Consider the following 57,671-nt stretch of genomic DNA (forward strand, 5'->3'; position numbering starts at 1 on the left):
AAGCCGAGGAGAATCAGGAAAGAATCCCTGAATCTCGCTCGGCTTATGGGCATTGCTAATCATCTCAAAGAACTTGCTACTCCTCCATAAAACAATCCGCAGCCTCCAAGAAGAAACGTGTCCCATCCGGGAGATACGTTTCATTCGCAATCGGCGGTACGTGCTCCAATCTAATTAAGCTTCATCCACTTTCGTTCCAGCATTTGAGGTACATAGCTTTCCAGTTGATAAAAAAGTTCCCCGGGTTCACTAGAGACGTTGATCAAACTGAGATGTGAAGTATTGGAGAAGTAGACACAGATACAAACGATGGAGATTCTTTTATCGATGGTCGTCCGTTCTATGCAAAAGGAAAAAGGGCACTGCCAGATGGCAAGGCCCTTTTCCTTTTAATTTGCATGCTCGCCCATAAATCAAAGGGCCATTCTCAGAAGGTGGGTAATCAAATGAGTTACCAAAACTCCCGTTCAGGGGAGTTAGTCCGCTCGATCTTCACCAGTTAAAAGTCCTTCAATTTCGTTGTTAATCTCCACCGGCAGTCTGGTTTTAAAATAACCAACCATCGCGCTGACTGCTTTTTCGGCTTGCGGTTCTGTAATACCTGCTTCGTTTGCTACATGCTCCCGTATGATGTGCTTCATAACGACCTCCAATGGTTTTTTACTATATGTATTATCTGTTGGAAATGGAGAGTTATACATACGGTTGAGATTAACCAAACATGCCTGCATTAGCGCTATTATTTTCACTCAAATAACCGAAAATTAAGTTCTAGACTGTCTCGCTTACGTAGTCTTTTAAACTAGTCTTTAGGAAATTTCTCGATAAGTCGCGCATATTTCTCATGCCATGTTTTCCATTCGTTGTCTCGGGAGTCTAGCGTCCTTTCATCCAGTAATGCATGGATCACATCCAAGCATACATGCCAGCCGGCGAGATCCTTTGAGGTATGGTCCGTAATCTTACTCATCTTTTCAATTAAGACCAACCGACAGCCTTCTGACTCAGAATAAAGCTCAAAACGAACTCGGTCTTCACCCCATGTATATTCCAATACGGAATACATTGTAAGCTCGATAATTTCAAGTTCCTCAAACGTACCATCCTGCATGTCGAACTTAATCATCCCGCCTTCACGGAGCTCGTCGATCCGGAGCTCGGAGAACCATTTTGCCAGCATATCGTTCTCCGTCAACCATGACCATACCTTTTCAACGGAATGCTTTAAACGACGTTCGAAGCGAGCCATATAGCCATTTTCAACTTTTTGTATAACCGCTAACAATTAAAACTCCTCCTCATCGAGGTGCCGTTCAAAGGCATCCAGTTTGTTAGACCAAAACTGACGATACGGTTCCAACCAATGATAGCCTTATATAGCTTAACCAGCATAACAAAATTGCTTTCGTGTGAAGTACAGAAGGGACATGTTATATAGAAATAAAGTGGAAATAGACATAAGCTTAGTCCGTTATGCCGCGGCACACTGAACTAAGCTTGAATGGTTTGCTTCCTTACCCGATTGCACGGGCAGCCAATCAAGTCGTTTGCCGACACTGTGGTTACGATTGATTGCGGTTGACCTCAGATACATCCGCGATATCGCGGATGTTCTTCCGTTACCGTAAAAAGCATCGTCCATCGCCTTGTTGGCTTGTACAGTATTCGTTACCGATTGATCTTCTTGCGACTGTGCGTGAAGCCAATCCAATGATTCTTCAGGGTTATGCTCCATTCTCATTTGCCTCCTACTTTAATTGAACCGTCGGCTCATAAAAAAATAAAGACCTGCTATAGCAGGCCCCCTTAGATGACTAATCAATAACCGACTTCAACCGATGCTATAACCACATAGGCCAAATCATTTATATCTTCTTTATCCGCAAGAACAACACCGCTGGTTGTAAGCATACCTCCGTCAATAACCTCGAAGGATACCTCACCGTAAGGCAACTCTGCTCTAACGACGGCTAGGTCCAGCTTCTCCTTATCTGCGGGAACGGCTAGCCTTACCTTCACTTGCATGTTATTAATATCGTTACCGGGAAGCACCGAACGCAGCCCAGGCATGGAGTTATGGTGTATGGCATTTTGAACGGCCCTGACGGCTGCCTTGGTCACGTTTTGTCCATGCAGATCAATCCCCATCCCGATTTCAATAAACATTACTTTATTCATTACCTTGTACACTCCCTTTACTACCTTGATCGTAGCTCCATTTTACCATAACCGGTGTTCCAAAAGATGTATTTCACACGCCGCTGCTCTTCCATTAAACGAAACCCTGCGGACGGTTCAGATGAAGGTGGTTTTATGCCCTCATCCGTAGAAACATGTTTGAGACTGGTTGAGACAACGGTCTCGAATAACAAGCGAAGCTATGACACTGCAAAAAGGACTATGTCTTCAGTTTCTTGCTGCCTGAGCGACGTAAGTCGCAGAGTACGGCCAAGAACAAGGCGTTAAACGCGATTGGGGGAGTAAATCGGGGCACCACCGCTCTATTGACAAACCAACTTCCGCTTCTCGCTTAACCGATTTTTTTATAGTAGAATGATGTCTAGCTACACTAAATGATTATGGGGTGTTTACATGTCCATTAATTTCACTAAAGCGATTGTCAATCGATTACAACGAGAAATTGCTGACATAGAAAGCAAAAGCATGAACGAGAGGAACAAAAAAGAAAAAGCTCAATCCAAAATTAATCAATTGCAGACAGATATGAAATTAAGTCAATCGCACAGCGATTTAAGTAGCAAAATGACGCGAATAAATAAGTTAAACGAAGATATCAAAACCATTAATCGTTTACAAGCGGATCTCTCCAAGCAGTTAGTAACGAAGAAAGCTTCGCTTAAACAGCATCTGGCCAAGGAGCCCCAACAAGAGGAAACGTTCGACAAGTGACCAAACAAACGGCTGAGGAGAAAGAAAAGAGGAGTTGCTGCATTGCAAGCTCCGCCACTATTGTTATGCGTTAGTGAAATAGCATTTTGTTGTTTTCTTTAGTCACAATATGACATAAATCAATATACCTGCAAGGCCTGCAAGAATGCACATTATGCCGCCGAAACGTGTATTCCAAATATAGAGGTCTGAGGGTTCTGTACCGTCCCTAGATGTCCAACGTTCTGTTATTTCCCAAAATACTGAGGTCTTAAAGATCATCAGCACTCCTGCAAATATAAGAAAAACGCCCATAAAAATCATAGGTTTCCGACCTTCCTGGACCCAATGTAGATGATTTATTACCTTATTGACCGTTACGCACGATGCCGTGACTTCGTTTCACATAACTGCCCTTTGCCTCAGGAGCAGGCTTGCACAAAGGGACATTCGCAAAGAGAAGCCCACGAAAAGGATTGTGGTAACAATAAGTTAAAGGTCGCGGCGTATTCTACAGCTTTGTGTATTTATGCCGGCACTGTGCGCCCGTTGCAAGAAATCAATCCGGCTGCTGCACAAGCACCCATTTATCACCATGCATAGTAGAAATACGATACCAAGTTTCTCCGGAAGGATCGGCATACACATGCGTCGCCTGAACTTCCTGTTCCTCCAACTCCACCTTACCGACGCTAAAAGGATCATGGAACGGGTAGTCTGAAACAACAGACGAAGGCGCAACGTGTATGGACTCATTCGTTTCTTTAATGCCGGGCGGCCGCTCTTGCAAGGCTCGTTCAGGATGAACCCACTTGTCGCCTTTGGAAGTGCGGACGTGGAACCATCCGGTCCAACCATTTACCTTTTTCTCAAATACGGTCAATTCTAGAGGTTCGTTTAGCCCCGGTTCGGCCGTTTCCAGTCTCGGTCCCGAATAATAGCGGAATGGAACTTGGATCGATACCTTCTCATCCGTCGACTCAACTCCAAAAAACGTGTTGTAAGGATCTTTAAACCATCGTTCCCCGGTAGAGGTATCCATTTTGTACCAGGTTACCGGCCCCGTCCGACTTGGAACGTAGCTGTACATTGCTTTCAGCTGAACTTCGGTGCCGACCTCAAGCTTTTCATCCGTTTTTCGGGATTCGAAGGGGAGAAGATACAGCGGTGATTCGAATGGGGTGCGGAATTTCGCGTCAAGCGGCTTCTCTTTGATCTTCTCGGCATATTCGCTGGGGAGAATCCATTTTTCCCCGAGCCACGTATCGACCTGCCACCATGTCAGGTCGCAGTTGGAGCGTAACCCCCCGTTGCAAAAACCGAGGCTGCCGGTCGTTTGAATTTTTTGCGCGCTCAACCTGACCCCTGTCGCAGTGTTAAGATCAGGAGTATCGTACAACGCCGTTTCGTTCAGGAGCGTTATGGTTTCGTTCTTGGGGAATACGACAGGAAGTTCCGAGCCTCTGCCGAGAAATATCCAGCGTTCACCTAGCCAGGTTTTCGTCAAGTACCAGCCCTCCGGAGCCAAATCGGGCGCTTGGACCTCAATGGTTTGCACGGGGGCCAAAGCCCCATCCGAAGGGGCTAGAAAGTCCGGTTTCGAGTAAAGAGGGAATTGGGCGTACAAGACTACTTTTTCGCTCGCAGTGGCCTCCTTAATTTCAGCCTCGATTTGAGCCGGTAAGAAAAGCAAAACGCAAGCGGCCAGCATAACCGCTTGCAACCGAATGAAACGTCCCAGTCTCATGAATATCACCGTCCGTATAATGTGTGTTGCTACTTTAGACGAATAGAATTGCAATAAAGTTCCAATCATTCCGGTCTGCAATGAAAAAACCTCCCATTGTCAGGAGGTTTTCATTCATCATTTATTATAACAACTCAAAACTTTTCAGGTGATGAATGGATCTCCATCTTAATTTTGCTCGACTACACTTTCATCCATATAAAGTATCTCCCAAAGATGACCGTCTATATCCTGAAAACTCCATACATACATCCTTGGTCATTCGGTTCATTTGAAGCCTTCCCGCCAGCTGCCAGAGCCTTAGTTACAATCTCATCAACTTGTTCCTTGCTTTCAGCGGATAATGCCACAATCACTTCTGTACTTTTTGTTGCGTCAGAAGTTTCTTTTTCGATAAACGGTTAGATAGGATGCATTCGTTAACCTTATCCATAAATTTATTCCATACTAAAGATGTCTTCTTTGTACATTTTCAAGTGGAGAATTCTGCACTGGAAAATGTACGGCGTTAGCGTGTCATGTCACACTCCTTTCACGGGCAAACTCGTTTCCGCCCTTATTTTTTTTCGCCGGAACACCCTAAGCTGCGTCTATCGAAGACTCATGGGTTAAGAAATAATAAACTCCATTTAGGAAAGTCATTTAGCTTTTATTTTTGTCTATTATCTTCACATCATGCATCACGATGGTATCTAGGTTACCAACAACTTACTTTGACTTGTACTACGAAGTAGCCTAATAATAAAGGCTTAGTATTCGCTTAATGAAAAAACGATAGAGTCTTCTTAAATAAAGAATTATGCTCATCAAGGGGATAGATATGATGGAACAATCGCAAATTCAAAGCATGTTAGATATAAATCAACAACAGCTGATCCATGCTCTGATTAATGAATTGCCTGATCTAGTTACCATTAAAAATGGTGAAGGACGATGGCTACACACCAATCCGTTCACACTTCGCCTCTTTCAAATAGAACATATTCCATACCAAGGAATGACGAATACTGAATTAGCATCTTACTCCCCATTGATTAGTATATCTCTTACAGCATTCGAAGATTCGGATAAAAAAACATGGGAAACCGGAACGGTCTTCCGACATGAGCATGAAATTCTTCAACCTGATGGAACTCCAAAGGTGTTTGATATCATCAAGGTTCCTCTTTCTTTTCCTAATGGGGAACGTAAAGGACTTATTGTGATAGGACGAGATATAACAGATCTTAAAAATGCTAAAAAACGTATACAGCATTTGGCTTATCATGATGACCTTACAGGGCTGCCAAACCGTCGGCATCTCTATGAAGTTTTGACCACCGAGCTTTTAAATTCTAGCCCGATTGCCATCTTCTTCATTGATTTGGATCGCTTTAAGATCATCAATGACTCCTTAGGACATTTAGTTGGCGATCATTTATTACAAAAAGTTTCAGAACGGTTAGTGAAATGTAGTCAAAAAGGAACGGTGTTTCGACATTCTGGAGATGAATTTGTCTTACTTCTACCAGACAGTAACCGGGAGGAATGCCGGGAACTAGCTCAAAATATCAATTTTCAGTTAAGTAAACCGTTTTATATAGACAACCATGAAATCTATATTTCAACCAGCGTTGGAATTTGTTTATCTAATGATGTGGATCCCCAAACCTCTGCCCAAGAATTAATTAAATTTGCGGATCTTGCCTTATACCAAGCAAAGCAAGAAGGAAAAAATACCTATACCATTTATTCGGAGAACATCCATTCTAGGACTTATTCACAATTAGTGATGGAGACAGATTTACATAGAGCGCTGGAACGGAATGAGTTGATTATTCATTATCAACCCCAAATCGACTTGGAATCAGGTAAATTATGCGGTATGGAGGCACTCATCCGCTGGAATCACCCTCTTCTAGGGTTCATTTCCCCTTCTGAATTTATCCCTTTAGCGGAGGAAACAGGTCTTATTATTCCAATAGGCAAATGGGTGCTTCAAACGGCTTGCAAACAAAATAAAGAGCTGCAAGAACAGGGGCACCCTCCGTTAGTTGTTTCTGTGAATCTTTCCGCTCGTCAGTTTTATCAACTCGATTTAGTGGACATGGTGAGTAAAGTATTGAAGGAGACCCATCTGGAACCAAAATATTTGGAGTTAGAAATCACGGAAAGTATGACCATGGATGAAGCTAGATCGATTAAAATACTAACTCATTTGAAAAATTTAGGCGTTAAAATTAGCATCGATGACTTTGGAACCGGATATAGCTCCCTCACTTATCTTAAGAAATTCCCTATCGATAAGCTGAAGATTGATCAATCCTTCGTCCGAGATTGTTTGAAAGAACCAAGCGATGCCACAATCGTTCAAACGATCATTGCGATGGCCAAAAATTTGAACCTCCGTGTCATTGCAGAAGGCGTTGAAACCAAGGAACAACTGCTTTTTCTTCAACAACATCTATGTCATGAAGCACAGGGCTATTTTATCAGCCAGCCTGTCTGCTTAGAGGAATTAGAGAAAAAATTCGCGCAACTCGAAATCTTAATGGAACAATACGGAACCCCACAAGCCTTGAATAAACAACGCTGGATGGAAGAGGCTGTAAGGCTGGCTAGGCAGGATCTTCAGGATACATTACGTTTGCAACAAGGGATGACATATAAATTTAAGAAACAAGACGGTAAATTTATTCATACGATTGGCGATGGGGCATTACTCTATCGCATTGGACTGTCTCCCGAGGAATTGATGGGAAAAGATTTATTTGAACTTTTACCCCCCGAAAAAGCGGAAAATAAATTGGAGTTTTATAATAAAGCATGGGCAGGTGAAACCTTAAGTTATGAAGGAGAGCGAAATGGAGTATTTTACTTAGCAGCTTTATCTCCTATTATACGTGGAGGGCGTGTCATTGAGGTTGTCGCATCCTGTGTTGATATTACGGAACGAAAACAAATAGAGGAGGAGCTTAAAAAAAGCGAAGAAAGGTATCGTCATTTAGTCGAGATCGCCCCCGATGCTATAGTTGTCCATAATAATGGAGAAATACTCTATGTTAATCAAGCTGCAGTTAAACTTCTCCGAGGAAGCCGTGCAAAAGATATTTTAGGTAAATCCGTCTATGATTTTATTCAACCCAATGGGTATGATATTACTAGAAAGAGAATAAAGCTGGTTCAAGAAGAAAGGCAAGATATTGATCCTTTTGAAAAAACCATCATAGGTTTAGATGGTCAATTTATTGTAGTTGAAATTAGCGGAACGCATGTGCATTATAATGGTTCGGCAGCCACGCAAATTATTATGAGGGACATTACAAAACGTACCCATCTGGAATAAGATTTGTAGAAAACGAATGTTGAACGAACGAATAGGAGCTGCATCTAAGGCAGCTCCTGCGCTATCGTTTTCCGTTAGCGGATAACCCCTTCATACCCCCCTTTAAGATTTTCCACAATCACTCTTACGGTGATTCCCGTTACGACGTAATACACAGCTGAGTAAATATATTTCCACTTATAATAAACAACAAGCATGATCGCTTGGCAAAAAGGTTCCCCGATAAAAGCATAGACTACGCTCAAGCAAACTAAACCAAGGCAATATGATTTCCACGTCTTACAATATTGATATAACAACATATAGGCAACAGGAATCATCGACAAATCAAAAGCAAATGCCTCAGGCACCAGAGGTACGATTTGAATGGGGTAATCCCAAAAGTTTAAATTATAACCGATCAAGTCTAAAACTTTAGTTGCCATCGCTACGAGCAAACCAACCACCACAATTTCAAGCATTCTTTTTTTATCTGCGACCTTGAACCAAATGAGCCAGGGAACAATGAGAAAAGCCAAGAGCAGCCACCATTGCGGGCTTAAAAAACCGTATGTAATGAACCTTTCCATATTCGTTTGAACTAAAGCAGTGATTAATTCACTTGCTCTCTCCATATTCTCGTCCAAATTATGTGCCACCTTTGCAAAGCAATTACTCATAGCATGTACACCACTGGAAATAATATGTATTAATTAACGATGCTTTATCACTGATAAGTTCTTATGTATAACTACTCAACACCTCAAAACCTACTTCGTCATTCGTAACCTAACTAGGCTGCAAGCTGGCGTTGGTACTCTGATCATAACCGGCGTCAGCTTTCTTAATTTTCTTTGCGGTCGGTTATTGTTATAAAATTGCCTCGGCGGGACATGCTGATTCGGGCGCAACCTTTGGCAGCATGTATCCGAATCCATTTTCCCGACACGGTCCCTGTCATGAACCCCCAAATGTTCTGTGATTCTACGGTATGGCCATCCCTCCTCCACATGCAGACGGACTGCCTCTCTCTTCAATTCTTGCGTGTACGATTTGTATTTCTGACCTTTAATTGCCACAAAAATGCACCCCCAAGAAATTCATCGGCTAAACCCAGGGGTTTTTTCCAATGTCTATTCTAAGGGGTGCACTTCAGACTAAGCTTATTGCTTTTTATTAATCCATTTATTTATCTGTATAACACTTTATCTATATTATATTTTGCCTTCAATTCATTAATGATATAGGTCTCGTATATTTCTCTATCAACGGGGTCCTCAACCATACAAACATCAATTTTACTTACTTCGTTTCTATTGTTTTTGATCGGGGAGACGGTATCCTCGAAATGTTTTTTTATTCTTGGTCTTAGCTTCCTCGCTTTGCCTACAAGCAGTAGTTCATCATTGTCGTTGAAAAACATAAAAATACCACCCTTATCTCTAGGAATCAGGTGAAAATCTGTAAACCCGTAAATATTACTTAGCTCGGGAGCAATCTGTTTGGTAATGGTGACATCCGGTGTTGGAATGGTTATGTTTATCAGGATCGTTCACTTCCTTTTTTCATTTAGACCTAAATACTATCACAAATCTCAATGTAATGCTAAGGCTACAGTATGATTGCGCTTATAGATCCCCCTCTTCTTATGGAGCAATATTCCAAGGATCTCTGATGCTGCTCCTATAGTGAAGACAACGTTAATGCCTTATGATATGCCAATTTAATTAGAAAAATCAACCTGGTTTCTAGATAAAATCAAAGTCCCGATGAGTTTAAATTTCACCGGGACTGACTAAGCGGTTCTCGACCTTTTTTTACTGGTTCCATATTCATGTGATAAAAGCGAAAAAAAGAAAGTGTGAACCACCAAGTACTTCCATGAAAAGAAAGTTGGAGACCGAATCTAAGGAAAGTTCCGTTTATCAGATTCCTTACACGTTGCCATCGACTTAACGAGAACATGATGCTTGATGTTTTGCTCTTTTGGCTATTGTCCGGCGCATTTCAGCTCAAGGCTTTGACGCTGTCCGCAATTCAACATTCCGGCCTGCAGCCTGCACCTCTGCGAATCATTCCATCGCCCAGATTGGACAGGTTGTGCTGTCTTGTCCGCCGCTGAAGACGACGATTGAATAAGTACCTACCACAATCCTCCCTCTATGGAGAAAGAAACACTTTTCTCTTGAATGCTCCCTTAATCAAAGGATTTTAACGAATGGGACAACAAACTTTATGGATTAATGTTGAATAAGAAGAAATTATTGGGACGATTAAATGCAAAATCACACTCTTGCCCAGCCACCCTTCTTCAAAAAGTGGTTATACAGGAAAAGTTGAACCTATGGATCTCCACACTTCTCATGGAGGTCAACCCTCCCATGTCTCACAGAGTCTACGCTCCCACATTCCTTCATTCAACCTGTCCATGAGGTGGAGGTCAGATATGCTGCCCTTTAGCGAAACGCCCCCGATCCGGCCAGTGAGATCCGGACGCAAAAAAGGCGAACAATAGCAAAAAGCCCCTGTAGATACAGGAACTTTTATTGCATATGTTAATCGCTCTTACAGCCACTTATTCATTCTTGATTCGTAACAACCTTAAGCCATTTACTGTCACGATCAGCGTTGCTCTTATATCGGCCGTTGTCCTGTTGTCACCGGTGAGCATGACGGTTTTCCGGATACCTAACGCATGGAGTTTTTGGATCACGTCCCAGCTGCTTTCGCGATCTTCATTCGCAACGGCAATTAAAGCAAGGGCTTTGTTTTCCGTTCCAAGAACCATCCCTAATGCTTCTATATCATGTACCGCAAAAGGTTCGGTAAGGACGGTTTGATGGCCCAGGCAGTGTGCAATAATCAGCCTGTTCGGAGGTGTGCGCATAGGGGCTCGAAAGAACATCAAGAAGCCGCTCCATCACGCTGTAGTCTCCTTGTTTCACCGCGGCTTCTAGTGCCTCTTCTACCCGGTGGTTGCGAGGGATTAGCGCGGGATTGCTGCTGCGCATCAACTTATGCGAGGAGGCTTTTGTTTCCTGCTGCCTGCCTAGTCTCGCCTGCCACAGCTCATGCCACTGAGCAAATTCTGGGGTTCCAAACAGGACCGTATCCTCCGGCTTATCAAAAGTTAATGCACGGAAGGTATTGGTATAGTCCGCACGATACTTCTGCATCATACTGAGAAGGCCTTCAATAAGGGATTCATCCTGTAGCTCTTCGGTAAATATTCCCAGTTTTGCCCTCATTCCCGCGAGCCAATTACGATGATACAACTCGGTAAAATCTGAAATCGCATCCTCAGCCAGTTTGACAGACTGCGCCTCGTTGACATGCAGCAGCGGCAATAGAGTTTCAGCAAATCTCGCGAGATTCCACGCGGCAATATACGGCTGATTGCCATAGGCATAGCGGCCATGATGGTCAATGGAGCTGAATACGGTTTCTGGGTCATAAGCATCCATGAAGGCACAAGGTCCATAATCAATGGTTTCTCCGCTAAGGGCCATGTTGTCGGTGTTCATCACCCCGTGAATAAAACCAACGAGCTGCCATTTGGCAATCAGCACGGCTTGACGCTTGATCACTTCCTGAAGTAGGAAAAGATAGCGGTTCTCACCAGCGTCAACTTCTGGAAAGTGTCTTTGCAATGTGTAATCAGCCAGGGCCCGGAGATCCTGGACAGTGCCCCATTTTGAAACGTATTGAAAGGTGCCGACGCGAAGATGACTGGCAGCCACGCGGGTCAGAATTGCACCAGGTTGATCGGTTTCGCGGATGATTGACTCGCCGGTTGTCACCACCGCTAGGCTGCGGGTGGTAGCAATACCAAGCGCATGCATTGCTTCGCTGATGATGTATTCGCGCAGCATCGGCCCAAGCGCCGCTCGACCATCGCCCCGGCGGGAGTATGGCGTTTTACCTGAACCCTTAAGCTGAATATCAACCCGCTCACCTAGGGGAGTGATCTGCTCACCAAGCAGCAGAGCACGGCCGTCCCCTAACATGGTAAAATGCCCGAATTGATGCCCTGCGTAAGCTTGAGCGAGAGGCAAAGCGCCTTCGGGAACCCGGTTGCCAGCCAGCACCGCTACGCCATCTTTGCTTTGCAGCGCCTGGACGTTCAACCCCAGGGAGGTTGCCAGCGGATCATTTAAAATGACCAACTCCGGTGAGCGTACGGAGGTTGGGTTGTGGCTGGTAAAAAATGATTTCGGAAGACGTGCATAACTGTTGTCGAAATTCCATCCTGTTTCTATTATTGCTTTTTCCTCTGTCATCGTATCACCTATTTCTTTTGTCTTTTTGTATCTTAGTTTTTCTATTACCCTTCCATTGTGTTATCCTACCAGTTAGCTTAATATCTGGCCATCAGCCTAAAACATTATTTACCTAGTCTTTCTTTATTTCATCCAACATCATTCTGTTTAAAAGGGTTACGTCTCAATACAAACTTTAACTGTTGTACCGACCTATTTTCAACTCCATAATCTCCAAAATCTCTTCTTTATCATAATTTGTAAGTTGCTCTTAGTGATGAATGGAACAAATCTTCTTTTTTTATTATCTATTTCTTGACTAGACTTCCAAGAAGCAACCCATTTAAATTCGTCTGAAATACCCAATCTATGGATATAATTGCTTCTATTGATGAATTGCATCTATCCTGTTCAAGTTCACTTAGTGTTCCTTGTGAGAAGCCAATTATTCCGGAAAACTCAACTTGATTCAAACAATTAATTCTTCGGATCAAACTAATTCGATTGCTTCATGAAGAGGACATTTTCAGGGTATAGTTAACTACTCTCCGAATTTTTTTTACAGTTTCCCACCACTCTTTACTGTTGGCGCGGTATCACCAAAAACTATGAATACCAAGATGGCAACTCTAAGTGATACTTACAGATATATGGTCGTCGGAGTTTTATTATTTCTTGATTGGTTATTTGTATTTTGGATGAACGGGACAGAAGCTCCATAACGCTCACCCTTTCTATTCGGGGTTTGCATTTGCATATATAAGCAGTACCGGCTGGGGCATTATCTCACAAACTCCTACTTCAATAATCAACGAACCTTTAACAAATTTATTGCATCAAATGATTTTATTGTCTTTGCCATTTTTGCTACTGATTCTGCTCATCGGTTGGTTCATTGCAGTTCGTATATCCAGACCTTTGAAACAACTATCTAAGCTGAAGAAGCTTTTATAAAAAACGGTTTGTACAACAAGCTTCCTGAAATAAAATCAACAACATATGAAATGAGGCAGCTTTATGACAGTGCAAAGATTGCGTTGGGGTATATTAATAAAAACTTAAACGACTTAATGATAGAAACTGAAACAGATGGATTGACCGGAGTTCCAAACCGGAGATCTTTTGACTTAACGTTGGAAAAATTGGTCAGCAGTCAAACACCATTCTCCCTGATTCTTTTGGATATTGATCATTTCAAAAGCATTAATGATACGTATGGGCATCTAATAGGTGATGAAGTGCTGCAACTTTTAGCAAAAACTTTGCTGGACCTCTCTCGAGAAGCTGACCTGTGCTTTAGGTATGGCGGTGAAGAGTTCGCCCTTATCGTGAAGAGCAAAGATATGGAGATAGCTAAACATGTAGCTGAACGTGTAAGAACGACGGTGGAAAAAACAAATAACCCAACCGAAAAAATCATAACAATTTCTTTGGGGGTATCTATTTACCTCAACATGGGAAACACATAAAAGACATAATATCAAGAGCAGACAAGGCTTTATACCAATCTAAAATAAATGGAAGAAATCGAACAACTATCTTTGAGCCTTTAAGCGACGACTAGATTAATGTAAGTTATTTTTATACTCTAATAACCCAATTTTTATATTATAAAATACGGATCATTCCCTACCCTCTCCCCTCCCTTTCCCTTATTTTCTCATCATCTTTAAGCAAAATTAAGCAACCTGAGCCGGTAAAAATGCCTGTCTCAGGTTGCTTCTAAATGATTCTGGTGTATTACCCAAAATGTAACTGACGTAGGAAAAGAGCGCGGTGCGTGTTAAGAAAAAATAGAAAAGATAATGTTCCATAACATTTTGGAGTTACAATAATTTCATTTCGGATTACATAACTCATAAACTCAACATCATCCAATTCTTCTTCCGTGACTTATTTTTTTGCTTGCGGGTCAACACTTTCAAACTTGGAAGAAATCAAACATATTCATACGATACTAATTGGTTGGCAAGTTGTATCCCCATATCGCGTTCCGGATAAATGACACGATCCGCCCCTACCTTCTCAAGAACTCTTCCGTGCAGTTCATCCAATGCTTTAGCTATAACCTGCTTGACTCCAAGGTCTTTCAATAATATTGTCGCCAGAATGCTGGCCTGTATATTGACACCAATAGCAACAATAGCACAATCAAAGTCTCCAATGCCTAGGGAACGCAGCGCATCTTCATCCGTACAATCCGCTATGGCCGAATAGGTTAGAACACCGCTCATTTCGTCAACTAATTCTTCGTCTATATCAATACCAATTACTTCGTGGCCATGCTCTATCAATTGTTTGCCCACGCTGAAACCAAAACGGCCTAAGCCAACTATAACGTACTGTTTATTGATCATAGAATTCTTATTATCTCCTTGAAAAAAAATAGTAATAGGTAGTATACAAAATTTCAAGATGTATGAGTTCTGTAGACAAGTTCTTGTGAACTCTTATATGCTTAGTATATAACCACTTCGAATTTTATACAAACCCCTATATTTTCGAAATTCGGTTAAATATCATTGTTTTCAGTTTTTATCTGGAGCCCAGATTATATTCTCAGGGCTTAACGTTTATTTGCGCTTGCCCCGAATGCCCACCTGTTTACGTGTCACAGTAACATCGTATCATAAAAGGAAATATTTATAGTCACTCCGTAGTACAAAAAAAGAAGCCTACGACTGTCCGGCCGTGGGCTTCTTTTTGCTTACTATAACGTTACTCAGGAAGATAGATATTGTTTTTTGAAAACAAGTTCAACGCATCGTTCCATGTCATCTTGATATCGCCGTTTTTGTACGGCAGTTCTATGTCTTGCAGCTCCTCGGGCTTTAACATCTCTAAGCGATCGTTTTCTTGATAATACGTAATATCGCCTTCAAAGCTTAGAGCTCCCTTAGCGACACCATTGACGATTTTCCCGGTAAACTTGATCTCTTTAAATTTATAATAAAGGCTGTCCTTGGAGTTCCATCTCCAGGTGGCGTACACGCTAGTTCCAAAGCTCGGCAAACCATACTCCTTCACCCATATGGATCTGTGTATTTTACTAGGGTCGACGAACAGGGTACTATCCGGTTGCCTGTTTGTACCGTCCATGTTTTCCATATCTCTGAGCACAAATTGTTTATACGTATAAAACTTCAGTTCGCGCTTATCCACTCGGCCGTTGGTCACCGTCAACATGTCGGCGAACTTTGTCGCTTCATTATTCACGGCAAACCAAATGTGGTCTAAAGATTCTGCAGGCATCATAAAGACGCCGTTTATTTTCTTCATCGGCTTTTCCCCGTCGAGGGGTATGTCTTCTTCTCCGAGAATCGGCCTCTCCGGATTATAATGAACGAAACGGTCGATATCCCCGTCTCTGAACGTGTTCGTTTCGTTATAATTCGTCGTCGTTACGCTGCCGTCGCTATTTTCCTTGTAGCCGATCCCAAACGCAGCACATACTTCCTGAATGGGAAAATACACGGTCCCGTCATGTATAACCGGCTTCGTTATGAAAGTTATAGGCTTATCATCCAGCTTTAAAACGGGCGTATTGTCGACGGCGGCGGGATCATTCGTGTGTACGACGGAACCGCTTTGAGTTTGATCGGCTTCTGCACCGGCATCCGTATCTCCGCTAGGTATTGAAGGCAGCGCACTCGTATTCGAACTTTGTTCCGGCCTTGCAAGAAGCTCCCCTAATCCGTGCTCGGACAAGTTCTTCATGAACTGCACGGCTTCAGCACGCGTGAGCGTTTTAGAGCCGTTAAACCCGGCTATCGTCGGCTGACTAGCCTCCCCTTGAGCAAGACCTTTGCCGTACATATACCGAATGGCGTCATCGCCGTCATAATGCATGCCTTGCGTCGAGGCGATCAGCTCCGCCACGCGAATACGCGTGATCGGCTCGTTGTGTGCGTTGATATCTTGCGCGTCCAAGGGATAATTCATCGACGAGGACAGCTTATAATAAGGCTCCGCCCAGTTGGCAGAACCGCTTTTGAGATCAGGTTTATAGCCATGAATGAGCATGGACAAAAATTCGGCCTCCGTCACCGGTTTATCAGGCTTGAACGTCCCGTCCTCATAGCCGCTGACAATGTTTTTGCCGACCGCCCAAGCAACGCTGTCAGCCGACCAGTGCGACTTCACGTCCTGGAACGGGACGCTTAGCCCTTGACTGTCCGCATACGCCTTCTGTACGGGCAAGCTTGCCACTCCGAGGGTGAGCGCTGCGTGCAGCGATAACAACAGCTTCATCGATTTCTTCATTTGTTCATACCTCGCTGTTTCTCATGATGTTTGATCGACAAAATAAAAACCACCTTTATACAAGGAGGCTTGATTGGGGACACACAAATAGAATGCAGACTGGCAATCGGTATTTCGCTGTGGAAATCGACGACCCATGCCTTTGCGTCCCGGCTTTTCAACCGGTTTGCCCAAAAGTCTAATCAGGTACTATTTTGTAGATATATGTAGTATAAACGATGTATTCATGAAACGAAAGTAAAATTTCTCCAAGTCCCAATGCGGTTATAACGATTGCTGAACAGTCCACGCACACACCGACGCACTTGTCGGGAGCTGTGCTCTGACGTCTACCGCGTGCGAAGCGCAATGAGCAAGAATGCTCGAGAAGTCATCGATTTATTATTAGCATCCTTTTTTACAAAATCTTAGCTATTGCGTGACTCCGCAATCATTGTGGGACTCCAACGGGCCCAGTGTCCTTTGGAATCAAGGAATTGTTATTTTTAGAGCTACAACTTTTCAAATCAAGTGCGACATCATTTGCGGTATCACGCACAATGCTCATCAACCAACACTCGAACCCGCTCAGGAAGCGTAGCGATATCCAGAACTTCATCCTCTTGAGATTTTCGACTAAAGCTTGGGAGGCCACGTTCAGCGCATTAATACAGACCAGCTCTAACATATATTCCTTATCCGTTCGTAAAAAGAGCTTACTTAATGAGGTTTGACCTGCATCTTCTTTAAATACCTCAAACAACCCATCTGAGACTAATGAAACTAGCTCCTCATCCACACCAGGTCGAGTTTCAATGTATTTAGCTTCCGACAACCACTCTACGTTCCTGACAAGGGTATCTGGTATTTTATTTTCTGTAATAATACACCAATCAATGCCTTGCTCAGCAAAATAAACTCTTTCAATTTCGAAGAGCTCCAACGTCCGAGAGTCCAGCTTCAGTGCGGCCTGATTGTTCATTGCCGCTAGCTGGTCCTCCGACGGGAAAATGAAGCAGCCGTCCTGATTTCGGATGCGCAACATGAGGATTCGGGGTCTGGAACCATAGGGTCTCTAGGGATGAACAGCTTCCGCACGGCATACTTCGTCAATTCGGTCCTCGGACGATATCGCGGAAATTTGGAAAAAGCCATCGCTACCTTCATACCGTTCCTCAGTAACTTTTCGCCAATCTGCAGGGTAAGGAAAAGAAATATGGTATTCCGGATTCGTGTAAATTTTATACTTGGGGAGAACTTCCAGATTACATTCTTCATTTCCCTAACGACTTCCAGTGGGAAACTCAAGCGACTTTCTAGAGATCCACCCCAGTTATCCTCACGTCTATTGAAGAAAGGAGAGAAGAAGTTTTGCAGTAAAAATCCGTGCGCGCCATGGATTTCAACACCATCAAAACCAGCTTCAATGGCTCGTCTGGTCGTTTGTCCAAAGGCATCAATCACTTCCATTATTTCATCATGTGAAAGTTCTCTAGGTAATACTGACGGAGCAAATGCAGTAGCTTCAGTCTCTACAGCACTGGAACTAACCACCTCACCATTTGGAGTTAAAGCCGGTAGTGCTTTGTTACCTGCATGAAAAATCTGAAGTAACGCAGGAGCTCCACCGCTTTTCGCAGCATCAGCTAATTTGCGTAGGCTTTCGAAATTTTGAATCAGACATTACATGAACCTAAATATACGGTAAAAGATGTATCTGAAATAACTGGTCTTACAAAACATACGATCCGTTACTATGATGACCAACAATTAATACCTTTCGTTTCGAGAAACGGCAGAAACAATCGCTTATTCTCTGACCATGATCTGGATTGGTTGCGAATGGTGCATTGCTTTCGTATTTCAGGATTGCCGATTTCAGAAGTCAAACATTACATTGGCATGTGTTTGCAAGGTGATGAGACGATTCCTGAGAGGGCTGAGCTTATTGCAAAACAAGAAAAAGAACTAGAAGCGAAAATCCATGAGTACAACCTTCAATTAATGCACATAAAAGAGAAGAAGGCTTACTACGAAAGTGTCTTGGCTGGTCAATTGGACGATACCTGGAATCCAGTTAACAATAACCCAGAATGTGGAGAAAAGTACGAAATACCCGAACATATCCAATCAGCGTCAAAAGTTCATGCTTGACCTTAGAAGATAGTCTACGGCTTCGAGTACACTCGAAGTCAATTTTTTTTGTGTATTTAATTTTGATTGACGGATATTGCACTAACCTGCCCGTTAGCAGATCGAGGTCGCCGGACTCCTTATTTTTTAACGCCTGGTTCTTCTCCAGAACAAAGAGGCAAGCAGTATCCCTGCACAGAAGCCGGTAATTGGCGATACGACCAACATTCCGATGATGTTGCCGCTCGAGCTTAGCAGTAGTTTGCACCCTGTCACGAGGATTGCGACCATCAAGCCCCAATAAAACAGTTTTTGTTTGTTTGTGGCGATCGGGACCTCTTTCATATAGGGCACTGTTCTGAAAAGTGAGAGTCCTATTGTGCCGACTAAAACCATCATCCCGATCATCGACAGACTATACTGTAAAATTTTGTAGACCGGCAGGTCCAATATAACGATTGCTTGCAAAATGGCAAGATTCCGGACCATAAAACCGCCCTCATGTGTAAAACCGTCGACTACGACATGCGAGAGAAAGCCGATGGAGACAGACACGATGTAGACCATCCAGTCGCGAAGCGTTCGCAAGCCCCATGAGAATAGAAGACTGTACGCCCTCCGATTTAAGTTTAAGCCGGAAGGTAGATGCAACACGAGCGGTTCCTTAACAAGGGTATGGAATAAATAGGCAAATAAAACACATAGCGGAATCGCCTGGACGACAAAACCCGAGAACGAATGACCGATCGTCCGATACGGTTCCATGGCGAAAAAATATTCAAAATCAGGGGCCATACTCCCCAGCACGAGGCCAGTTACACTGAACCATCTCGGGCTGATGAATTTTAAGGGGAATGCACAGGTTGGGTGCGCAAAGGTAAAAGGCATTGTTTCCCTCCTCTCATTACCTATTAAACGAACCTAAATGAGGATGGGTTGCCGGAATGTACTATGAATTGGTTTTTAATTCATGAGGATTCGCGTAATCTCCCGTTAGCCATCCATGCCCCTCTGGGGGCACCACAGTAATTTTCGGGGTAGCTTAATGCCGTTCCCAGTCTAAAACTTTATTTTCTTTGAACAGCAGAATATGCCGGCAGCCTTCGCATTCTTCTCACGGTTATTTGGGTCCAAGCTTCTTATCGAGTAGCGGCAGGAATCCAACCTGAGAGGATTGCGCCTCCGCCTGGGTGGTTACCTGCTGCAAGCTCGCCTCCATGCTGTCGGATGATTCGCTGGGATATGGTCAACCCTAATCCGGCGCCTCCCGTTGCGCGATTTCTCGATTGCTCCCCCCGATAGAGGGGCTCAAAGATCCGTTGTAGCTCCTCCGGCGTAAAGCCTGGCCCTGAATCGTGGATCGTGAACGTCATTCGGTCTTTCTCCCGGCCGCATTGAATGACAATTCGGCCATGATCAGGTGTGTACCGCACAGCATTATCCAACAAATTGCTCATCGCGCGCTCTAATAAGTGCGAATCACCTCTAATCACACATCCGTCTGGCGCGTAAAGGGCGTCGATTGAGATTTGCTTGTGTTTCGCTTGCGGCTCCAAGCTGTCGATCGTTTTATGAACAATATCGTTAAAGTCAGCCAAGGTCTCGCTTAGCTCTGTTTCCAGGTAATCCATCCTCGTAAAGGTGAACAGATCCTCGACCAAACGGTCCAATTGCGCCGATTTCTCCTTGCAAACGGCGACATACTTCGTGATTTGATCCGGTGTGTGTGCAATGCCTTGCTCGAGCCCGTCCAAATAACCGCGCAAAGCAAATAACGGTGTCCGCAAATCATGAGCGACGGCAGCGATGACGAATCGTCGTTCCTCCTCCAGCTCTGCTTGCTTCCGGTTCGAGTTTTGAAGTCCGCTCACCATGACTTCAAACCCGTCTCGAACCTCGGCGATCTCTCTGATAGTAGATTGGGGCAGTTGAACGTCCCAATCACCTGCAGCAATTTGCCGAGCGGCCTGGCTCATCTTCTCAAGAGGCTTGAGAAGGAGCCGTCGCATTCGAACGCCTACAGTAAAGAAAGCGAGCAGCAGCCCTGCGAACGCGGCAATCATGGGGATTGTATACGAATTGGGTCGGTCCGCCCCAAGATGCAACGATTGGGTGGTGATGAAGTATGCCCCCACAAAGAAAATCCATGGCAACAGTAGAAGGAGCACCAAACTGAGAAGAAAATAGGTACGAATACGAAGCTTTCTCATGTTACACGCCCTCGAATCGATAACCAACGCCCCATACGTTGGTCAGATATTGCGGCTGATTCGGATCAAGCTCGATCTTCTCACGAAGACGGCTCAGATGGACGCGGATCGTATGCTTATCGCCGATGCCATCCCAGAACTTCGCGAGCAATTGATCATAGGTAAACACATGTCTCGGATGCTCCGCAAACAATTGCAGCAGCTCATATTCCTTCGGTGTGAGCGAGATGCTCGTTCCATCCACGAATACTTCTCTGGTAGACAAATCGAGCTTGATGCGGCCATAGTCCAACACCCTGACTGTGCTTGATTGCGGCGTTCTGGCGCGTCGTAAAACAGCCTTTACACGGGCAACGATCTCGCCGGGTGAAGCGGTTTTAACGATATAGTCATCGCCGCCGAGGGTGAGCCCGCGAATTTTGTCAATATCGTCGCTGCGGGCACTCAAGAACAGGATGGGCACGCTGCTCTCTGTCCGAACGCGGCGGCAGAAATCAAATCCGTTTTGTCCCGGCATCATAATGTCCAGGATGATGCAATGAACCGTGTTCTGTTGAAACACTGTCCATGCTTGCATCGCATCGGTAGCTGTTACGACCTGAAAATGATCATTTTCCAAAAAGTCCCTCAAGAGTTCACCGATGCTTTGGTCATCGTCTACAACCAAGATCATAGGTCTTTCATTCACGTATATCCCGCCTTCATTCCGAGGATTCACCCTCGTCGTATATATCTCAGTGTATCATCTCTTCTGAAAAAACAAACGAGATCCGCGCATTTTGTGACGGTTTGTTTATTGTTTTGTAACCTTTTTGGTACTTCGTTTGAGAGATTCACTTGGTATCCTTCTTATCAGTGGATTGAATAGAAGGAGGTTATATGAATGTTGACTGTGCAAATCGTGCTGTTCGATGGCTTCGATCTTCTGGATGCCATTGCACCTTATGAAGTATTCTGCGCTGCCGGAATGGTTGCCGACGGTACGTTGCATGTGGAATTCGTCACTGCGGAAGGGGCTAGACTCGTCCCGAGCGGCGTGGGCGGGTTGAAAATTGAGGCGAGCGGCAGGCTGAGCCCGCGTCGGGAGGGCATCATACTCGTGCCTGGCGCGTCCGGCGAGGTGGAAGGAAACGACCCAAATTCCATTCCTGCCATTCTGGCCCGAGCCATGAACACGGAACTGACTGGTATGCTTGAGCAAGCGCTCGGGTATCCGGGTATCATAGTTGCCACCGTATGCGGGGGTTCTCTGGTGCTGGCCATGGGAGGAATGTTAGAAGGAAGGCCGGCGGTAACCAATCACTTGGGGATGGATCTGCTTGGGGCGACGGGTGCCATACCTGTTCTGGCTCGCGTAGTCGATGACGGCGACCTCGTTACCGGAGGCGGTGTAACCTCGGGGCTCGATGTCGCGCTCCATCTGGTAGAACGGGAGCTTGGGCCGCGTATTGCACATGCTGTAGAGCAATTGTTCGAATATGAACGGAGAGGAACGGTCTGGCGTAACATCGGTATCCCCCCGCGTAATGGATCGGCGGTCACTGACCCAAACACCGAGTTTGATCCTGCACGCCCTCAAGGTACAACGGCGGATGACATTACACAAGCGTCGGTTTTCGACGGGGAATGGGACGCGACGATCGTCACACCGGTTGGAAAGCTGACGGTCAAACTCCACATAACAACGGTTAATGGAGTTATTCAAGGTATGGCAAAGCAGGGGGATGAGGTAAGTGAGTTTATCGATCCTGATCTTAAAGGAAATACGCTTTGCTGGTCGCAGCGAATTAAGATGCCGATGCTTCTGAATTTGAATTTTGCAGTTACGGTTGATGGCGATCATATGACCGGTATCGCTAAAGCCGGTGTATTGCCGGCCTCCAAATTAACAGGGAAGCGAATATAAGGGGGAAAAGAATGGGAAGACGCCAATCCTTCTACAAGCTGATCGTGTGGTTCATCGTGATTTACATCCTTTTTGCTTTGGTCAACAATTTCATTCTCGATCCTGGCGCTGAGACGTTTCTAAGTCATAAAGCAGATCTGGAGCGTGAGCTTCATCCTCGGATCTGGTTAACGGTCATGTACATTCATGTAGGGTTCGCTTGCGTCGCGATGGCATCGGGGCTCATCAATCTATCAACTCGCAGTTATGAGAAGCATCGTCGTTTTCATCGCGTGAACGGCTACGTATATGTATCGTCAGTGCTTTTTGTCGTGCTGACTTCCGGATATATGGCGCCCTACGCCACAGGAGGAAAAATAAGCAGCATGGGCTTCAATCTGCTCAATATTCTCTGGCTGGTCATAACGACGACAGCTCTTATCCATATCTTTAAGAAACGGATTCTTCAGCATCGTCGGTGGATGATCCGGAGCTATGCCTTTTGCTTTACGAATATGCTGATCCATCTTCTCACCTTCGTGTTTCACCAGATTATCGGCATCACTTACGCGACCAGCTACACGCTCGGACTTTACGGCTCGATCATGCTGCTCATAATTGCTCCAGAAGTGCTTTTTAGAGTTGAGAAACCCATCTGGATTTATCCCAATAAAGGAAAAAAACTTTAGAGTCCATCAAGTTAGTTCCATGAAACAGCGTCAGTCTAATACTTTATTTTATCGTTCATGGCTGCCGCTGTTACGATTTTTAGGGGTCAGTCTAATACTTTATTTTTCAGTCTAATGGTTTATTTTCTTTTTACACGTAGCGTGATAAAGCGTCAGGTCCCGTCCAATAAGTATTAGACTGACTCGAATACGTAAACAGCGGCAGCCTTGGACCGGAAAATAAAGTCCTAAGACTACCGCTGTTTATTCAACTAACGTTATCCGTTAGCGTAACAAGTTGTTGCTTTTTCATGACCCATGAAAATGTGCCACAATTAATAAGCCTCGGAGTAACATCCCCCGAGGCTTGCATACCGCTAGTATCAGCTACGTTCCCAAGTAGCGATAATCCCGGATTTCGTTTTCATTTCCATTTCGATCATAAGGATACTCATCCTCCATATTATCATCCCTGTGGAGGACTTTCGGTCCGATGCCGCTTGATCTTACGCTTGTCCTTGTCCTTTAAACGCATTCATGTCCAAGTATGCGATTTCCCAAATGTGACCGTCCAGGTCCTAGAAGCCCCATTGGTACATGAAACCGTGATCTGCCGTTGTCGCCAATCACATGGCAAGCCGCTTTTTCCTCATCTGTGAACTGCATATTGAACTCAAAGCCGAGCCCCGTGAAAAACGCCATTGATTGTTTTACATTCTTTACATGCAAGTTCACAAAAATGTGTTTGGAGGTCAATACCATTTCAATCATCTCAGAATTTGGATTGATAATTAAAATTCTTCTGAATATCTTTTGAAATTGTCCATAATCGCTTGCCAGCCCGCCTGCTGCATTTCAATGGAATGGGTGCTTTCAGCATCAAAAATTTCAACGACCTTCGTTTCATTTCCTTGATTGACGAAGTTGATATCCACTTTTCTCCCATCTCCCAGTGTGTATGAAATTTGCTCATGCTGCTTCACTACATCGTATATCCCGCCGAAATCAAAGCCCATGCTGCCGTCTTTCGCTTCCATCCTTGTAAGAAACTTGCCACCAACCCGCAAATCATTTTCCGATCTTGGCGAGTGCCATGTCTCTGAAGCCTGATTCCACTTCGTGATGTGTTCCGGTTCAGACCAATACCTCCATACTTTTTCTACTGGCGCTTGAATGACTGCCTGGACGGTTACTCTTGTTTTTTGATTACTTGTTTCCATTTTGAAGCACCTCACTCGATTATTGTTTTTGATTCTCATTTATTTAGACGAAATCCGATTGCAATATTCATCGGTCTAATTGTTCAGGAAGTCCAAATCGGGAAAATAATTTTGTGTTGATAAAATTTTGGATGTGGAATATCTTCTTGTTTTTCATTACAATGACGTGAATTCCCCAGGGGACCAAGCAGGTTTTGTCGCTGCTCGGCACATATTGCGCAAAAGCAGGGTAACCGCCATTCACCGTAGTCGGCAAAACCGGGACCCGTCACAATGCCAGCGTGTAAGCGAAAAAAACTTGAACAGATCGTCCTTGCCGCATACCCACATAGGAAAAGGCGGCATAGACATATGGCCTTCTTCATGAAACAAGGCTACCAGTGCATGGATATCAAATCGTTCAAAAGCTTCCACATACCGTGAGAGCAGTTCTTGATCAGGCTCGACATCCATCAAGCTGTATTCTTCAGAACGGAGTTTCGCTCGATCCATCGTTTTTCTGGCTCTTTGCAAGGCGCTGTTAACTGCTGCTGGCGACAATCCTAACGTTTCTGCAATCTGTTTGGAGGACCACTCAAATACGTCCTTCAAAATGAGAACTGCACGTTGACGTAGAGGCAAGATTTGCAAGAGTGCAATAAAACAGAGTTGAAGGGTATCTTTTAGAATGAGTATATCTTCCGGATTTTCCGAAAATGCGGGCGCAGGCCAGATCCAGGATGAGTCAGGCAACGTTTTGCTGGGTGCGATAATCGTTGACTCGGGGTCGGAAAAGTCAACGGGACGAGTGCGGCGTTTAGCTTGTCTTAGCTTGTCCAGGCATATATTTGAAGCAATCCGATAGACCCATGTTTTGTAAGAGGATTCCTGTCTGAATGAGTTCCAACTTTGCCAAACACGAATAAAGGTTTCCTGAACGGCATCGTCTGCGTCATCGATCGATCCTAGCATTCTATAACAGAACGATGTTAACTCCGGCTTCAATCGGTCAAATAACTGAAGTTCTAGAGCATGCTCCAGTGCAGTTTCGTTCATTTGGGCCTCCTTCTAAGGTGCGAAACCCTTTTCACACACCACCAAAAAAATGTAAAATGATAGATTAAGAAAAGAAATTCCACATTTTTCTGAAATATCCTTCATCATTTGCAACTATAATGCCCGTTACTTCAATGAAAACCAGAGAGCAGCTGCCGCGGCGATCTGCTCCCTGGTTATTTCACTATCGTATCCCGTTAGCGGAGTATAGCTTCTTTAATAATATTAATTTTGATTAGAATAAATGAAATAAGTCTATTTTTAGTTCAATATGGGCAACTATACATTCAGCAAAACTATTATTTTCATAATATAGAATTGCAAGTTATTCTACTAATGTGGAGGTGAGTAAAGTGTCAACTATTACAAGAGTAAGTAATGTTTCAAATATGCGGAGTGAGATGTCTAAATTGGTGGGAAAAAGAATTCAAGTTGTGACTACTAATGGAAGACACATTCGCGGAACAGTGCAATCTGTTGGTAAAGATTTTGTAGTTATTCGCGGTCAGAGTTTCAACGGCAGAGGAGTACGTACATCTTCATCTTCGTTCTTTCCATTTTTCTTCCCGTTTAACTCACTCCTTTTCTTCTCTCCCTTCTTCTAAACAACTTAATAAAATAAATAAAGAGTGGTGATTTAACATTACCGCTCTTTATTTTGTAAATGTCTGGTATAATATTATTAGGTTTAATAAGTATATATCCTTATAAAAACTTGACGAAAAGACAATATATTCTTTGCATATACTCAAGTAAACTGCCCTTTAGTTGAGTACGGTTCCTTAACCCATCAACACTTAGAAATAACGGCGGTATAGTTCTCGTCGTCGTTCTCCCCGGAGTTGGGCATAAATTTGAGTAGTTGATGCTTTCTCATGTCCCAACATACCTTGAATAAAATCTAAAGGAGCACTATTATCAAGTAACTGACAGGCGTAAGTAGCCGAAACCGATGCGGGTACACGTTTGCTTCAATTTCTCCCCGATCGGCGAGACGTTTCAGAGCCCACCTGATTGTTGGGATGGCCATACGCCGCGTAGGGTGTGTATCCGTAACGAATAGTGCTTTGCAGGAGTCCTCGCGGATCGCCAAATACTTTTTCAGCCACACTTTGCACTCCGTTGTGAAATAAACTTCTCTCTGCTTTGATCCCTTACCATTAACAATCGCAGAACAGTTCTCCCAATTCAAGTCCTCAATGTTTATTTTTTCAACTTCTCCGACTCGGCAACCGGTACTGTAAAGGAACTCGAGAAGAGCCCTTTCCCTAAGAGAGTGACAAGAAATCTTTAAATGAATTACATCTTCCTCAATTAAGAACTTTGGAATTCGTTTCTCCATCTTAGGTTCACGTAGTTTTAAGGAGGGATTTGAGGTCAGGTATGTTTCCTCATAAGCAAAGCGGAAGAGGGAGCGAACAAAACGAATGCGGTGTCCGAGACTACTTGGCTTCAATCGTTCCGACTGTTTTGCTAAGTATTCCTTCAGTAAATGAATCGTTATCTCTGAAATATCCAGATCTCCAAGTTCCTTAACAAGATTCCTGAGTTGCAATGCGTATGCCTTCAACGTATTTGGACTAAAGCCTTGGATCCGCTTATCAGATTCATACGCTTGCCATAGTTCACTCAAAATCATAATAAAACCTCCCATAAGAGTATCTAATATCTAGTTTGCTCTTATAGGAGGCTTTTAAGCTCTTCCTTTGCACTATTGTTATCCGTTAGCGGAATGACCTGTCCTTTATGGACTTTCACTTTTGGCGGGAAAGCCCCAAACTATTCAACCATCATGTCCCGTTGGAAAAACCGTCCTAATCAAAAGCTGCTGAGTCCCAGGCTTTCCTTAATTCAGATACATTGGAATACCTTCATCCCCTTTCTGGATTCACTGCCTTTATAGCAACCTCATAAAGTCCCTTTCCAGCCTCCACTTCACAAAGGAACGGTCAAGCATACCACCTAATAGAGCAAAAGCCGTTAAACCCATAGTATAGACGTTTGAGTGTTCATCAATTTCAGCACCCAATATAAATTCTTCAGGTCTCATAAATCGAAATGTTTGGAAATCATCGTATGCAGCCAACTTTTTTAACTCTCTAACAGTATTGCTTCTCACAATTTAGACACAACCCGTAAGTAAAACCTAAGCTATACAAAAAAGTATTTGCCTCAAATCAAAGGAGCTTAAATGATAGTCCAATCATTCTCTTTTTGTCCAACATATCTTGGAGATATCAAACAAGAGGAGTTGATATTTTGGTACGTATTCTCGATAAAGCAGCCGTCCAGCCGCGTCGTAAATTCAACTTAGCCAATTCATTTATTATCCGCCGTTCACCAGCAAGATCTCGCCTTGCAACAATCACTATACGGATTCCAGTTAATTCTCAACCTAATCGGGTAGATTTGATAGCAACCGTGGGTGTCAGAGGTGTCACTGGCATTGCGCAAATTCTCTTTAGAATCTTCCGCGATGGAAGAGAGATCTTCAACACACAACAAGGTATCGAATCTGCTGGTTCTGAACAAAATTATGCTGTTACGTTCCAAGCGGAAGATAGAAATGTAAGATCGGGTACCCATATTTACACAGTCACAGCAGAAAACCGTACTGCAAATACTAGAGCCGATGTTGTTGGTCCTGTATCGTTTAGTGGGTTAGCCGTTAAAACGAGAACCTAATACCATATTTGCAATTTTCAGCACCTGAATAGAGAGCACTGCAAAAGCCTCGATTTTGAGGGAATGGGTACTCCAAGATGGATGAAACAGTAAAAAAGCAGCAAGTTCCTCGTCAGAGGATGAGCTGCTTTTACTCTATTAACCTAACCATTCTTTTCACATTCACAACGCGTCTGCCGATCCATGTCGGCAGACGCGTTGTAGCTGTTTATTAAGCTATAGTACCCATTAGTTGAACAAAGCCAAATATGATTTTTTCAATAAATCGGTGTAAGCAAAATAAGAGGTAGAGCCCAAACAGGCTCGCCGCCTTCCGATCAGGATATCCTATCTGTACCACAATTGGACCTTCACCATGCCTGTTGTAGTGGTTGTTACCCCTTTAGTTTCGTTACTGCTATACGATATGTCGTAAGAAACATTAGCGTGCAGCTTGGCTTTTTTATCAGGGTTACTGCCCGACGCGGACACATCGTTGAAAGACTGCATCAGATTGTCGGCCAGATTTGGCATTTTCATACCTGAGGCGCTCTCCATCGCAGCTTGCAGCAATGAAAACAGCTCCTTGTTCTTTTGCGGCACAGCTAACGGTTCCAGAGACATTAAAGCGAAGAAATGACTATTCACCCAAGCATTCATTTGATAATCCTGGTCATTATTCATTTTATCGTGGAACTCCTCGGGATTCATTCCTGCCGGCGTACTCATTCCATATCGGATCACATATTTGGCAAAGGTCTTACCGGTTTTATCTTTGATAGCATACTCCGCGCTTAAATGATCCGGATCTTTGGTTGATACTTCATACAGCGAGTAACCGAACTTTCCTAGTGTCCCTTCCGTTTGATTCACTATGCTGTTGAGTTTCGTTTCTCTGTTAGTCGCAGCTTCGTTATTCGCATCTGTCTGAACTTTCGTCTCACGCGACCCGGCTGCTTCCGGACTGATCATTAGACTGTCCGGCACATCGGCATCAGCCTCAATGCTAGCTGTCCAGCGCTCCTTGTCCCATTGTACTTTGGCGCCCATTGTTTCACTAATAAAGCGCAGCGGCACATACGTTGAGCCGTTTCGGATGAATGGAGCTTCGCTAATTGTAACGGCTTTATCGTTTACATACGCGACGTCGCGGCCGATCGTAAGCTTCATCGTTGTATCTTTGCCCGTTACGATGGCGGTACTGCTTGTTGCATTCCAAAACACCTTCGCGTTAAGTCGTTCGAAAATACCTCTGAGTGGTACGAACGTCGTGCCGTCGCGCAGTATCGGCGTCACGCTTTGCGGTACGAACTTTCCGTTGAACTTGATTTGGATGTTGTGTTGAGAGCCAATAGACACAAAGCTTTTCATCGTTCTGAATGACCACGTTTTATTTTGTGTTGCTCCGTTTACGTCGTAGTCTACCGATACTGTATATTGCTCGTCATAAGCCAGCGGATAAACCGGGTACAAAAACCATGCGCCGGCATATTCAAAATAAACCGGTACTTTTACGCCGCGTCCGTCGGTGACGGTTGCTTTAATCCCATCCACATGGAACGGAGGCTGAAACGATATGATGAATCCTGACTTTTCAACGTGGAATTGCTTCAATGGATTCGGAATCTCGCTCGCTCCGTAGAAAGTGACACCGACATCGGTTTGTCCGTCGTAAGGATAAACTGAAATCTCGTTATTGCCCGTTTTAGCCGACATATTGAGAACAACATTGCCATCCGCAATGCCTATACCGAACTCATCCGCATTGGGATCCGTTAACGGACTTCTGTGATAAGCCGTAGTCATCCACGATTCTATGGCCTGAGCAGGGTTGCTTGTAAAATTAATTATCTCCGACACGACCTGAGAACCCCCAGCAGCCCTCACCCTATCCGTCGGGGATTCCCCGGTAAACCCCGGATTGCCCGGGGTCTCGTCATGCGTCGATAATCCGTCGGCGGCGGTATCGTTGATGACGATGTAATTCGCATGATTCTCAGCTGCTTTCGTAATATATGGGTTGAGCCTTACTGGCTGCAATCCCAATACACCCCTGACCCTATTCAAATGCGCCAGCGCTTCAAGTTGATACGGCTCGTACTCCTCATTCGGTTGGACCGCCTGGGAAGTTCTGTCGGCCGCAACTGCGGGTGCGCTTTGGCAGCCGATCGCGAATACCACTAAAACAAGAACTATGAATAACCTTTTCATGTTGTCTGTAACTCCAATCTGCTCTGCGATTTCTAGAAGCATCCTCTGAACCTATTTTCATTCAACAGACCGGCAGGAAATCCCTTTATTCGACGGAAATTTTGCAATTGCGGGCAATAAATAAACGAAGTGCTACGTTCACTTCGTTTCAACGTGATGCCGGAAAGCTACGCCTCAGCCCAAAGCACCACCTTACCCATGTTATCGTGCATGAAAAATTTGTACTGCTGTCATAATGATTTTCTGTGTTACACAATGATCTTGTTCTGAATTTATATAAGTTCTACATCTCTCCAGGTCATTATTGTGATGCTAACCTCCCTCTATGGAGAATCGCTCTTCTCTTAAATGCTCACGTATTCTTAGAATTTGATCGTGTTACGTAGTTAATAGACAAATTTCTCATGGAACCAAATGGAGTATAAAGAAAATTGTGTGGCAGCAGAAAGTGAAAAACATCCTCACCTTTGTCTGTTGTTTGTTACGAAATCAATTTCTAAGAGGAAGCTATTGCATTAAGCTGCTAGTGGTATTTCCATAAATCGAGATAGTGGATTCACCACACCGCATAAAACCTGCTGTTCTTTTAAGTAATGTGCAGTGGTTAGACCGAAGACTCAATATGTCATTGACCGATGCCTCTCACATATCAATTACTGCAACATAATCATCAGCTTAACGGGAAATTGGTCTAGAACCATGCGTGATAATGTATCAACATACCACCATTGCCATTTGCTATTTTGTCTTCAAACCAAACCGGCGCCAGGTTGAAACGTGCATATTTTTCGGTACAGACTTTTAAAAGCGACCGCCTACCGGCAAGTTCACGGTCTTCATAATATCTGTTCCATTGTATTTTTATGCATGAAAAAAGAAAAGAGCGAGGTTGCCCTCACTCTGTTGATGCCTTCTTTTTTTGGCTTGTTTGTCCATAAAGCTTTGAGATGCCTTCACTGATAGAACCGATTTCAACCACTTCAACATTTTTAGTCGTTAAACCAGCACGTAGATTTCCTTTAGGAACATAAACTGTCTTAAAACCAAGCCGATCCACCTCTTTAATACGGGATTCCAGATGCGGAACTGACTTGATCTCGCCTGTCAAACCAACTTCACCAAGAAATACTGTATCTGTTGGAATTCCTCTATTTTGGATACTCGATACCATAGACATCACAACACCTAAATTAACCGCCGCCTCCTGTAGTTTCAATCCTGCCGATACTTTGACGTAAACATCTTTGTCCCCCGTTACCAATCCGCCTCTTTTCTCCAATATGGCAGAGAGAATTTGCAGTTGTTGCTTATTGATACCTTCACCAACCCTTGTTGGAAAGCCAAACATCGTTTTCTCCAATAGAGACTCAATTTCTACCACAATATTTCGGGTTCCTTCTCTGGTTACGGTCAACGCACTTCCCGCAACAGGTTCTTCCCGCTTCGTCATAAAGAACTCCGAAGGGTTATCAATCGGGATGAGTCCCTCGCCCTCCATACGGTACAGCCCTGTTTCACCCGTATCTCCAAATCTGTTTTTGGTCGTGCGGAGGATTCGAAGCTGTTCGCCACGATCTCCGTCCAAATAGAAGACCGCATCCACTTCATGTTCAAACGCTCTGCTTCCACCAAGCTCATCTTGTTTTGTCATATGACCAACCAAGAAAACAGCTCTCGGACGTTCAGGATTCTTAGCTATATACTTGAACACCTTTGTAGATTCTAATACTTGAGTTGGACTTCCAGGTGACTGTGGAAATTCTTCGAGATATGCCATTTGAATTGAATCCATGATGATAAAATCAGGATCGATTTCTTTAATGTGATCTTGAATCGCGTTCATATTCGATTCCGACTTAAACCATACATTTTCCGAAATATCAGGACAAATACGATCCGCACGTAGCTTTACCTGTCGCTCACTTTCTTCTCCAGAGAGATACAAAACCCTGTAACCAAGCCTTCCAAGTAAGTTAGAAATGATAAGCAGGAGAGTCGATTTTCCTGCTCCTGGTGGAGCTGTAAGTACGTTGAGGCTATCTCTCACGATGCCCCCACCCATAACCCGATCAAATTCGGATTCATTTAATATAATGCGAGATTCCTTAGATGCATTAACATCTTTAAGACGCTTAGGTTTATCACCACGGGTAGATGCTCCACGCTTTGTCGCTGGATTTACAGATTTGGTAGATGTAACATCTTCCTCAACGAGCGAGTTCCACTGCTGACAAGAAGGGCATTTACCCGCCCATTTCGGCTCTATATGACCACAACCTGTACACCGGTGTTGTGTTTTTGACTTCGCCATGTTGTTACCTCCTATACTCGTCATATTATTATATCATTTATCACGTTTATCGTAATATAAATGCCAACATGACCAGGAATATCGTTGGAGGGAAACTCTCAGGCACATAGAAAAACAATAGGCCGCCTTTATGTAAATCTGCTCTATCCACTTTTATTCCGCACTTAGCTTGGTCTCTGGCTTTACGCGGCAGCCCTATACCATACTTTTCGTATACATGTTGAGTGAAGGGCTTTATCATCCTATGGCATTACAAATGGGTATTGAACGAAATTTAGAGGTTTCCTCAATTTTCACATGATAAAATGATGCAGATGGTTGAAGATTTTAAGCAAAAATGTCTGCACTACGGTTATTCACTGGCACCTTACTATAAATTTCTCCATGCCTATGCACTATCTAAAGGATCCATGGATGAAGCCGCGGCCGACTATGGCTTATGGAAGAAAGCAAAATGCGATGCGTTATCTGATTGTAGAGCTTGCGATCAACATTCATTCGGTACCTATCATTTCTTGTTGGAACAGCATAAGAGAGGCCTATCCATGCTAAACCAAATATTCGAAGGAAAGTTGGGTTGTGCTGAAATTCCGCACAGCACTTACAGTTTTGTACTGCTGCCTTTATTAGAAATTGGAGACTGGGATAGAGCGGTGCTTATGGCTAAGAAAGGAATTTGAATGATTGAAGGTCAGCGGTTTCTGGAGGAATACGCTAACTATCTGAATTATTACTCCATTACTGATTTGCAGAAAGCTCGTAAGCTGTTCGAGAAAACAGCTAGATGTATACTTGCAACTAAAATACCCTTATTAAATCGATTCAAGTATCTAGTCTCTGCAAAAATCTATCTTAATCAATGGCACAAACATACACATCGAAAACCTCTTGATATCCCTGATGTTCAGGTATAAATCCATTTCCCCTTTTCTTGGATATCTTGCCCAGGGGATTTATCATTACACAACTGACTTTCTTATAATTAACTACACTAATCTTCCCTTTAATTCAATAAAACGAGCAGGCTGCCGATGCCTGCTTAATGATGCCTTTAATCGCGCAAGGTTGTTTTTAAAAAGTGGAATTCTTCCATCCCGATCGGGCAGACTAAGTTTGGGACAGCGCTGGCTAAAACAGCTGCTCTTCCTTATCCAAAACGAGGGAGTAAGATGGATGACTGAAAAAAACGATATTCGGAACGATGCTCGTGACCCCGACACGACCAACACGTCTGTCGGCAACATTAGTGGAGCTGTAGGGATCGTGGGCGGTGCTGCTACGGGCGCTGCCGTTGGGTCCGCTTTTGGTCCGGTTGGCGCCATTTTAGGTACCATCGCTGGAGGCGTGTTGGGCAATCAGGTGGTTGGTGAGGTTGACGGAGGTGCTGACAATGATGCGAAAAACTCTCCTAGTGCTGTTGATAACGTCGGTTCCGCGAACCGCACCGAACAAAATAAATAAAAGCGTTAGGACCATCTATCAGTGAAGAAAGGCGGGAGGGGCAGGGACAACCCTGCGCCCTCAATATACTTATTAGGGCATTTTTAATGCTCAGTAATCTGCCTTTAGTTCGACAAACACCCGTCGGAAGTGCTCAACTATCGAACTTCTCATTTTCCAATTATGCATAACTAGTGTAACAAGGAAACATAATATCTAAAGTTACTGCTAATCTAAAATTTAGGAGGAATATAATTTGATGTCGATTCCCAAAGATCCAACAAATGATGTACTTAACACCGACTATGATACAAGAAACGTGGGACCATCAAAACCTGGTATACCTGAAATAGAACGCGCGAAGCACGCAAGAGACCCTCTAGATCCAGGATATGATAAAAAACTTGACGGTCCAGTGACGCCTCGGAGTACATGACATCCAAACTTTTTTAAAATGGAAGAAGTTCCAACAGATTTTCGTTGGAGCTTCTTCTTATTTATTATTTCGGAATTCCTGAATCGTTTCCCTTCACTCTTTCATTATCGAACTTCATAAATCCAATTGTCCTGTGTGTCACGGTTTGTATTCCTCTGTCTACTTCCCAGCCACTTAAGACCAATATATTAAAATAAGTACAGTGAAAAACACGAAAACTATTATTTTGTAAAGCAGAAAAGTAAATTACTCGTTTATATTTCTTATCCTCTATTGAATTTAATAAAAAAGACCAAATGCGTTATCATTTCAAATTTTCTTCCTGGATATCAAATATCAAACTCCTGTGAATATTGTTGCTTACGGGTTTCTGGAAAAAATCCATTTTTGTTCGTTTTTGCGCGACATAAAAGTGTTGACATAAAATAAAAAGAAGCTTGATTTCTCAAGCTTTTTTAATCAAAGTTATGTTGGAACATTTTTGTCGTTGGACACCCTCTTTGTCAAAGGGAAGTGGACAAAGCATAGTGCAAAAAATATGTACTGCGCGGGATACCCGCCGTCTGTAACAACGCCCGGATACTAATGTAGCTTGGCCGTACTTTGTATTTTATAACCTGCTCATCGAAACTGGTTAGGGGCTAGGATGTAACCATGAAAAAACATGGACCAAATGATGAAGCAAGCGAAAAAGATCCACAATCCTCAGAACATTCCTGCCCGTTGGCTCAACAATAAATTAAAGGACACTCCCTCACTTTCTCTCGGGCTATGTCCTCAGAGTTATTTCCAGTTATTAATTGAATATATACGCGCTTAGCATGTAGTTCTTTAAATGTATCAATAAATTGGACTACATATTAAGAAAATACTTTATTATTCAGTCTATGACTTTATAATTCTCTGAACATCTGTCAGTTCCTTACTAGACGGTTTCTTTGTATCGTCTTTTGATTGTGTAATCACATTAATAATAATAGGAATTCAAGCGAGATTGAATTAAACGTCGTCATCGAAGAGCCAGTTCAGATCAACATCAAATTTCTTTCTTAACTCTTTAAGAGTATCAGCTGAAGGTTAGGTTTTCCCCTGCTCGATTTCACTTAATCTACCTTGAGATATCCCAATCGCATCCGCAAAAGCTGTTTGATTTAGTTTATGTAGTTTTCAAATAGCTTTAACCTTTTCTCCTATGGTATCCATCATAATAGCCCATTAAACGAATTTGGGCCGTCCTCATTTTTCGCAGGACGGCCCATGATGTCTTATAGTGGTTCCATTCTTTTTTATCACCAGACAATGAATGTCAGGTGTAAAAAAACTCTGGAACCAATGTTGTTGATTTTATTGGGTTTGCCGCGGCACGTGATAAACAGGAAAAATAAAAAGTCTGGAACCGCCAGAAACTACCGTATAAAAAAACTTAGGAACCAAAGTTAATCTTGAGTAAAATTTTATATCGAGGCAGTATTAACTCCTCACATTTTATTGAAGTATAGATTTAGGATAAAGTTGCGTTATTGTTTAGAGTATCAAGGTATACTATAATAAAATAATTTTGTCAAAGTAGACCTTAGTTTATTTTGAAATATAATTTGATGGCCAACTTTAAAAGTATTTAGTTATTTCATAAAAATTCTCATCATTCATTTCTTCAAAACTTTTTCCAATTTTACCACTTATATGTGACAAGAAATTATCTAATGAAGGTAAGACTGACTCCATTTTTTTCATTTCATTTGATAAATCCCCTAACATTGATGTTCTTATATTTAATTCTTTAATTTCTTCCTCCATTTTTTTCTGTTTTTTATCCCAATAACTAAGATATTTTGCTTTCCCAAGCGGATTATAAATATCAGCTTTAAAACCATCATAAAGATTTTCTTTATTATAAAATCTAGAGTCTGAATCTCTTACAACTATAAAATTTAGTCTCTGCTGATAATCTTCATCTTTCATTAACTCTGTAACTTCATACATACAATTTAATGATTTTAGATACCCATCAGAAACAATTGCTATAACCATATCATGTTTTCTTATTGTCCTCATAAACTCATTTAAATCATCTTTATACTGGGTAACTTTAATGTCACGAGTAACAATTACATTTTTAAAAGTAGTTAATACTCCTTCTAAAATATCTGCAAGATCACTGTCCTTATGAGTGTATGAAATAAAAACTTTGTGTGGAACTAGCTCTGTTAGCTCACCACTATGATTTAGTTTATACGGCACATCATTTACAGTGACTAGCTCTTCACTAGTGTTTATAGATATATAAAATAACTCGCTTTGTTCGAAATAAAATTTATTATAATAAATATCTATCTTTCCCTTTATCACTTTTAATATCTCTTCAATTGAAATAGGAAACTTGTTTTCTTTTACTTCTACTACTTTTCCATCAAACCTAGCTCCGAATATTATATCGCCTCCCTTGCCATTCGAGTATGCCGAAATTAGTTGAGCAATATAAATATTCGTTGCTGACGGGTGTATATACGTTGTGTTTTGATTGCAATGCGTAGTAATTTTTTGTTTTATATCCTCAATGTTTCTATGCAACGTTCTCACCTACTTATATTTTTTTTAATGGAATTCTAGATATACCTGTTGTCTTCAATATATCACCTAATGTAACCAAACGCTGTTTATTACCGTCATCTGTCCATAGTTGATATTCAATATCATCAAGTGCCTCTAACTCTTGATCACTATAGAAAATAATGTGTTGGTTGTCACTAGGACGTATAATAATTCGAACATCTCTGCCGTTATATTTTGCAGCAAAAACCGTATCTGAAAACTTCATAGCTATCCATTCTTCAAATGTGGATGATACTTCATATTTGGTATTTGTTGATAAATAGCCATACACATTCTTTATACTTCTGTTAATCAGTCGATCTACAAATTGCTTATACTCTGCTGATGATGTCACTATGTGTTTTAATTCCCTAACCATGTCTTCAGTACTTAATTCTGCATTTGAAATAATCTGATAAACTTTTTCTCTATTGGTAATGATGTCATCCAAATCTTCGTATTTTATGTTGTTTTCTTCGATCTTTTCTGCTATTTTATATCTCCTTAAGTTCTCTTCTGGTGTAGATAACATCATTCTTTTTTGATATAAGTTACTAAACCAGGCATTTGCTTTTTCAACATTGTTCATAAACCAGTTAGTTAACTTATTGAATAACATCTGATTATCCTTTGTTCTTTCAACTCTATCTATAGTTTCTTTTGAAAGAACTTGTGATACATGTCTATCTATAGAATTAGAAATCTCTATATTTGACTTAATTTTTTCTTTATTTTCGCTGAAGTAATCATCGAACGCTGTAATTCTAGTGTTTAGCAAACCAGCTAACAAATTAGGTTCAAAATAACATAGTATCTCTTTTAAATTGAAATCTATATCTTTATCAAAACAGATTGTATTTATATGGACAAACTTACTGTTCTGATTAGGGACGTAAGCATTTTTACTAACAGTATTAATTCCTTCCTCTTCAATCCAAAGCTTATAGAATGAATTCAACCATTCAAAAACTTTAGCATCCCCTAAATATGTATTAATATCTGCAATGCTCTTATCTTGAAGTAATTTTTCATTAATCAATTGAAACGAGAGGGTAGAACCTAATATCTTACTCCAACCACGGTATGATTCTTTTGTAGGAATACATAAGTATCCATATTGATTAATAAGTTCCCAAAGCTGATCAACATTCTCACCACTTTTTGTTGTCGGTATACTGATCTGTATCTGATTAGATTTATTTTTATATGAGACAACACCGTAATATTTTCCTTGATAATTAACCGGAATTAATACTGTATTTTCAATTTTCTTATTAACATTGTCATAACAGTACTTCTGGAGTTTCAGAGTACTTTGTGTTCCAATGTGACATATGTTAAAGTGACCACTAAATTTTTCATTTGATACAAAATCCAAGAACTTCTCATATAAAGATACTCCTCTTTTAATTAACTCAAAATTAATTTCATTATTATCTCTTATTCCATCTCGATCTAATTCCACTTCAAAAAGCTTTGAATTCATAAATATAGGGAAGGAAAACTTTTCGGTGCCAACCAATGGAAATCTACAAAATAACTTAGCCAATTTCTCAGAGATAGGTAATAAATATGCTGTTTTAGATATAGAATTATATTTATAAAAGCAAGCAATTTCCACGAGACCATCATCCACCACTAATAAGGCGTTTTGGTCATTTATCTCTCCTTTATTATTCACTTTTATTTTTGTTATTTTATAATTATCTTCTGATGTTAACTCTCTCTCTTCAGATATCTTAAATTTATTTCCATTACATGTAATTGAGTTAATATTTCTATTAAAGGTTAATATTAATGGAACAGTATCTTCTAATTCCTTAATTCCTTCTTGTATTGCATTATGTATTTCGGCTTTTTCTCCGATAGAATAAATGAATTTTGTTTCCTCTAAAACAATTTCTTTTTCTGATATACTGTTATTTAACTCCTCTAAACTTTCTAACATTTTCTTTGTATTTTCACGAAACTCATTATACTCACTTCCTGTTCTATTCACCGAAAAATTCATGTTTATTTTCTTATTATCATCACAAATAAAGGGACCTTGTAAATTAACAACTTCAGATAATAAATGTGTCGACATGAACCCCGTACCAAATTTCCCTGATTTCTCTCCGGGGGAACTCTGTTTAGATGAAATTTGAGTAATTAAATCTAACAAATTTTCATAAGTAAATGGTTGACCATTATGACTGAAAGTTAATGTTTTGTTTTCATAACTTATGTTTATATCAACTTTTTGATTATCAATTGTACAATCAGAAGCATTTTGTATTAACTCCCAGATCCATCTACGTCTAATTTTCATTTTTATTTCATCTGAAGATTCTTTGATTTTTTTCATTTCATTCCAGATTACATTAGAACTTGCATCTAATGTCTTTTTCATATATAGTAACTCTTTTGTCGATGGCATTTGAATTACTCCTTATAAAATTTATCCTAATAATCAAGTAAATCTAACCACTTTTTTATTTTGCATATAAGAATCCATTTAATTGGCTTTACTACATACTTCTTGAAACCCTAAAATGGCCGATATGCTTAAGTTTCGTTTGGCTATATTTTGAATTTTAATACCCTAACGTTTTTGCTACCTAAATTAATACTATCTTCGAAAAAGTATCGGTTGGGTTTGAGTTGTTCAACCACAAAAGCCAAACTGTACTTTGCACGAGTGACACCAACATAATATTTATCCGGAGCCTTCAATCGCCCACTGGGATCTAATAAGAATGAATAAAGTGGTTTGTTAGGGAAAATTAGAACACGTTCCAAAGTCATCCCCTTGCTGACACCGAAGTTTAAAGATGGATACCCCAAAGTTGGCGTCTTGACATCGTATTTCAAGATATTTGGTTTGAAGTGCTGAATATAAGCATGTATATCAGTTTGAAGAATCTGAAAGACCCCTATGACCGGTTCTTCAGTTTCTAATGCTCCAATAATTGGGTCCTCTGGGTATACCAAATTCGCAAATTTTGCTATATCAGAAACAAATCGTTTAGAGGTATTATTTTTAACGATGTTAATCCGATGTGAATCTCTGCAAGTCTCAAGATAACTGAAAACATGCATACCACCTTTTTTTCTATCAGATCTCGGATTATGAGTCTTTAAGGTAGCTTGTTTATAGTCACCAACACAATAAATTTTTATAGATGAAAGGAATAATAATTCAAGGAGTTCTATATCTTTCCCCACTAAATCCTGCAGCTCATCGATATAGATGCAAGCATATGTATCCTCAAGTCTTTTTAATACAGCTCCATCGGATAATTTATTTAATAATAGTGCAAACTCGGAAGCACGATTGGCTTTAACATCATGATTTCTATTTAGAAAATAAGATGTGGTATCTTTTTTCGCATAATCAACACCGTACATGCTGGAAAAATCAATAGTTTTTATCTGGCTAATCTTCCCCAAAAAACTTCTTTGGTACGGTCTGATTAATTCTTTTAGAATGAACTGAAACCAAGTACTTATTACAAGATTTTTATCGAGAACACCATTATTTTGCTTTGCGTATTCTTTCTTTATAGAATAAATACCTTTATGGGTGTAAGACAACATCAAAACTTTCTTAGTAGATTCCTCAGATAAAGACCTTGAATCGTTACACATACCATATGTTTTACCAGAGCCGGCACAAGCAAGAACTAATGTATTATCGAATTGCATTTTTGATATACGTTGGATATTCGATACATTCGTCTGAGTCAAACACCCTCAATCCCCATTCTGCTTTATTATTTTTCATAAACGTTTCTATTTCTTCCATATTTCTATTAACCATCGAATTCCCTTTAGAAATGACCCTTTTAAACTTGTTGAAAGCCTCTGATACAGCGGAATTGACGGCCAAAATGCTGGGTTCAATTGTGTGAAGCGATTCATTAGTTTCATAATGTATTTCTATCAAATCACCATGTGCGTCGGTGTACTCTTTATATTTATCAAAGATATTCCGTTGAACATCCCCATCATTGTCCGTAATAATTCGTAAGGGTTTTCTTACTAGAATGGCTAGATCACAATATCTTTTAAATGCTAATGAATCCACTGTAATGACATCTATTCCATTTTCAATTGGCAACTTTCCATGAACATCCTTGTAAGCGCGTTGAACAATTAATTCATCAGTTGGACCCTCAACCAATATCACCTTATCTGCCAATAAAAAACGAACAGTCCCGTAACCAGGCAACTTTTTAAAAAAGTTCATAGTATCAGGGTCTATATCATCCAATTGACTTATATTCCCTTTATATAAAAGGATTATGTTTTTCAGTCCTAATTTGTTCGCTACATAACTACTATGAGTTGATATAAAGACCTGTTTATTCTCATCTTGATTTATTTTTGAAATTAGGCGTGACATATTCCCAAACGCTAAATTATTTTCAGGCTCCTCAAACAGTACTACATTAGATCTCTCTGTATCTTGTTTGAATACTAATTCCATTTTAATTAAGTTCTGAGTACCAAACCCCATATCCTCAAAGGGAATATTCTCAACATCAATTGAGACCTCGTTCATCCAAGATTCAAGCGCTTCTTCACGCATACCAAACTTAATCGTTTTATCGTCAAGCTTTTCTTCTACTGCCAACCTTTCATTAAGGGCTACTACGTTCGGATTGTTATTGAATTCGTGCTTCATTTTCCTATACGCCCTAGCTAGATGTACTTTTTCATCTTCAGATAGATTGTTAGTAATTCGTGAATTGATAAACTTGTTTACTGCTGAATCATAATCTTTTTGTGTAGTGTCGATTAGTGAAACCTTCACTGGAAACGTCCTAAAAACAATTGGGTTGTCACCAAAATCTCTCCAACTGATTTTATAAAATTCAACCGGTATATCATATATTTCCCCGTTCTTTAACATGGCCTGAAATGCTTTTGCAAAATCGGGGTTAAACTGTACAGTCATACGAATGCCCGGACAGTCTTCACCAAGTTCATTATTTGTTCCTTTATATTCAGTGCTATTACCATCATTCTCAAAATAGGCTTCAGCGATAATAGAAGGTAATTCTTCGATTCGTTTAGAGGGATCGGCAATAGTTTCTTTAAAGATGGAACGAGTTGCATAGTTAAAATAGGAGGCTTTTAATTGGCGTTCAAAAGATAAATTATTTAATCTTCCACTCAGAAGAACTTGAATTATCTCAAGCAGGGTACTTTTTCCAGAATCATTATCACCGACAAAAATATTGCAGGCACTGTTCACTTCTATAACCACATCCCGGAACATTCTGTAATTCTTTATATATAGTTTTTTAATTTTCATGAAATGCCCCCCTGCTGATAGATAATGTTCATTGTTAGTTTTCAATTTGATTTCCACAGATTTAAACTTGTTTCTGTTATATTCGACGTGTTCCATTATTTTCCTACATCATATCTGCGGCGTGCTATAAACTTCCAAGCATTAGACTCGTATGTGGCTCTAATTAGCACTCATCCAACCATTTAAACGTATGAAAACAGCCGTCTCGAGTGTGAGACGGCACTAACTTTGCTGAGCGGTATATTTTATCTTTAACCTCTCGTTTCCTCATTATACTGACGTAATAACTCCCCTATTTTCATTTTCAATTCCGGACTACATGACTCATATAATTTTGAATAACTTATTAATGCATCATATGAAATAAAATTAGACTCTCACGGAGGCCTCGCGAAAACACGGTGTGTTTATTTTATTTAAATTACTTCAAAAAATACGCAATGCTCCCACGATTTATACCTATGATGCTTATCAAGCCTTGAAAGCAGATGATATTTTGAAATAACATCAAAAATCATACTTCTCCTCTTTCCGCAATGCCGGTATATTCTTTGCGTCTCTACACTAACTCAAGATCTTAATCGCATTATCTTTGATCTGTGCAACCATCTCCACAAGACGCTTTTGCTTCGTGCCATCAAACAGCTTGACAAAGCTCAGGGGTTTATCGAAAGGCGGCTTCGTTAGTTCCGATACATTATCGATATAGCCATTCTGCACGATATAATCAATAACCTTTTTCACAAATACGATTTGCGCCTGGCTTAAGGACTGATCATTAATAAATTCCGAGAACGCAACGGTCGCCGCTTCATACTCCAGCTTAGCGATTTTTCGCACCAGTAAACCGAACGGTGTGTTCTGATACTCCCGTTGGTAATCTTCTGCTGTACCTAGCTCCCCAGTGAAAATCTTCTCTAAACTCTCATAATCGAGAGAGGTAAGAGGAATATTGTTCCGGAGCTTATGGATAGCCAAAGTGTCACGGTTTTTCTCAATATAACGGTTAACCTTCAGCTTATAATCCTCGAAGTCATAGGCTTGGTACATGGCCTTGCCTTCTTCAATCGTAAGAACTTCATCAGCAAGGTTCGTGTAGATCGGATTTCTGCCGCTTCCTTCATCTATAATGAACTTGATAAGACTACGAAGCTCAATACGCACCTTTTCAAAATTCAGCAAATCCGAGCTCTGCCAGAACTCGTCCGTTCCAATAGTGCTGATCAGCTCCAGTTTCTCCTTGATCTGCGGGATCGTAGCACGCTGTAGTAGATTAGAAGATACTTCCATCAGCTGCTTTTTGGCTTTATTCATTTGTGCCGAACCCTCGATATGAGCGAGCATGAGTCCATACATGAAATTGTCAAAACGCTTAGCATACTCGTCCGTATCATCCATATAGACAATAGGCGCAAGATAGGCAATCAGGTTACTCTTATCTACATCCGACAGACTGACGAAAGCAGTCTTATGTTTATATTTTTCCACATACTGCAGTTGCATCTTCACCGACACAAGCTCCGGATTAAGGAAGTTTATCTGCTTGACGACTTTTTCTATCAGCTCTGTACGAATCGCTTGATAGGGCTCATTGATATACACAGACTGTTGTGTATGATGAATCAACCGAACCCGCTTGGCGAAGATCGCTTCCGACAGGCTCTGCGTTTCACTGCCCTGTAATCCTTCCTGATGTTGACGGAAAAATTCGAAATTCCCTAGATAATCGAAAATAACAAACTGGGTCTTATCCTCTCCCTCTCCGAACAGGTTCTTACGCAGCCGTGTCCCGCGGCCAATCATCTGCCAGAATTTTGTCTTGGAGCGAATCCGTTTGAAGAACACCAGATTGACAATCTCAGGCACGTCAATCCCCGTATCGAGCATATCCACAGATACAGCTATATGAGGCCCCTTGTCAGCAACCTTAAAGTCATCGATGATACTCTGCGCATAACTATCTTCCGAAATAATCCGCTTGGCGAAGCTGCCGTTATACTGCGGATACAGTTTATCGAAACGTTCAACAATGTATTGCGCGTGCTTTTTATTTTGGGCGAAAATGATTGTCTTACCTAACCTGTCACCGCCTGCCACCTTGATCCCCTTGGTCATTAAATCCTCTAGCACTCGATCCACCGTAGCTTGGTTAAAAATAAATTCATTCACCGCAGGGGAGGGAATAAATTCAGGCATCTCACCGTCTTCATCGGTGAAATCTTCTTCATAACGGGCCTTATCTTCTGGAGAAAGATCGTCGTAGGTAATACCTTTCTCCAGGAACTTCGTTGTGATCTCGATGTTATAGTAGGGCACTAGTACATGATCAATTTCTACGGCCGTTTCATACGCATATGCATAGGTCGGCACACCGCTCTCCATCTCGAAGAAATCGTAGGTATTGCGATCAACCTCCGTCTTCGGCGTCGCCGTCAATCCCACAATAAGGCCATCAAAATACTCAAATATCGTCCGATATTTCTTGAAAATACTTCTGTGCGCCTCATCCACCACAATCAAATCGAAATGTGCCGGCGTAAACAGACGCTTGCCATCGTCACTTTTAGTTTTATCAATAGCATTCAGCATTGTCGGATACGTTGAGAACACAATGCGAGCCGTCTTATCATCCTTATTGCTTAGCAAATTACAAAGCGACATATGGGGCAAGTAATTTTTGAAATCATCCTTAGCCTGCTTAACCAGTGCTGTTCTGTCTGCCAGAAACAACGTATTGGTTACATATCCCCCGCGGGACAGTACATCCGTCAAGCTGGATGCGGTTCTCGTCTTCCCTGTCCCTGTCGCCATCACGAGGAGTGCTCTTCGATGCCCAATCGTTATGCTTTCACCTACCGCACGGATGGCTTCCTTCTGGTAGTAGCGGTCCGTGATTTTATCGTCAATAACGACTTCGTCTAATTCCTTACGTTCAGTACGGCGATTCATCAGCTTTTCCAAGTCAGACTTTGAAAAGATACCGCTCACCTTGCGCTGTGGGGAGGTAACGTCATCCCATAGATTGGTTTCGAAGCCATTCGTGGTGAACATCATCGGCCGTCTGCCGGTCATCTTCTCGAGACAGTCTGCATATAACTTCGCCTGATGAGTGCCGATCTTTGGGTCCTTCGAAGTACGCTTCGCTTCAATGATAGCAAGGGGCAAGCCATCTTTGCCATAAAGCACATAATCCGCATAGCCCTTCTCCTCATGATTAGGCATACCGTACAGCACTACTTCTTCCCTCACATCATCGCCAAATGTCCAGCCAAGTAGCTTTAAATCCACATCAATATATCTTTTACGCGTGTTAAATTCAGAAATATCCTCAGGGGTAAAATGCCGCTGCGCTTGATGCTGATCTTTGTCAGCTGTAAGACGGTCACTCATAGCTGCGATTTTGGCTCGAAGCGCCTCGATTTCGGAATCCTTCTGTTCGATTAAGCTATCCTTCTCTTTGATCTTAGCTTCGTCGAGGACAACCTTCTCAGAAGGGATATTCGTTTCAAAGAAGGATCGTTCTTCGTAGCTCGCGCCATAGCAATAGTCGATCCATTGCACGAATTCAAAAAGGGCAGATAGCGACAAAACAGCATCACCACGGCTGATCGCTTTGTCCGTATGTACCGCAAGGTTACCTAACTTAATGATATAAGGCAGCTTCCCCCAGGTCTGGTTCTCCATAGCGAATCTGAAAGATGGTTCATGAATCAATGACTGCAAATTGTCCTTATAGGGCATCGTGATCGTATTATCAGCGGCGTATACCCATTTTACTGCAAGCTCAAAAGCCTTTCGGCTTCCCACCGCCGCCATGGCAGGAGAGGTCGCAAGCACCCGCTCCGCTTCGATACAAGCAGTAGCAAACAACACGTATTCCGTTTGTCCCTGTAAGAATTCAAAGTTGGAAGTCATTGGATTCACCTCACTTGTAGAATAGGAGCTCGTTACTCGAAATACTCGCTCATCAAGCTGTCGAACAGATATTGCGTTTCGTCGATTGCTTTTTTGACGAGGGCTTTTTGTTCTTCGATTTTGGTGACCATGGTGGCAAATTGGTTTTGGAGAGAAAGAGGTGGTAATCTAAACGGAACACTTCGAATCGCATCCTTAGTAATCGTTTTCGTAACAGCACCACGAACTCTATCCAATATGTTTTTTTCGCTAAATTCTGTATTTAAATAGCGGTATACGTACATGACATTAGTATTATCGTTAAATCTTAACAAAAACTGGTTCATCGCCAATGATACTGGTCTATTTAAATACGGCACCAAATAAACTTTTCCAGCACTTCCTATTTTGTTAATAATAATGTCCCCACCATATACTTTTGACTTTTCAAGATATTCATAGGCTTCTCTAGTGATGTATTTAACATTATCTAGATAATTTTCATTTTCCAAGTCCGTAGTTCTTATCATATAAGCATAGTTTGGTTCATTCAACAATTCCACATTGTCTCTTAATTTTTCATAACTTCCATTCGCGTGATAATCCGTTAGGACAGTAATTAAATCCCCTACCGTAACAGTTTCCCAACCCTTATCATTCACAGTAGGATCACCAAACATATCATAAAAGGTAGATTTGATAAGGTTGTCCAACTCAGCAAGCTGCTGTTTGCGCATGGCAAGCAGTTCTGCGACGGTGTCTAATATTTTGGCGATTTGTTTTTGTGTTTCTAGTGGCGGGAGTGGTATCTCTATATTTGAAAAGTTAGTTTTATTAACTATTGGTACAATTGCCGCATTAGCAATACTCTGAATTTCTTTTTTCTTACTAAACATGCAGTATGCTAAGTACTGGCTATCAACCTTTTTAACATCAGGAATTATTGCATTAATTTGTTGGTTACATGAGCTTTCTTTTAAGGTGATTCCAACTTTACCAATTGTTCCAATACAAGTAACGAGTACGCTTCCTTTTGGTAGCATTCGGAGTTTAGTTTTTGCTAATTCTGATACATAGTTCGTAGCATCATCCAAATAGGTAACTTTTGTTTCTGGCAAATCATTTGGCTTATAAAATGCAATATCATTATTACTGTAATATTCAATGTTATTTGTGGAAGGGGTGTTTCCAGTCACTATTTTTCCGACATCACCTAACTTTACTGAATCCCACTTACTCACCCAAAAGCCCCCTCAATTCCTCCATTTTGGCAGATATATCAAGGTTCAACCCATCAAGACGAGAAATGATCAATTCTGGCTTATCGTACTCGACTTTTTCATAAACCACTTCTTTATATTTGTTAATCGACAAATCATACTCATTCGCCTCAATCGCAGCCTTATCCACCAAGAAGCTAGCCTCAGTTGGCTTGCGATCCACTTCACCCTCAAGGTTATGGAAACGAGCAAGAATATCGGGAATATCATTTGCTTCAACTGGGGAACGCTTATCATCTAACGAAAAGCCATCGGCTTTCATATCATAGAACCAGACCTTATCCGTCCCACCTGCACCCGTTTTGGTAAAAATAAGAACAGCCGTGCTCACACCGGCATATGGCTTAAACACACCGCTCGGCATGGAGATGACCGCCTGCAGTTGATGATTCTCTACCAGCTCTTTGCGCAAGGATTTGTGTGCCTTCGTAGAACCAAATAATACACCATCCGGAACGATACAAGCACAGCGTCCACCTTTACGGAGAATTCGTAAGAAGAGTGCCACGAACAAAAGCTCCGTCTTTTTGGTATCGCATACTGTCTTCAGGTTATCATTGATACTCTCGGCGTCAACAGTCCCGGTAAACGGTGGATTTGCAAGAACAATATCATACGCGGAAGCAATGCTGTTCTGCTTGGAAACACTGTCCACATAATCGATATGCGGCTGGTTAATAGAATGAAGCATCATATTCATTGCAGATAAGCGCAGCATCGTTCGATCCGTATCAAATCCTGAGAACATCTCCCCAGCAAAATGCTCCCACTGCTCGCTAGTCATCTCAGCCTCGAAATTCTCGCGGATATATTCCGAGGACGATACCAGAAAGCCCGCTGTACCGCACGCTGGGTCACAAATCTTATCGTTAGGTGTAGGAGCAAGCAAACGCACCATCATATCGCGAATATGCTTCGGCGTTCTGAATTGGCCGTTCTGTCCTGCGGAAGCCAACTTTCCTAGCATATACTCGTAAAGGTCACCCTGCATGTCCAAGTCTTTAATATCGTGTTCATACAGTTCGTCTAGGCCTGTTATCATCTTTTGCAATACCTGAGGAGTTGGCACTAGGAACATCGCATCCTGCATATAACGCGAGAAGGCTGTCGTATTCGCACCATTCATTTCTTTAATGAACGGGAACACCTTCGTGCCGACAATTTCATAGATAACACGGGAATCTTTCGTTTTAAATTTACTCCAACGCATGTTCTGTCCCTGTTCGTCCTGTGGGAAAATCTTCGGCATCGCTTCGCCGCTCAATGCCTCGAAGCTCTCATTTTCCAGCTCTTTCTCATCCAGGGATCGAATGAACATCAAATAAGTAAGCTGCTCTATAACCGTTAAAGGGTTGCTAATTCCGCCCGCCCATATATCCGTCCATATTTTGTAAATCTTATTACGAACTTCTCCTGTTAGCATGGTACTGCTCCTATCTGTAGCTTATTAGTTCTATAGACTTATTCCATAATTAAAGAGAAAATCCCTTCATTCGACAGGGATTTCCATAAATTATATACCACTTAGCTGTTACTAGTCTGTCAGCAAGCATATGCTCGAATAAAGAATCTCTGACCTCTACTATGAATAATGATGGAATGCACAAAACAGCACTAAATTACTTCTTATAATGACACTCAGTAACAAAAAATCTTCAAATTAATAAATTTAGTAAATGTCATTTACCAACAATATAAAAGTCGCTTAATATCGATTTAATTTTAACTTTATGAAATCAATAATTTCATCTTGATCATTAGTTTTTAACTTATCAAAATGCAGTAATACGTTAGCCTCTTTTTCATTAACTTCCCTGATTCCGAAAGCTTTACCTCCAGCACTCTTCGTTCCAATAAGAATCCATTCAACATCCGCCTCGAATCCTTCAACAATTGCGAGAATAGTATCAACCGATGGCTTATATTTATCTTGTTCTAACTCGCTAAGTGTAGCCTGCGAAATTCCAATTCGATTAGAGAAATCAACTTGATTTATCTTATTCAGTTTTCTAATCATTTTTATACGACTGCCTATTGTTTCGATATGTATCACTCCTTAAAAAAATAGTCCCGATGAATGATAAAACTCATCGGGACTGACTTATTTCACGACATCTTTTACTGGTTCACGACTTTCTTTACTGGTTCACGACTTTTTTTACTGGTTCACGACTTTTTTATCACTGGACAATGAATGCTAAGAGCTCTCTTCTCCTACTCCACAGTTACGCTCTTCGCTAAATTCCGTGGCTTGTCGACATCGTTGCCGCGAGCGAGTGAAGCGTAGTAGCTCAGCAGCTGTAGCGGCACAACAGACAGCGCCGGGGTCAGCAGAGGCAGCGTTGCAGGAATCGCGAACACTTCATCTACAGCCTTGGTGAGCTCGCTGTGACCTTCTGAATGAATACCGAAGACGTGCGCGCCACGTGCTGTAACTTCCTTAATGTTGCTGACCGTTTTCTCGAACAGTTCCTCTTGTGTCGCCAGAGCGATGACCGGGATGCCTTCTTCAATCAGGGCCAGCGTTCCGTGCTTCAGCTCTCCGGCTGCATAAGCCTCAGAGTGAATATACGAAATCTCCTTTAACTTCAAAGAGCCTTCCAAAGCTACAGCATAATCCAGGCCACGGCCGATGAAGAACAGGTTATCATGTGTGGAGATTTGCTCCGCCACATTCTTGATCGTCTCCGATTGTGCGAGGATACGCTCCACCTTCTCAGGCAGCTCTTGCAATCCGGCGATCACTTCGGCGATATACGCATCATCTTGCGAGCCCAACGTTTGAGCTAGGTACAATCCGAGCAGGTAGAAAGCGATCAGCTGCGACGTATAAGCTTTGGTCGAAGCGACGGCGATCTCTGGACCTGCCCAGGTCGTGATCACATCATCCGCTTCGCGGGCAACCGAGCTGCCCACTACGTTCGTGATGGCCACAACGCGCGCACCGCAGCGCTTCGCCTCACGAAGTGCTGCGAGCGTGTCGGCCGTTTCACCGGATTGGCTTACAACGATCACCAGCGTTTCCGGAGTAATGATCGGAGCACGGTAACGATACTCGGAGGCTACATCCGTTTCTACCGGGATGCGCGCCAGTTTCTCGATGACCGATTTACCGACAAGTCCCGCATGATATGCCGTTCCGCAGGCCACGATGTGCACATGACGAATCGCCTTGATTTGCTCCGGCGTCATACCTACTTCGTTCAGAACGACCTTCTTACCGGATGCGTCCAATCTAGCTCCCATGGTGTCACGGTAAGCTTTAGGCTGCTCGTGGATCTCTTTTAACATAAAGTGATCATATCCGGCTTTTTCCGCCGTAATGATGTCCCAATCGACATGAAATAATTCCCGGGAAATAAAATTCCCCTCAAGCGTCATTAATTCGACACCATCTCGTGTCAAAACCGCCATTTCACCATCGTTCAAAATATACACATTTCGCGTATATTCGAGAATGGCCGGAATGTCGGAGCCGATGAAGTTCTCGCCTTCTCCTACGCCTATAATGAGCGGACTGAAGAAACGAACCGCGACCAGCTTATCCGGTTCATACTCCGTCAATACGCCGAGAGCAAAAGCACCTTTCATTCGCGTTATCGCTTTTTGTACCGCTTTGACGATGTCGCCATCATACAGGCTGGCAATCAGGTGAGAGATGACTTCCGTATCCGTTTCGGAAACGAACACATGACCCTGCTCCGTCAGCTCTTCTTTGAGAGACATGTAGTTCTCGATAATCCCGTTATGCACTACGGAAAACTTATGGGAGTTGTCCGTATGCGGATGCGAGTTTAGATCAGATGGCTTGCCATGAGTTGCCCAACGAGTATGTCCAATCCCGATCGTTCCGTGCAGCGGCGTTTCTCCGAGCTTGGATTCGAGATTGGCCAGGCGGCCCTTCGATTTTTTGACTTGGAGCCCATCCGTAGTATAGACGGCTACACCAGCCGAATCGTAACCGCGATACTCCAGCTTCTTTAATCCTTCAATCAATATATTTTGGGAATTACGATTCCCTACATAACCAACGATACCACACATACTATAAGTTCCTCCTACGGATATGAGACTTGCACATATTAAAATTCTCTTGATCCCGTCGAACTCTTGTCGGTCCGGTCGCCCAGACGTTTTGCACTTCGACTTTGCGGTATGGATCGTTCACCGGAAGGCCCCCGCCGAATGATTCGAACACCTTCACCTCGTCAACTGGACCTCCGCCCAATGCTTCCGTTATCTGCGTTGTCTAAGGAATGAACACGTCCCGGTGCTATCTGAGACGACGATGACCGAATGCGCAGAAAAACTCGAAACATCTGAACAGCTGGTTCAGTTCTGGCGCTTAAGATGACAATAAATGCTACCCACCTTTCTTTTTAGAGTAAACATATACCCATCTTATTCATTTTGCCATCGATGTGCAACTTTTATTTTCATGGTGTTTTCATCCAATGGCTATGACAGTTGGGGTTAAATTATACATCCAGCCTTACAATTCAGGTCATCAACTTCCGGAATCGTAAGGCTGGATATCTAGCTTATCATCGTTTTCTGCAGCGGCCGGGTTAAGTCAGCTCCCGCTGAATCACTTCGGCAATTCGCTGTACGTATGCTTCTACCTGCTCCTTGTCGGGACCTTCCGCCATCACGCGGATCAGCGATTCGGTACCCGAAGGCCGTACCAGCACGCGCCCGTTATCGCCAAGCTCATCCTCAACTTGACGGATCGCCGTTTCCACCGCGGCATTATCCTTTAGCTTGTTTTTATCGGCTACACGTATATTAACTAAAGTTTGCGGATATTTACGCATAATTTGCTTCAGTTCGCTCAAGCTTTTGCCGGATTGTACTATCGTGTCCATCAGCTGAAGCGCGGTCAGGATGCCGTCGCCCGTCGTATTATAATCGAGGAAAATAACATGTCCGGACTGTTCTCCACCGAGATTATAGCCGCCTTTGCGCATTTCCTCCATCACGTAACGATCTCCTACTGCCGTCTTGGCCGCCTTCATACCCGCCGCCTCGATGCCTTTGAAGAATCCGATGTTGCTCATCACCGTCGTCACAATCGTTTGCTGACGCAGCTTGCCCGCTTGGTTCATCGCTTGCCCGCAGATGCTCAGGATAAAGTCGCCGTCCACTTCTTCGCCGTTCTCATCGATCGCAATCAAACGGTCCGCATCTCCGTCGAAAGCAAGACCGATATGCGCTCCCCGCTCCACGACGAGCTTCTGCAGCGTTTCCGGGTGCGTTGAACCGCAGCCATCGTTAATGTTGCGTCCGTTCGGCTCCGCGCCGATTGAAATCACTTCGGCCCCCAACTCCTCGAACACCTTCGGCGCAAGCTCATAGGCTGAACCGTGCGCGCAGTCTAGCACAATGCGGTAGTCCTTAAAGGAAGACTTGACCGTCGATTTCACGTAATCCAAATACATGAATTTGGCCTGATCGTTGTCCATAACCGTGCCGATCTCGCCGCCTACCGGCCGCGGAAGCTCGTCACTCTCCGCGTCCATCAGGCGCTCAATCTCAAGCTCTGTCTCATCGGACAGCTTGAAGCCGTCCGCGCCGAAAAACTTGATTCCATTATCTTCAACCGGATTGTGGCTAGCTGAGATCATTACCCCAGCGTCCGCCTTCAGCTTCCGGGTCAAATAAGCAACTGCCGGCGTCGAAACGACACCAAGACGAATCACGTTCGCACCGATGGACAGCAAGCCGGCCACAAGCGCAGCCTCCAGCATCGGACCGGAAATCCTCGTATCACGGCCGATCACAACATTCGGTTTTTCTACTTGACCTGCAAGAACAAAGCCGCCGCAGCGGCCAATTTTATATGCAAGCTCCGGTGTAAGCCCTTGATTGGCTACTCCACGGACGCCATCTGTACCAAAATATTTCCCCATTGTATTATCTCTCCCCAAGTTCAATACCTTTTCTAAATAATCTATTCTTATTATTAACCAACCACCACAGGCGGGTCAAATCCATGCGTACCGCTACTGCGTAAGAAAGGATTAGCGGCAGCGGAAGGAGCAGCAGGCTCACCCTCCTTCGCGCTAATCTCCACCGTCGCTCTGAAATTCTGCTGCGGTCCTTTCTTCACAAAGGTCGGCAAATTCCACGTTACCGGCACCTCATGGCGGCCTGGAGGCAAATTGCTCACATCCAAAATGGCCTGAACATCCTGAGGCATCAGCTTCTCTATCAAATCCGGGGCTCCTTCGACCGTGAGGTTCAATTTCCCTGACTCTGGCAGCAGCACTTTCGTTTGAAAGCCGTCATTTTGCCCAATAAGAGACAACGGAATATTATCCAATGCCTTAGTTTGCGACCGCACAATGCTGACGCTGACCGTCACCTCGCTCGGGTCAAGCTGCTTCACATCGCCCTGAGGAGGAATGGGCAGCGTGAATTCTTTATCCTCTCTCAGATCGGAGAGATCCACCTGCGGCCCTTCGTAGAACTCCAGTCCGTCGAGCATTTCCTGTGTACCGAACACCGTTACCTTGTCGACGCTTTGATGGATACCAGAAACAGCATAGCCCTGAGGCGGTTCCCCAACCAGCTTCACCTGTAGCGGCACTAGTTTGAAGGGACTCGTGATCGGCACTTCCACCTCCACGACCGCCGGATTGATGATAGCCTCCTCAATCGCCTTCCCGGCCTTGTCATACGCGACAAGCTTTGCTTGACTCGTTACCGGAGAAGCCGCCTTATCGACATCCACATCGGCACGAACCGTCTCCACCGCCTCATAAATACCGCTTGGCACGGATACAGTTACCTGCTTAGGCTTGACTACCGGCTGGCCCGCTTTCAACCCGACTCCAGGCGTACCTGTAACGTTGACCGTGACCGGCATTGATTTGTTCTTCTTCTCATCGACAACCACGTTGACATAAGCCGGAGTAATCTTGACCGATACACTGGAAGGAAAACCGACCGGCGTCAGCGGAACCATGTGCTCCCCTCTGCCTCTATTCGTCAGATCCAGCTCCACAGAATAATTAGCCGAATTTAACACACGTTTCAGTGTGGAGCTTCTACCCGATATCGTAACCGTAACTTGCGCCGGTGAAATGTTCTCAATAAATAGTTGATCCTCGTTGTATTTAGGCGTGACTGCGACATTGCCGATCGTCTCTTCCGCTATTCCCGTCCCCGTAGATCCGGGGATCGAGCCGCCGTCCATCCTCACGACTGCCCACAGCAAAATACCAATGACGAGCGCAACCACCTTAACGACGTTTGTGTTACGTAACCACTGATCCATCCTACCGTCGCCTCCATTTCCAAATGGAGCTTTTCTCTTTGGTCTTCGTCTTAGGTTTCAATTCCTCGAACAGCTTGGCAAGCAGCGCGTCCTCTTTAATATCTCTCAGGACGTGCCCGTTCATGGCGAGCGATACTTGCCCCGTTTCTTCGGATACGATCACGCACATCGCGTCAGATACTTCGCTCATGCCGATCGCAGCCCGGTGACGGGTACCGAGCTCCTTGCTGATAAAAGGATTCTCAGACAACGGCAAGTAACAGCCGGCTGCCATTAGTTTTGACTTGCGAATAATGACAGCCCCGTCATGCAGCGGCGTGTTAGGCACGAAAATATTAATGAGCAGCTCCGAGCTGATCTGCGAATCGATCTGAATGCCCGACTCCACATAATCGTTCAGTCCTGTCTCCCGTTCAAATACGATCAGCGCTCCAATCTTTCGCCGCGCCATATATTGAACCGCCCTAAGCACCTCGTTGATCCGCCGGTTCATATCCTGCTCATCCTCAACGTTGGTACGGCTGAAGAGCTTGCCGCGGCCAAGCTGCTCAAGCGCCCGACGCAGCTCCGGCTGGAAAATAATGATGACGCCGACAAGCCCGAACGTGAACATCTGATTCATCATCCACTGCAGCGTGTTCAGCTTGAACCAAGAGCTGAGCGCCCAGGTAACCACGACGACGAGAATCCCTTTAAGCAGTTGAATCGCCCGTGTTCCTCTAACGAGCAGAATCAACTTATAAATGACATAACTGACAATCAAAATATCTATAATATCTGTGATTCCAATCTCTGTAATCCACTCCATCGCGTGTGCCCCCAACTATACCGCGGTGATATCTTTCTAGTCTTATCCCCTTCCTTGAATCATAACATATTCACAGCAAAAAACCCTCCCTTTCGACCATCGATAAGGAAGGATTTATAAAAATTAGGTCTGTTGAACTATTTTGTTCCTGATACGAGAGTAAACCATTGATTCATTTTGTACAGCACCCAGCTGAAGGCTTCGTCAATCTCTTTAATCTGTCCGGAAATATGCGCTGTCGAGGCCAGGTTAACCGAACCGTCGATCACCACGATATTGCCTTCAATATCACCGTCGACCTTGAGTTCTCCGTTCTCGACCGTGATATCCCCTGCCACTTTCTTACCAACAGGTACATAGACCGTACTCCCTTGAATCACGACAGATTGCAGGTCGGTTCCTTTGACAAGCAGCTCTCGATCATCATTCCATGTCGAGACAAAGACCGACATCATCACAAGAAAAAAAACAGCCGCTACCGATACCGCCGGATGCCTACGAATCCATCGATACCAAAGGCGATGCTCCCTAACCGGAGGCAGCACTTGCATCACCCGTTCGGTGAGGCCTGCCGGTACCGGCTCAGAGGTCCAGGCATGGACAAGCGCTTCTACCTTCTCGTACTGTTGAAGCTGTCGCCGACATGCTTCGCAAGCCAGCAAATGCTCTTTCAGCGCAGCCGACTCCCTGCGGTCTAATCCCCCGTCCAAATACTCGTGCAGCAAAGGGAGGGCTTCCTTGCAGTCCATAATAAGCCACTCCTTTCTTCTTTCCTACGCAGCTTGTGCAATACATTACGCAGGAGCTTCGCATATGTTTCAAAAAAATTATAAAACGTGCTCTAATTTTTTTCGCAAAAATTCCCTGCCCCGATGCAATCGGGTTTTGATGGTCGTTACCGGCATTGAAAGAACTTCGCTGATCTCTTGCAGCGACAAATCCTGCAAATACCTTAAAATGACGACAGCCTTATACTTCTCCGGCAGCGTCTCAATACTTTCACGAATCTGCGATTGAGTCTCCGACAGCAGAACCTGCTGATCCGGTGTCTCTTCACGGCTCGGCAGCGTGGAATACCAATCGTTACCTTCCCCTTCGCCCATCTCCGCATCCAGAGAATAGTTGATCTTCCGTTTGCGAAGTCGGTCAATGCACAGATTCGTACCGATCCGATAAATCCATGTTGAAAATTTTTGCTGCTCGTCATATCGATCCAGGTTTGTGTATACCCGCAAGAACGTCTCCTGCACAATCTCCTCCGCCTCATGCCGATTATGCAGCATTCGGTAAGCGAGATGATAAATCTTCTCTTTATAAAGCTCCACCAATTCAGCAAAAGCCGCTCGGTCCCCTCCACGGGCCAACTTGGCGAGCCGGGTGTCCAATTGATTCACCAACCTACCTCCAACTCCGAATCGGACCCTGTTTCCACCTGCGTCATAATTCGGATTCTTCAGGACGATGCCATTCTCTCGGCGATCACGATCCTTGCTATTATAAAAAGCATACCAAATCATTCCCCCCGCTGTACAGTCTAATGTAAAAGAAAGTAACCCGGGGGGCTAAGCCCCTGGATCTCAAACGAAATGAACGGAAGAGGGTCCTGATCAACTCGCTCTTGATACTAGCCCGATTAAACCTCATTGAAAAAATCCGGGACGCTTGGCCTCGCCAAACTCCCGGATTAATGAATATTTTTCTATATCAGCCTGTATTGCGTAGACCGGCGGCAATCCCGTTGATGGTCAGCAGCACCTCACGCAGCAGCGAATCGTCGTCATCCCCTTGCTCGCTCAGCGTGCGCAGCTCCGACAGGAGACCCACCTGCATATAGCTGAGAGGATCGACGTAAGGGTTGCGTA

The 57,671-nt window shown here is 43.0% G+C and carries 47 protein-coding genes, 6 pseudogenes and 1 riboswitch (1 of these 54 only partly in view); of the genes and pseudogenes, 11 read left to right on the top strand and 42 right to left on the bottom strand.

Going from position 1 to position 57,671, the window contains the following annotated elements; translation table 11 throughout:
- Positions 1-476: 476 nt before the first annotated feature.
- The 4 genes from JOE45_RS13890 to JOE45_RS13905 all read right to left on the bottom strand — a co-directional run bounded on the left by JOE45_RS13890 (position 477) and on the right by JOE45_RS13905 (position 2,178).
- The gene (locus JOE45_RS13890) at positions 477-641 is read right to left on the bottom strand and encodes a hypothetical protein (protein ID WP_210019648.1); all 165 of its coding nucleotides are present in this window, start codon (positions 639-641) and stop codon (positions 477-479) included.
- Between the two features lie 161 nt (positions 642-802).
- Positions 803-1,285, bottom strand: coding sequence for an SRPBCC family protein (locus JOE45_RS13895; RefSeq protein WP_210019647.1), 483 nt, complete (start codon positions 1,283-1,285; stop codon positions 803-805).
- A gap of 186 nt (positions 1,286-1,471) precedes the next feature.
- A complete protein-coding gene (locus JOE45_RS13900) occupies positions 1,472-1,735 on the bottom strand; it encodes a hypothetical protein (protein WP_210019646.1) in 264 nt (87 codons plus the stop codon).
- Positions 1,736-1,818: 83 nt separating this feature from the next.
- Positions 1,819-2,178 carry a Lin0512 family protein gene (locus JOE45_RS13905; protein WP_210019645.1) on the bottom strand — a complete coding sequence of 120 codons (360 nt, stop codon included), beginning with the start codon at positions 2,176-2,178 and terminating at the stop codon, positions 1,819-1,821.
- 414 nt (positions 2,179-2,592) lie between these two features.
- Here JOE45_RS13905 and JOE45_RS13910 point away from each other — a divergent pair, with 414 nt between their 5' ends.
- Positions 2,593-2,910 carry a hypothetical protein gene (locus JOE45_RS13910; RefSeq protein WP_210019644.1) on the top strand — a complete coding sequence of 106 codons (318 nt, stop codon included), beginning with the start codon at positions 2,593-2,595 and terminating at the stop codon, positions 2,908-2,910.
- A 102-nt stretch (positions 2,911-3,012) separates the two neighbouring features.
- Here the strand turns inward: JOE45_RS13910 and JOE45_RS24015 are convergent, their stop codons facing one another.
- The 3 genes and pseudogenes from JOE45_RS24015 to JOE45_RS23560 all read right to left on the bottom strand — a co-directional run.
- The gene (locus JOE45_RS24015) at positions 3,013-3,213 is read right to left on the bottom strand and encodes a DUF6199 family natural product biosynthesis protein (protein WP_348632536.1); all 201 of its coding nucleotides are present in this window, start codon (positions 3,211-3,213) and stop codon (positions 3,013-3,015) included.
- Between the two features lie 235 nt (positions 3,214-3,448).
- Entirely contained in the window at positions 3,449-4,717 is a 1,269-nt protein-coding gene (locus JOE45_RS13915; RefSeq protein WP_210019643.1) for a hypothetical protein, read from the bottom strand.
- Between the two features lie 87 nt (positions 4,718-4,804).
- Positions 4,805-5,034, bottom strand: a pseudogene (locus tag JOE45_RS23560) (VOC family protein); the annotation flags it as partial.
- Between the two features lie 422 nt (positions 5,035-5,456).
- On the opposite strand from JOE45_RS23560, the gene JOE45_RS13920 reads away from it, so the two are divergent.
- Positions 5,457-7,961: an EAL domain-containing protein gene (locus JOE45_RS13920; RefSeq protein ID WP_210019642.1), complete on the top strand. Its 2,505-nt coding sequence runs from the start codon at positions 5,457-5,459 to the stop codon at positions 7,959-7,961.
- Positions 7,962-8,035: 74 nt separating this feature from the next.
- Here the strand turns inward: JOE45_RS13920 and JOE45_RS13925 are convergent, their stop codons facing one another.
- From JOE45_RS13925 to JOE45_RS13930, 3 genes and pseudogenes are all read right to left on the bottom strand, one after another.
- Positions 8,036-8,587, bottom strand: a complete 552-nt coding sequence (locus JOE45_RS13925) for a CBO0543 family protein (protein WP_210019641.1) — start codon at positions 8,585-8,587, stop codon at positions 8,036-8,038.
- A 315-nt stretch (positions 8,588-8,902) separates the two neighbouring features.
- Positions 8,903-9,019 (bottom strand): annotated as a pseudogene (locus JOE45_RS24230) (transposase); the annotation flags it as partial.
- Between the two features lie 110 nt (positions 9,020-9,129).
- A complete protein-coding gene (locus JOE45_RS13930) occupies positions 9,130-9,486 on the bottom strand; it encodes a nucleotide excision repair endonuclease (RefSeq protein WP_210023298.1) in 357 nt (118 codons plus the stop codon).
- Between the two features lie 440 nt (positions 9,487-9,926).
- On the opposite strand from JOE45_RS13930, the gene JOE45_RS23565 reads away from it, so the two are divergent.
- On the top strand, positions 9,927-10,079 hold the full coding sequence (locus tag JOE45_RS23565; RefSeq protein ID WP_245246968.1) for a hypothetical protein: 153 nt from the start codon (positions 9,927-9,929) through the stop codon (positions 10,077-10,079).
- Between the two features lie 499 nt (positions 10,080-10,578).
- Here JOE45_RS23565 and JOE45_RS23570 read toward each other — a convergent pair.
- Together JOE45_RS23570 and JOE45_RS13945 are read right to left on the bottom strand one after the other, a co-directional pair.
- Positions 10,579-10,728: pseudogene (locus tag JOE45_RS23570) on the bottom strand (hypothetical protein); the annotation flags it as partial.
- A 16-nt stretch (positions 10,729-10,744) separates the two neighbouring features.
- The gene (locus JOE45_RS13945; protein WP_210019639.1) at positions 10,745-12,220 is read right to left on the bottom strand and encodes a protein adenylyltransferase SelO; all 1,476 of its coding nucleotides are present in this window, start codon (positions 12,218-12,220) and stop codon (positions 10,745-10,747) included.
- A 941-nt stretch (positions 12,221-13,161) separates the two neighbouring features.
- On the opposite strand from JOE45_RS13945, the gene JOE45_RS13950 reads away from it, so the two are divergent.
- Positions 13,162-13,668 carry a GGDEF domain-containing protein gene (locus JOE45_RS13950; RefSeq protein ID WP_210019638.1) on the top strand — a complete coding sequence of 169 codons (507 nt, stop codon included), beginning with the start codon at positions 13,162-13,164 and terminating at the stop codon, positions 13,666-13,668.
- 8 nt (positions 13,669-13,676) lie between these two features.
- Positions 13,677-13,763: a hypothetical protein gene (locus JOE45_RS24235; protein WP_461480187.1), complete on the top strand. Its 87-nt coding sequence runs from the start codon at positions 13,677-13,679 to the stop codon at positions 13,761-13,763.
- 388 nt (positions 13,764-14,151) lie between these two features.
- Here JOE45_RS24235 and JOE45_RS13960 read toward each other — a convergent pair.
- The 4 genes and pseudogenes from JOE45_RS13960 to JOE45_RS13975 form a co-directional block, all read right to left on the bottom strand.
- A pseudogene (locus tag JOE45_RS13960) lies at positions 14,152-14,556 on the bottom strand (potassium channel family protein); the annotation flags it as partial.
- 361 nt (positions 14,557-14,917) lie between these two features.
- Complete coding sequence (locus JOE45_RS13965) at positions 14,918-16,462, bottom strand: S-layer homology domain-containing protein (RefSeq protein WP_210019636.1); 1,545 nt, start codon at positions 16,460-16,462, stop codon at positions 14,918-14,920.
- Between the two features lie 98 nt (positions 16,463-16,560).
- Positions 16,561-16,643: riboswitch (cyclic di-GMP riboswitch) on the bottom strand.
- Positions 16,644-16,892: 249 nt separating this feature from the next.
- A complete protein-coding gene (locus JOE45_RS23575) occupies positions 16,893-17,423 on the bottom strand; it encodes a TnsA endonuclease C-terminal domain-containing protein (RefSeq protein WP_245246969.1) in 531 nt (176 codons plus the stop codon).
- Between the two features lie 275 nt (positions 17,424-17,698).
- Positions 17,699-18,103: pseudogene (locus JOE45_RS13975) on the bottom strand (oxidoreductase); the annotation flags it as partial.
- Between the two features lie 9 nt (positions 18,104-18,112).
- Here JOE45_RS13975 and JOE45_RS13980 point away from each other — a divergent pair.
- Positions 18,113-18,595, top strand: coding sequence for a MerR family transcriptional regulator (locus JOE45_RS13980; protein WP_210019635.1), 483 nt, complete (start codon positions 18,113-18,115; stop codon positions 18,593-18,595).
- Positions 18,596-18,721: 126 nt separating this feature from the next.
- Here JOE45_RS13980 and JOE45_RS13985 read toward each other — a convergent pair whose 3' ends face one another.
- The 3 genes from JOE45_RS13985 to JOE45_RS13995 all read right to left on the bottom strand — a co-directional run bounded on the left by JOE45_RS13985 (position 18,722) and on the right by JOE45_RS13995 (position 21,457).
- Complete coding sequence (locus JOE45_RS13985; RefSeq protein ID WP_210019634.1) at positions 18,722-19,462, bottom strand: DUF4184 family protein; 741 nt, start codon at positions 19,460-19,462, stop codon at positions 18,722-18,724.
- A 251-nt stretch (positions 19,463-19,713) separates the two neighbouring features.
- A complete protein-coding gene (locus JOE45_RS13990; protein ID WP_210019633.1) occupies positions 19,714-20,784 on the bottom strand; it encodes a sensor histidine kinase in 1,071 nt (356 codons plus the stop codon).
- 1 nt (position 20,785) lies between these two features.
- A complete protein-coding gene (locus JOE45_RS13995) occupies positions 20,786-21,457 on the bottom strand; it encodes a response regulator transcription factor (protein WP_210023296.1) in 672 nt (223 codons plus the stop codon).
- Positions 21,458-21,667: 210 nt separating this feature from the next.
- Here JOE45_RS13995 and JOE45_RS14000 point away from each other — a divergent pair, with 210 nt between their 5' ends.
- A complete protein-coding gene (locus JOE45_RS14000) occupies positions 21,668-22,690 on the top strand; it encodes a DJ-1/PfpI family protein (protein WP_210019632.1) in 1,023 nt (340 codons plus the stop codon).
- An 11-nt stretch (positions 22,691-22,701) separates the two neighbouring features.
- Positions 22,702-23,358 (top strand): DUF2306 domain-containing protein, encoded by a 657-nt coding sequence (locus tag JOE45_RS14005; protein WP_210019631.1) that lies wholly within the window; start codon positions 22,702-22,704, stop codon positions 23,356-23,358.
- 770 nt (positions 23,359-24,128) lie between these two features.
- Here JOE45_RS14005 and JOE45_RS14010 read toward each other — a convergent pair.
- The 4 genes from JOE45_RS14010 to JOE45_RS14020 form a co-directional block, all read right to left on the bottom strand.
- Positions 24,129-24,557: an SRPBCC family protein gene (locus tag JOE45_RS14010; RefSeq protein WP_210019630.1), complete on the bottom strand. Its 429-nt coding sequence runs from the start codon at positions 24,555-24,557 to the stop codon at positions 24,129-24,131.
- A gap of 240 nt (positions 24,558-24,797) precedes the next feature.
- Positions 24,798-25,592, bottom strand: a complete 795-nt coding sequence (locus tag JOE45_RS14015) for an RNA polymerase subunit sigma-70 (protein ID WP_245246971.1) — start codon at positions 25,590-25,592, stop codon at positions 24,798-24,800.
- A 797-nt stretch (positions 25,593-26,389) separates the two neighbouring features.
- Positions 26,390-26,488, bottom strand: coding sequence for a hypothetical protein (locus tag JOE45_RS24020; RefSeq protein ID WP_348632600.1), 99 nt, complete (start codon positions 26,486-26,488; stop codon positions 26,390-26,392).
- Between the two features lie 5 nt (positions 26,489-26,493).
- The gene (locus tag JOE45_RS14020; RefSeq protein ID WP_348632538.1) at positions 26,494-27,231 is read right to left on the bottom strand and encodes a tyrosine-type recombinase/integrase; all 738 of its coding nucleotides are present in this window, start codon (positions 27,229-27,231) and stop codon (positions 26,494-26,496) included.
- Positions 27,232-27,851: 620 nt separating this feature from the next.
- Here JOE45_RS14020 and JOE45_RS14025 point away from each other — a divergent pair.
- Positions 27,852-28,277: an exosporium protein C gene (locus JOE45_RS14025; protein ID WP_210019629.1), complete on the top strand. Its 426-nt coding sequence runs from the start codon at positions 27,852-27,854 to the stop codon at positions 28,275-28,277.
- 327 nt (positions 28,278-28,604) lie between these two features.
- Here the strand turns inward: JOE45_RS14025 and JOE45_RS14030 are convergent, their stop codons facing one another.
- From JOE45_RS14030 to JOE45_RS24240, 3 genes are all read right to left on the bottom strand, one after another.
- Positions 28,605-30,467 carry a stalk domain-containing protein gene (locus JOE45_RS14030; RefSeq protein WP_210019628.1) on the bottom strand — a complete coding sequence of 621 codons (1,863 nt, stop codon included), beginning with the start codon at positions 30,465-30,467 and terminating at the stop codon, positions 28,605-28,607.
- Positions 30,468-31,362: 895 nt separating this feature from the next.
- The gene (radA, locus tag JOE45_RS14035) at positions 31,363-32,778 is read right to left on the bottom strand and encodes a DNA repair protein RadA (RefSeq protein ID WP_210019627.1); all 1,416 of its coding nucleotides are present in this window, start codon (positions 32,776-32,778) and stop codon (positions 31,363-31,365) included.
- Between the two features lie 46 nt (positions 32,779-32,824).
- Positions 32,825-33,019 (bottom strand): NlpC/P60 family protein, encoded by a 195-nt coding sequence (locus JOE45_RS24240; RefSeq protein ID WP_210019626.1) that lies wholly within the window; start codon positions 33,017-33,019, stop codon positions 32,825-32,827.
- Between the two features lie 73 nt (positions 33,020-33,092).
- Between JOE45_RS24240 and JOE45_RS14045 the strand changes: the two genes are divergently transcribed.
- Positions 33,093-33,458, top strand: coding sequence for a hypothetical protein (locus tag JOE45_RS14045; RefSeq protein ID WP_210019625.1), 366 nt, complete (start codon positions 33,093-33,095; stop codon positions 33,456-33,458).
- Between the two features lie 493 nt (positions 33,459-33,951).
- Positions 33,952-34,239, top strand: a complete 288-nt coding sequence (locus JOE45_RS14050) for a hypothetical protein (protein WP_210019624.1) — start codon at positions 33,952-33,954, stop codon at positions 34,237-34,239.
- A gap of 1,492 nt (positions 34,240-35,731) precedes the next feature.
- On the opposite strand, the pseudogene JOE45_RS24245 reads toward JOE45_RS14050, so the two are convergent.
- The 16 genes and pseudogenes from JOE45_RS24245 to ppc all read right to left on the bottom strand — a co-directional run.
- A pseudogene (locus tag JOE45_RS24245) lies at positions 35,732-35,806 on the bottom strand (helix-turn-helix domain-containing protein); the annotation flags it as partial.
- 456 nt (positions 35,807-36,262) lie between these two features.
- A complete protein-coding gene (locus tag JOE45_RS14060) occupies positions 36,263-37,225 on the bottom strand; it encodes a toll/interleukin-1 receptor domain-containing protein (RefSeq protein ID WP_210019623.1) in 963 nt (320 codons plus the stop codon).
- A gap of 13 nt (positions 37,226-37,238) precedes the next feature.
- Complete coding sequence (locus tag JOE45_RS14065) at positions 37,239-39,665, bottom strand: sacsin N-terminal ATP-binding-like domain-containing protein (protein WP_210019622.1); 2,427 nt, start codon at positions 39,663-39,665, stop codon at positions 37,239-37,241.
- Positions 39,666-39,808: 143 nt separating this feature from the next.
- Positions 39,809-40,975: a UvrD-helicase domain-containing protein gene (locus JOE45_RS14070; RefSeq protein WP_210019621.1), complete on the bottom strand. Its 1,167-nt coding sequence runs from the start codon at positions 40,973-40,975 to the stop codon at positions 39,809-39,811.
- A complete protein-coding gene (locus JOE45_RS14075) occupies positions 40,920-42,548 on the bottom strand; it encodes an ATP-dependent nuclease (RefSeq protein ID WP_210019620.1) in 1,629 nt (542 codons plus the stop codon). The genes JOE45_RS14070 and JOE45_RS14075 overlap by 56 nt, the downstream gene beginning before the upstream one ends.
- A gap of 564 nt (positions 42,549-43,112) precedes the next feature.
- Positions 43,113-46,463, bottom strand: coding sequence for a DEAD/DEAH box helicase family protein (locus tag JOE45_RS14080; RefSeq protein WP_210019619.1), 3,351 nt, complete (start codon positions 46,461-46,463; stop codon positions 43,113-43,115).
- Between the two features lie 32 nt (positions 46,464-46,495).
- Positions 46,496-47,683 carry a restriction endonuclease subunit S gene (locus JOE45_RS24025; protein ID WP_210019618.1) on the bottom strand — a complete coding sequence of 396 codons (1,188 nt, stop codon included), beginning with the start codon at positions 47,681-47,683 and terminating at the stop codon, positions 46,496-46,498.
- Positions 47,676-49,145, bottom strand: a complete 1,470-nt coding sequence (locus tag JOE45_RS14090) for a type I restriction-modification system subunit M (RefSeq protein WP_210019617.1) — start codon at positions 49,143-49,145, stop codon at positions 47,676-47,678. The genes JOE45_RS24025 and JOE45_RS14090 overlap by 8 nt, the downstream gene beginning before the upstream one ends.
- A gap of 282 nt (positions 49,146-49,427) precedes the next feature.
- Positions 49,428-49,739: a helix-turn-helix domain-containing protein gene (locus JOE45_RS14095; protein ID WP_210019616.1), complete on the bottom strand. Its 312-nt coding sequence runs from the start codon at positions 49,737-49,739 to the stop codon at positions 49,428-49,430.
- 197 nt (positions 49,740-49,936) lie between these two features.
- Positions 49,937-51,766, bottom strand: coding sequence for a glutamine--fructose-6-phosphate transaminase (isomerizing) (glmS, locus tag JOE45_RS14100; RefSeq protein WP_210019615.1), 1,830 nt, complete (start codon positions 51,764-51,766; stop codon positions 49,937-49,939).
- Positions 51,767-52,290: 524 nt separating this feature from the next.
- The gene (gene glmM, locus JOE45_RS14105; RefSeq protein WP_210019614.1) at positions 52,291-53,631 is read right to left on the bottom strand and encodes a phosphoglucosamine mutase; all 1,341 of its coding nucleotides are present in this window, start codon (positions 53,629-53,631) and stop codon (positions 52,291-52,293) included.
- A gap of 53 nt (positions 53,632-53,684) precedes the next feature.
- Positions 53,685-55,001, bottom strand: a complete 1,317-nt coding sequence (locus JOE45_RS14110; protein WP_210019613.1) for a CdaR family protein — start codon at positions 54,999-55,001, stop codon at positions 53,685-53,687.
- Between the two features lies 1 nt (position 55,002).
- Complete coding sequence (gene cdaA, locus JOE45_RS14115) at positions 55,003-55,809, bottom strand: diadenylate cyclase CdaA (RefSeq protein WP_210019612.1); 807 nt, start codon at positions 55,807-55,809, stop codon at positions 55,003-55,005.
- 137 nt (positions 55,810-55,946) lie between these two features.
- Complete coding sequence (locus JOE45_RS14120) at positions 55,947-56,558, bottom strand: zf-HC2 domain-containing protein (protein ID WP_210019611.1); 612 nt, start codon at positions 56,556-56,558, stop codon at positions 55,947-55,949.
- A 78-nt stretch (positions 56,559-56,636) separates the two neighbouring features.
- Complete coding sequence (gene sigW / locus JOE45_RS14125; RefSeq protein WP_210019610.1) at positions 56,637-57,203, bottom strand: RNA polymerase sigma factor SigW; 567 nt, start codon at positions 57,201-57,203, stop codon at positions 56,637-56,639.
- Between the two features lie 310 nt (positions 57,204-57,513).
- Positions 57,514-57,671 carry the 3' end of a phosphoenolpyruvate carboxylase gene (gene ppc / locus JOE45_RS14130; protein WP_210019609.1) on the bottom strand. Its footprint extends 2,632 nt past the window's final position, so the window shows 158 of its 2,790 coding nt (coding positions 2,633-2,790); the start codon falls outside the window, past its right edge — the gene reads right to left on this strand; the stop codon is at positions 57,514-57,516.

Origin of the sequence: Paenibacillus sp. PvR098, assembly GCF_017833255.1 — a bacterium.
Taxonomy (GTDB): Bacteria; Bacillota; Bacilli; order Paenibacillales; family NBRC-103111; genus Paenibacillus_G.

What these genes read in the sequence shown, in the direction of transcription:
- JOE45_RS13995 (WP_210023296.1), bottom strand. Translation starts at nt 21,457, where the DNA reads ATGATCTTGGTTGTAGACGATGACCAAAGCATCGGTGAACTCTTGAGG.
- JOE45_RS13920 (WP_210019642.1), top strand. Translation starts at nt 5,457, where the DNA reads ATGATGGAACAATCGCAAATTCAAAGCATGTTAGATATAAATCAACAA.
- JOE45_RS14030 (WP_210019628.1), bottom strand. Translation starts at nt 30,467, where the DNA reads ATGAAAAGGTTATTCATAGTTCTTGTTTTAGTGGTATTCGCGATCGGC.
- JOE45_RS24240 (WP_210019626.1), bottom strand. Translation starts at nt 33,019, where the DNA reads ATGATAAAGCCCTTCACTCAACATGTATACGAAAAGTATGGTATAGGG.
- JOE45_RS14120 (WP_210019611.1), bottom strand. Translation starts at nt 56,558, where the DNA reads ATGGACTGCAAGGAAGCCCTCCCTTTGCTGCACGAGTATTTGGACGGG.
- JOE45_RS24015 (WP_348632536.1), bottom strand. Translation starts at nt 3,213, where the DNA reads ATGATTTTTATGGGCGTTTTTCTTATATTTGCAGGAGTGCTGATGATC.
- JOE45_RS14080 (WP_210019619.1), bottom strand. Translation starts at nt 46,463, where the DNA reads ATGACTTCCAACTTTGAATTCTTACAGGGACAAACGGAATACGTGTTG.
- JOE45_RS13985 (WP_210019634.1), bottom strand. Translation starts at nt 19,462, where the DNA reads ATGCCTTTTACCTTTGCGCACCCAACCTGTGCATTCCCCTTAAAATTC.
- JOE45_RS23575 (WP_245246969.1), bottom strand. Translation starts at nt 17,423, where the DNA reads ATGAACAATCAGGCCGCACTGAAGCTGGACTCTCGGACGTTGGAGCTC.
- glmS (WP_210019615.1), bottom strand. Translation starts at nt 51,766, where the DNA reads ATGTGTGGTATCGTTGGTTATGTAGGGAATCGTAATTCCCAAAATATA.
- JOE45_RS13890 (WP_210019648.1), bottom strand. Translation starts at nt 641, where the DNA reads ATGAAGCACATCATACGGGAGCATGTAGCAAACGAAGCAGGTATTACA.
- JOE45_RS14005 (WP_210019631.1), top strand. Translation starts at nt 22,702, where the DNA reads ATGGGAAGACGCCAATCCTTCTACAAGCTGATCGTGTGGTTCATCGTG.
- JOE45_RS13965 (WP_210019636.1), bottom strand. Translation starts at nt 16,462, where the DNA reads ATGAAGAAATCGATGAAGCTGTTGTTATCGCTGCACGCAGCGCTCACC.
- JOE45_RS14045 (WP_210019625.1), top strand. Translation starts at nt 33,093, where the DNA reads ATGGTTGAAGATTTTAAGCAAAAATGTCTGCACTACGGTTATTCACTG.
- JOE45_RS13900 (WP_210019646.1), bottom strand. Translation starts at nt 1,735, where the DNA reads ATGGAGCATAACCCTGAAGAATCATTGGATTGGCTTCACGCACAGTCG.
- JOE45_RS14075 (WP_210019620.1), bottom strand. Translation starts at nt 42,548, where the DNA reads ATGAAAATTAAAAAACTATATATAAAGAATTACAGAATGTTCCGGGAT.
- radA (WP_210019627.1), bottom strand. Translation starts at nt 32,778, where the DNA reads ATGGCGAAGTCAAAAACACAACACCGGTGTACAGGTTGTGGTCATATA.
- JOE45_RS13945 (WP_210019639.1), bottom strand. Translation starts at nt 12,220, where the DNA reads ATGACAGAGGAAAAAGCAATAATAGAAACAGGATGGAATTTCGACAAC.
- JOE45_RS13905 (WP_210019645.1), bottom strand. Translation starts at nt 2,178, where the DNA reads ATGAATAAAGTAATGTTTATTGAAATCGGGATGGGGATTGATCTGCAT.
- JOE45_RS14050 (WP_210019624.1), top strand. Translation starts at nt 33,952, where the DNA reads ATGACTGAAAAAAACGATATTCGGAACGATGCTCGTGACCCCGACACG.
- JOE45_RS14095 (WP_210019616.1), bottom strand. Translation starts at nt 49,739, where the DNA reads ATGATTAGAAAACTGAATAAGATAAATCAAGTTGATTTCTCTAATCGA.
- JOE45_RS14065 (WP_210019622.1), bottom strand. Translation starts at nt 39,665, where the DNA reads ATGCCATCGACAAAAGAGTTACTATATATGAAAAAGACATTAGATGCA.
- JOE45_RS14020 (WP_348632538.1), bottom strand. Translation starts at nt 27,231, where the DNA reads ATGATTTTGAGTGAACTATGGCAAGCGTATGAATCTGATAAGCGGATC.
- JOE45_RS13910 (WP_210019644.1), top strand. Translation starts at nt 2,593, where the DNA reads ATGTCCATTAATTTCACTAAAGCGATTGTCAATCGATTACAACGAGAA.
- cdaA (WP_210019612.1), bottom strand. Translation starts at nt 55,809, where the DNA reads ATGGAGTGGATTACAGAGATTGGAATCACAGATATTATAGATATTTTG.
- JOE45_RS13990 (WP_210019633.1), bottom strand. Translation starts at nt 20,784, where the DNA reads ATGAGAAAGCTTCGTATTCGTACCTATTTTCTTCTCAGTTTGGTGCTC.
- glmM (WP_210019614.1), bottom strand. Translation starts at nt 53,631, where the DNA reads ATGGGGAAATATTTTGGTACAGATGGCGTCCGTGGAGTAGCCAATCAA.
- JOE45_RS14010 (WP_210019630.1), bottom strand. Translation starts at nt 24,557, where the DNA reads ATGGAAACAAGTAATCAAAAAACAAGAGTAACCGTCCAGGCAGTCATT.
- JOE45_RS14090 (WP_210019617.1), bottom strand. Translation starts at nt 49,145, where the DNA reads ATGCTAACAGGAGAAGTTCGTAATAAGATTTACAAAATATGGACGGAT.
- JOE45_RS14015 (WP_245246971.1), bottom strand. Translation starts at nt 25,592, where the DNA reads ATGAACGAAACTGCACTGGAGCATGCTCTAGAACTTCAGTTATTTGAC.
- JOE45_RS14110 (WP_210019613.1), bottom strand. Translation starts at nt 55,001, where the DNA reads ATGGATCAGTGGTTACGTAACACAAACGTCGTTAAGGTGGTTGCGCTC.
- JOE45_RS14000 (WP_210019632.1), top strand. Translation starts at nt 21,668, where the DNA reads ATGTTGACTGTGCAAATCGTGCTGTTCGATGGCTTCGATCTTCTGGAT.